Source organism: Burkholderia sp. M6-3 (assembly GCF_050858985.1).
GTDB lineage: Bacteria > Pseudomonadota > Gammaproteobacteria > Burkholderiales > Burkholderiaceae > Paraburkholderia > Paraburkholderia caledonica.
Genome location: NZ_CP110091.1, coordinates 519,045 through 576,275 on the forward strand (window position 1 = coordinate 519,045; position 57,231 = coordinate 576,275).

Here is a 57,231-nt window from a genome sequence, read left to right on the forward strand (position 1 = left end):
GTGGCGCCGGACGTGCCCGACGCCGTTCGCGCGGACGAACGGCGCTTGCGTCAGGTGCTGCTGAACCTGCTCGCAAACGCGTTCAACTTCACGGATCAAGGCAGCGTGAGCTTGCTGGTCGAAATGACTTCGAACAACAGCGTCTGTTTTGAAGTGCGTGATACAGGCATCGGCATGGACGCCGACAAACTTCAGACCATTTTCGAGCCGTTCGAACAGATTGCGCATCTGGAACGCGGCGTGGGTGGGACAGGGCTCGGCCTGACGATCAGTCAGCAGTTTTTGCGCGCAATGGGCAGTGAAATTCACGTGCAGAGCCAGCCTGGCCGCGGCAGTGTATTCTGGTTCGAACTGCCGGCGGCGTCGGGTGCGTTACCCGCCGCGCCGGTTGTTGCCGACGCGCAAATGGCGACGGGTTACAAGGGTGCGCGCCGCAAGGTGCTGGTGATCGACGACGTCGCGATGAACCGTGCGGTGCTGGTGGACTTTCTCGGCCGGCTCGGGTTCGCGATCGTTGAAGCGACCGGCGGCCGCCAGGGACTCGCGAAAACGTTGAGCGAGCGACCGGCGCTGATCGTGACGGACATCTTAATGACCGATATGGATGGACTCGAAGCGACACGCAGGTTGCGGCAGATTCGGGGTTTTTCGGAAGTGCCGGTGATCGCGACATCCGCGAGTCCGTCAGGCGCAGACGAGCAGCGCAGCCTCGAAGCCGGCGCAAATGCGTTCCTTCCAAAGCCGATCGACTTCGGGAAGCTGCTCGCGCATGTCGCGCGCCTGCTCGATCTCGAATGGACCTACGCGCCCGCGGGCGCTACGACCGGCGTGCAGGATGCCCCTGCTGGGCATCCTGTCGCGGTACCCGAAGACGAACTCGAAGAGTTGCATCTGCTCGCGCGCCGCGGCGATATGCAGGAGATAAGGCTGTGGGCCGAACGGGTCGCGACGCATGATCCACATTACCGCGCATTCGCCGCGCGGATTCTGAGCCTCGCGAAAGGCTATCAATCGAAAGCGCTACTCCAACTCGTCGAGGAGCAACTCGAACGCAGGGCGGTCGGATGAACGGCACCGCGCTTCCCGCTGACGACTCGCCCACGGTCCTGATCGCGGACGACAACCCGGCCAATCTGGCGATCGTTGTCGAGAGTCTGGTAGCGCGCGGCTTCAAGGTGCTCGTCGCGCTAGACGGCCCGGAGGCGATCCAACGCGCGCAATTCTCGCAGCCCGACCTGATTCTTCTCGACGTGAGGATGCCAGGCATAAACGGCTTCGAAACCTGCCGGCGTCTCAAGTCGGACGAGCGCACGCGCAATATCGCCGTGATCTTCATGACGTCGCTAACGGGTAGCGAGGACATGGTGGAAGGCTTTTCGGCTGGCGGCGTCGATTACCTGACGAAACCCGTCCACGTCGACGAAATGATGGCGCGCATCAGCACGCATCTTGCGCTCAGAGGCATGCATCAAAAACTCATTGCGCAGAACCGGCAATTGCAGGACGAAGTGCTCGTGCGTCAGCGAGCCGAGGCCGCGTTGTCGCGCGTGCGCGACGGCCTCGAAGCAAGTGTCGCGCAGCGCACGGACGAACTGGGGCGCGCAAATGCGACGCTACAGTCGCAGATCGAGGAACGCAGGCGTGCTGAGGCGCGGCTCGTCGCGAGCGAGTTCCGTTTTCGAACGATCGTCGAAACGAGTCCGGTGCCGCTTTGCATTACGTCGATGCCCGAAGGGCACGTTCTGTACACGAACAAGCCGTTGCGCGAACTCTTCGGCATCGATTATGTGACCACGCATATCGGCAACATCGCCGAGTTGTATGCGGATATCGCAGACCGCGACCGCCTTGTCGAAGACCTGCGTCATGAAGGAAGCTTTCGCAACACCGAAGTTCAGTTAAAGCGTGCGGACGGCTCGACGTTCTGGGCCATCGCGACTGCGCGTGTCGCGACCTACGACGATGCGCCCGCGATTTTCGTCGGCCTCAACGATATTACGGAACGCAAGCGGATCGAGCAGGAACTGGTGGAATCGCGCGAGCAGTTGCGCGAACTGTCCGCGTACATGGAAGCCATTCGCGAAGAGGAAAGAAAGCGTATCGCGATGGAAATTCACGACGAATTGGGCCAGTTGCTAACGGCGCTCAAGATGGACGTGTCGCTGCTTAAAATGCGACTTTCCGGCGATCTGGAAGTGGCGAAAAGAACCGACGACATGCGCGAGCTCGTTGAAAGAACCATCTGGATGGTGCGCAACGTCGCGAGCCATTTGAGGCCTGCAGCACTCAATTACGGAATCGTATCGGCGCTCGAATGGCTCGTCGACGATTTCGGGCGGCGCAGCGGACTTGCCTGCCAGTTTCGTCTGAACGGCGGAGAGCCCGTGCTGTCCGATGCACACGCAACCGCAATGTTTCGAATCGTGCAGGCTTCGCTGACAAACGTCGCGCGGCATGCATGCGCGACGCGAGCGGACGTCACGTTGACGAATACGTCGACGGCACTCGACCTGCATGTCAGCGACGACGGCTGCGGTTTCGATCAGGACGCCGTGCGTCGCGACTATTCATACGGATTGCTCGGCATGAGCGAGCGGGCGCGTCTGATAGGCGGCTCGCTGCTGATCGATAGTGCGCCGGGAACGGGCACCGCGGTCTCGATACATATACCGCTTCAGGACGGGGTTCAGACATGATCAGGCTTCTGATTGCCGACGACCATCCGCTAGTGCGCGGAGGTCTCAAGCAGATAATCGAAACGACGCCCGACATTATGGTGGCGGGCGAAGCGGCGCAAGGTTCTGAAGTAATCGAGAAACTGCGCACCTGTCAGGTGGATTTACTGCTGCTCGACATGACAATGCCGGGGATCAGCGGTGTCGATCTGATCCGGCGCGTGCGCGCGGAACGGCCGTCGCTGCCGGTGCTCGTGCTGAGCATCCATAACGAGGCACAGGTGGTCTCTCGCGCGCTACGTGCGGGCGCAACGGGTTATGTCACGAAAGACAGCAATCCCGACGTGCTGCTCGCCGCAATTCATAAGCTCGCCGAAGGCGGACGCTTCATCGACCCGAAACTGGTGGAGGGAATCGTCTTCGAAACTTACTCGGGCGACGCGCCGCCGCACGAAATTCTTTCCGACCGCGAGTTTCAGGTTCTTCAAATGCTTGCACTCGGCAAGAGCCTGAACGAAATTGCCGATGCTTTCGCGCTCAGCGCGAAAACGATCAGCACGCACAAGATGCGACTCATGCAGAAGCTCGGCCTGGCCAATAACGCTGACCTGATTCGCTATGCGATAAGGCACGGACTGGTCGCCGAATAGATAGTGGACACGCGTCAGGAAAACCTGAGTACTGAAGCAGGCATTCCTGATCTGACATTCCGCCGCCGCCGATGGAGGCGTTGCCACCGTCGTTCTACGATGCACTATGCGAATGAGCGGAGGAGTTATGGCGGCGTCAGAGCGATCGTTGCGCGAACTGGTCGAGAAGTGGCTGGACACGAGCGGCGCAGCATCGGCTCGAATCCAGTTGCAGCCATCCGCGGGCCAAGGAAACAGACGCTGCATATGTGTCGAGGCACAACGTGAGACGGGCACGTTGACGCTCTTTTTCTTCCGTCACGGCAACGGTTTGTGGCACGTATTCCCGCCTGACGAGCGGCCCGCCATGAGGGTAGCCACCAGCGCCGGCCAGGCGGCAATACGCACGAAGAAGGGAGGATCATGACCCACGACGAATGGGGTTGGGGATCGCCGAAAGTATTGGCGCTGCGTATGTGGATGAGCGTGTGGTACGACCATGCGGTCGTGTCCGGCTTCATTCGCACGTCCTTCACGCTGAACGACGCGGACGCCGAGCGGCTCGAAGGCTATTTCAATCTCGGCCTGACACCGGAGGAAGGGGCTCGCGTGTTCTTTTCCAAATCGCATTAAATCCTGCTTTAAACATTTCTCTCCAGAAGCAGTTTCGTTTAGCATCAGTGCCACTTTCATATGAAGAACTTGAGACATGGCACTCATCGCACGCAACGTACTCGGCATTGCCGTACTGCTCTTCATTGCTTTCATCTTTTCGACGAATCGGCGCGCCATTCGCTTACGGACTGTAAGTAGTGCCTTGCTCGCGCAAGTCTGCATCGGCGCATTTATTCTCTTCGTGCCGCTTGGCAAGACGATTCTCGCGGCAGCGGCCGCAGGCGTAAATAACGTGCTTGGTTACGGCAATGCCGGCATCGAGTTCCTGTTCGGCGGACTCGTGCAGTCCAGAATGTTCGAGGTTTTCGGCAACGGTGGCTTCGTCTTTGCCGTGCGGGTGTTGCCGGCCATTATCTTCGTCACCGCGCTTATTTCCGTGCTGTACTACCTGGGCGTGATGCGCTGGATCGTGATCGTGCTGGGCACGGTGTTTCAGAAGTTGCTCGGCGTGTCGAAGCTGGAGTCGTTTTCCGCTGTCACCACGATCTTTCTCGGCCAGAGCGAAATGCCCGCGGTCGTCAAACCGTTCACGCGCGACATGACGGGCGCCGAACTGTTCGCGGTGATGTCGAGCGGCATGGCCGCGGTTGCCGGTTCGGTGCTGGCGGGTTATGCGGGTCTTGGCGTAAGAATCGAATATCTGCTCGCGGCGTCCTTCATGGCTGTGCCAGGCGGGCTGTTGTTCGCGAAGATCATTCATCCGTCAACCGAGCCGAGCCGCGTTCATCTCGACAACCTGAATTTCGACGAAAAGCGTCCCGCGAATGTGATCGAGGCCGCTAGCTCGGGCGCGACCGTGGGCCTCAGGATCGCGGTCATGGTGGGCGCAATGCTGATTGCGTTCGTCGGTCTGATCGCGCTACTCAACGGCCTCGTTGGCGGCATAGGCGCCTGGTTCGGCCACCCGCAACTGTCGATGCAATCGGTCCTCGGTGTGGTGTTCGCGCCGCTCGCATGGCTGATCGGTGTGCCGTGGAACGAGGCGGCGATTGCCGGCAATTTCCTCGGGCAGAAGATCATTCTCAATGAGTTCGTTGCATACGCATCGTTGTCGCCGTACCTGAAAGATGCGGCGAGCGTGACTGCTGCGGGCTTGCATGCGCTCGATCCGCGTACCATTGCTATTCTGTCGTTCGCGTTATGCGGCTTCGCGAACTTTGCGTCGATTGCGGTGCTCACGGGCGGCTTTAGCGCCGTCGCGCCGGAACGTCGCGCCGAAGTCGCGCGATACGGGTTGCGTGTCGTGCTCGCGGCAACGCTCTCCAATCTGATGAGCGCGACCATCGCGGGCATGTTCATTACGCTCAATTGAATCGAGGATGTCTTGCATGAACATGGAACAGCTGTTGGAACGCGCGGGTGTGGCGCGAGAAAAGGCCTATGCGCCCTATTCGAAATTCAAGGTCGGCGCGGCGTTGCTGACAAGGGACGGCCGGGTGTTCGACGGCTGCAACGTCGAGAATGCGTCGTACGGTCTATGCAACTGCGCTGAACGTACCGCGTTTTTCAGCGCGATTGCGGCGGGCTATCAGCGCGACCAGTTTGCCGCGCTCGCCGTGATCGGCGATACGGAGGGGCCGATTGCACCTTGCGGCGCGTGCCGCCAGGTGATCATCGAACTGGGCGGTCCCGAGTTGCCGATTCGGCTCGGCAATCTCCACGGCGCCACGCGCGACACGACCGCGCGCGAACAACTGCCGGACGCGTTCTATCTATGAGCACGCTATGAGCACGCACAAGCTGATCTACGACACGGACCCCGGCGTGGACGATGCCATGGCGCTCGTGTTCCAGGCGCTGCATCCGGATATCGAACTGCTCGGATTAACAAGCGTATTCGGCAACGCAACGATCGAGACCACCACGCACAACGCGCGCTTTCTTGCGGGTAGGTTCGCGCCGGGCGTGCCGGTCGCGCGCGGCGCTGCGGCGCCGCTCAAGCGAGCCGCGCCGCAGCCGCTCGCGTGGATTCACGGTGACAACGGACTCGGGAACATCGCGCTGGGCGCCACCGAACATGCGCCGCTCGATGCACGGCCCGCGCACCGATTCATCGTCGACACGGTGCGTGCGCATCCTGGCGAAGTCACGCTGCTTGCAGTCGGCCCGTTGACCAACCTTGCGCTGGCCCTTGCGGAAGATCCGCAGATCGCGCCGCTCGTCAAGCAGGTCGTGATCATGGGCGGCGCATTCGGCACGGACGGCGTGCTCGGCAACGTCACGCCGGCAGCCGAGGCCAACATTCTCGGCGACCCCGATGCCGCAGACATGGTGTTCGGCGCGGCGTGGCCCGTCGCGATTGTCGGGCTCGACGTCACGCAGCGCACCGTCATGAGCCAGGACTATCTGGCGTCGATCCGCGACCGTGGCGGCGCGGCGGGCCAGTTCGTGTGGGACGTGTCGCGGCATTACGAGGCGTTTCATCGGCAGAGCGCGCAGCTCCAGGGCATCTACGTGCACGATTCGTCGGCCGTCGCTTATGTACTGGCGCCACATCTGTACATCACGCGCAGCGGTCCTGTGCGAGTGCTGACGGACGGCATCGCGGTCGGCCAGACTATTCAGAAGCCGTCCACTATGCCCGTGCCCGCGCCGGACTGGGACGAGCGGCCTGAGTGCCGGGTTTGCGTCGCTGTTGACGCGGCCGGCATGCTCGCGCTGTACGAGAGTACCGTGTGCGCAAAAGGTTGAACGGTCGGTGCCGTTGACCGGACGAAGAACGCAGAGTCACTTCACGCCCGTCACGCCCGGCATGGGCGCTTGTCCGATGCGTTGCGTCGATCTTTGCTACATTGCTTCGAGCGACGACATTCACTCGAGAGGTCAGAGATGCGAATTCTAGTGGTGGGAGCGGGGGCGGTAGGCGGCTATTTCGGCGGACGACTCGCGGCGGCGGGGCAGGACGTCACGTTCCTCGTGCGCGCGGGCCGCGCGGACAAGCTTCAGCGCGACGGACTGGTGATCAGGAGCCCGCGCGGCGATCTCACTCAGCACGACGTCAAAACGATTCTGGCCGGCGTGAACGCCGAGCCGTTCGATCTCGTGCTGCTAAGCTGCAAGGCATACAGTCTCGACGACGCGATCGATTCATTTGCTCCGCTCGTCGGCGAATCAACGCTGATTTTGCCGATGCTCAACGGCATGCGTCATATCGACGTGCTCACGGAGAAATTCGGCGAATCGCGAGTGCTTGGCGGCCAATGCGTGATTGCTGCAACGCTCAACGCGGATCAGCAGATCGTGCACCTGAACGAGATGCATGCGGTTACTTTCGGGGAACTGGCGGGCGGCGTATCCGAACGCGTACAAGCCATTGCCGATGCAATGGCCGGCGCGAACTTCGACGTCACCGTCAGCGAGAACATCCTGTTGCGCATGTGGGAGAAGTGGGTGTTCCTCGCCACGCTGGCGGCGAGCACTTGTCTGATGCGCGGTTCGATCGGCGACATACTGTCCGCGCCCGACGGCAAGCGCGTAATCGAAAGCCTGCTCGGAGAGTGTCGCGCGGTTGCGGAACAGAACAGCTTTGCGATGGCGCCAGACTTCGATGCGCGCGCAACGCAAACGCTCTTTACACCGTCTCCGCTCACTGCGTCCATGTTGCGCGACGTGGAAAATCACTCGCATACTGAGGCAGATCACATCCTCGGCGATCTGATCTCGCGCGGCGGCGAAGCGCAAAACGGCGAACACGCTTTGACGTTGTTGCGCATCGCGTATAGCCATCTGAAGACGTATGAAGCGAGGCAAACGCGCACGTCGTAAGCCTCGGGTAGCAAGTCGCGAGTCGTGTGACTGGAGGTTGCCGTAACCGCTCAATGACCGGAGGTGAACATGCCGGCTCCAATCGGATCAGTGCCCGCGCTCAGCGCGGCGTCGGCCACGATTTTCTCCATCGGTATCGCGTTCCTCGGCTACTGGGGAATGTATGAGCCGACCGGGTGGCGTGTTGCCGACATTATTGTGTTCGTACTCGCGCTGATCGGCTTTGGATGCCTCGGGCTTGTACCGTGGATGGCCACGAGCCCCGTGGAGCCGGAGACAAGCGACGTCAGGATACGCATTGCGCGTCATCTGTTTCTTGCGGGCGTCATGGCAATCTGGCTGGCGGTGGCGATTTCGGTGATCTTCTGAGCTGCCATCAACATGACATAAAAACGCGCGCCTCGTATTAGTATGGCGCGCGTTTCATTCAAGCGAAGCGGGGAAGCCTAGCGTTCGATCTGCCGGTTCCAGCGCGTGTCCCATTGCGCACGGTGCGCGTTGATAGTGTCCCAATCCACCACCGTGACTTTGCGCACGAGGTCTTCCACGTTGCCGAGGCTTTGCTGCATCGGCGGCGTCATTTTCGCGAGACGGTTGGTCGGAATCTGGCGTCCGGCTTCAGCGGCTTTCGTCTGCGCCGGCGCGGACAGCAGGAACTGCGCGAGCTTTTGTGCAAGTTGCGGGTCGGGATTGTTATTGACCACGCACAGATCAACGAGCAGCAGCACGGGACCTTCCTTCGGATTCACATAGCCAACCGGAATTCCCTTATCGGCCAGATCGCCGACGGCGGTCGGCGTCAGCGGAAAGAGGCCGGCCTCGCCGGTTTGCACCATTTCCGAGATCTTCGCCGAGTTCGGCACGTACTCGACGACGTTGGGGCCAACCGTGCTGGCCCATTTCGTGAAGCCCGGTTCGACGTTCTGCTCGGTGCCGCCCATCAAACGGTTGATCGCAAGGAAACCGTGCAGGCCGAACGTGCTGCTCGAGGCGGACTGGAACACCACCTTACCTTTGTATTTCGGATCGGCGAAATCCATCCATGACGTAGGCGGCGCCCAGCCTTTTTCAGCGAACAGCTTCTTGTTGTATGCGATACCGGTCATGCCGAGTTGCACGCCCGCGCCCATGTCGTCCTTCATACGCGCGAACGGATAGAGTTCTTTGAGCACCGGCGAGTCGTCGAGCTTTTTGCATACGCCCATGCTGACCGCGCGCGCCATCACGCCGTCGTCGAGAAACACCACGTGAATCTGCGGACTCGCCTTGTTTGCGAGCAGCTTGGCGAGAATATCCGACGACGTGCCCGGCACCACGACTACTTTCACATTGTTCGCTTTCTCGAAGTCGGGCAGCACCTGGCTCGTGTACGCCTTTTCCATCGGACCGCCATTCATGCCGATGTAGATCGTCTTCGTCTGCGACCATGCGGGTGCTGCCGCGCCGAATGCGCACAATGCGGCCAATGCCGCGATCGTCCTGAACAATTTCATTGAAAGCTCCTGAGTTTCACAAACGTGATCTAAGCGACGGATGAAGTAGCAAGCTGTGCAAAGCGGCCAATCGAAAAAGCGTCGAGAGGCGTGGCCGTGGCGCCGTCGATAACGAGATCGGCGAGCACCTCGCCAACTCCGGGCGCGAGCAGAAAGCCCCCGCCCGAAAAGCCGAATGCATGCAACAGACGCGGCACTGCGCGGCTCGGCCCGATGATCGGATTGCTGTCGGGTGTCTCGCCTTCCACGCCGCTCCATGTGCGAATAAGTAGCGCCTCGCGCAACGCGGGCAGCAGCGCGCACGCGTCGCGCATGACGGCCCGCGTGGTTTCCGTCGACGGCTGTCCGTATTCGCCGTTGCCATGCCCGCGCCCGCCGCCGATCACGCAATTGCCGCGCGCCACTTGTCGCGCGTAGATGCCCCCGCCAAACACGCCCAGGTTGTGCGTGATGAAAAGCGGCAGCGGCTCGGTGACCCACATGTTCGGATAGATCGGCTTCATCGGCGCGCTTTCGCCGAAGTAGCCCGCGACCGTATTCGCCCACGCGCCGGCGGAATTGATGAGCCAGTCCGCGCTGATCTGCGTATCGCCCGCCCGCATGTGGAAGCGCTTGCCGTCGTGATGAATGCCGCTCAATGCGGTTTGCTCGCGCACGTCCGCGCCCGCGGCACGCGCAGCGCGCGCAAATGCGGGCGACACGAGGCGCGGATTCGCGTGTCCGTCGCTCGCGCATAGCGATCCTCCGACCGCCGCCGCGCCGAGCCACGGATAGCGCTCGCGAAACTGCGCGCCGCTCAGCAACTGCGCGTGGAGTCCGTAATCGCGCGCCATGTCCGCCCATTGCTGAAGCGCGGCAAGGTCGTTCTCGCTGCGAGCGAGGCGTAAATGTCCCGACACCGTAAATTCGCCGTCGATGCCGATCAGGTCCGGCAAGCGGTCCCAGATACGACGCGCGCGCATGGCGAGCGGCATCTGCTCGACTGGGCGGCCCTGGCAGCGTACGCCGCCGTAGTTCACACCGCTCGCCTGCGCGCCGCAGAAGCGCCGCTCAAAAAGGCCCACGCGCAAGCCGCGCCTGGCAAGCGCGAGTGCCGCCGACGAACCGACGAGACCGCCGCCCGCGATCGCCACGTCGTAGTGCGGTGCGTCACTCATCGCGGGCCTCCTCGGGAATCGGAGCGACATCGTCGGCATACATCGCGGGCGACAGCGGGATGGGTTTGACCGGCGGCTGGCTGCGCAGGCGGCCAACTGCTTCGAGTGGGCGGCCGGTTTCTTCGGCGAGCAATAGAAGCGCGGCTTCGCCGCACATGCGTCCCTGGCAACGACCCATGCCGACGCGAGTCAGCGCTTTCAGGCGGTTGATCTCGTTCGCTTCGCCACCGCGGATGCAACGCCGTAACGTGCCCGCATCGACTTCCTCGCAACGACAGACGGTCATGTCGTCGGGCCATTGCTCGGCGCATTTCGGGGGCGGTTCGAATGCCGTCTCAATGCCCGCGCGGAAGACGGCGATATGTTGCAGCTTGCGTTCAATCGATGCGGCATCGAGCATGCCGGGTCCGCGTGGATGTTGGATGCCGAGATCGTCGAGCAAGGCCAGCGCGGCGCGGCGTCCCGCGAGTTCGGCAGCGTCGGCGCCCGCAATGCCTGCGCCGTCGCCGGCCAGATAGAGGCCGCGCACGGAGCTGCGCCCGGCATCGTCGAGTTCGGGCAGCCAGCAACGGTTGAGCGCGTCGAACCGGAAATGGCAACCGGCGAGATCCGCAAGCTGCGTTTCGGGCTTCAGCCCGAAGCTGATGCCCACTGCGTCACATGCAATTGATTCGGTAACCGAACTATTTTCGGAGGAGCGCCATTCGATGGCCTCGACATTGCGCGTGCCGCGAATACCAACAAGCTTCACGCCCCGTTCGATACGTATGCGATGCGCGTTGAGCCAGCCGACGTAATACAAACCCTTGGCGAATGTCGCCGGAAGCCGGGCGAGTTTCGAAGCGGCCGAAATCTGTTGGCTGAGCGGGCTCGTATCGAGCACGGCCATGACCTGCGCGCCCGCTTTGACGTACTGATATGCGACGAGATACAGCAATGGTCCTGTGCCCGTGAGCACCACGCGCCGGCCGATTGCGCAACCTTGCGACTTTAGCGCGACCTGTGCCGCGCCGAGTGTATAGACGCCGGGCAAGGTCCAGCCGGGCACTGGCAAGACCCGGTCCGTCGCGCCGCTCGCAATGATCAGATGCGAGAACGGCACGCTGATTTCGCGTCCCGCCTGAAGTGTGTCGAGCCGACCGCTTTCGCAAGCCCACGCGAGAGTGTCGGGCCGATAGTCGATGTAAGGTAGGAGCGCTTGCATTGTCGTATGCAACGCGTCGGCCTTGCGAGCCTCGAAACCGTAGAGCGTTTTCTTCGAGCGCTGGAAGCCGCCGTGTTCCGGTGGCTGCCGGTAGATCTGCCCACCCCAGCGCGCATTTTCGTCCACGACGATGGGGCGCATCCCTGCCGCAACCAGGGTTTCGGCAGCGCGCACGCCTGCCGGTCCGGCGCCGACAATCACTATGCGGCGATCGTCGCTCATCGCGCGTCTCCACTGTGGCTTTTCGCTGCGGCGCTTGCCGGTTCGATACGCGTCAGCACACGCAGTCCCGGGGTGACGAGCGTCGAGCACGCGCGCAGTCGCTTGCCGTCTTCGGTGCGCATCCAGCAGTCCTGGCACGCGCCGATCAGGCAGAAGCCGGCGCGCGGCGCACCGCTGAATTCGCTGTCGCGCACGCGCCGCTGTTGCATCAGCACGGCGGTCAGCAATGTATCGCCCTGCAGAGCGGCCACTTTCCGGCCGTCGAGATAAAAGTGCAGGGGTTCGCGCCGCATTTCGGCGATGCGGACGAACTGCGCTTCACCTGTGGGCACTGCGGCGTCGGACGGCGAAGATTTGGACTGCATGAGGGCGTGAACAGAAGAAGACATCAGTGCTGGCCGATCAAAATGCGGTTGAGTCCATACACGCGATCGAGCAGCAGCATTGCGCCCGCCGTAATGAAGATCACGAGCGCGGAGACGGAGGCCATCATCGGATCGATGGATTCTGTCGCGTACATATACATGCGAACGGGCAGCGTGACGGTTTGCGGCGACGTTACGAAAATCGACATCGTCAGTTCGTCGAAGCTGTTGATAAAAGCCAGCAGCCAGCCACCGGTGATGCCGGGCAGAATCATCGGCAACGTGATGCGGCGAAACGCGGTCCACGGATCGGCTCCGAGCGAATGCGCGGCGTGTTCGACGCTGCGGTCGAGGCCGCTTACCGAGGCCAGCACGAGCCGCATGACGAACGGCGTAATGATGATCATGTGCGCGAGGATCAACCACGCGAACGAGCCAGTCGCGCCGATCAACGCGAAAAACCGCAGCAGTGCGATGCCGAGTACAAGACCGGGAATCACCAGCGGCGAGAGCAGCAAGCCGTTGAGAAAAGCGCGGCCCGGAAAGCGCGCGCGGCCAATGGCGAGCGCGGCAGGCAGCGCGACGATCAGCGAGAGCGTCGCCGATGCAAACGCGAGCTTCAGGCTGTTGAAAAACGCCGAGATGAAGTCGGGGTAGTTGAGAATCGCGCGAAACCAGCGCAGCGAGACACCGTGCGTCGGCAGCGTGAGCGTTTCGTCGGGCGTGAAGGCGACCAGCACGACGATCACAAGCGGCGCGAGCACGAACGCAATGACGAGCGTGTGGAAAATCAACGCAATGGGACCGTTCTTTCTCATGATGTTTCCGCGCGATGAACCGCTGTGTCAGCCCAGGCTTCTGGTGTATCTGCGTTCCAGAACCCGGTAGTAAGTGAGCATCACGATCAGATTCGCGACCAGCAACAGCAGCGCGATGGTGGCGCCGAGCGGCCAGTTCAGCGAGCCGAGGAATTCGTCGTAGACGGCGGTCGCGGCGACCTTCAGCCGGCGTCCGCCGAGCAGTCCGGGAATCGCGAATGCGCTTGCCGACAAACCGAACACCATCAGGCTGCCCGACAGAATGCCAGGCGTGAGTTGTGGCAACACGATGCGGCGCAGAGTTGTTGCGGGCGAAGCCATCAGCGACAGCGCTGCGTTCTCCGTTTGCGGATCGAGTTTCTGCAACGCGGTCCACACGGGAATCACCATGAAGGGCAGCATGACGTGCACCAGTGCAATGACGATCGCGAAGGTGGTGTACTCGAGCTTGTAAGGTCCGAGGCCGAAGAGGCCGAACGCCTGATTCACGAGTCCGTTGCTGTTGAGCAGCATGCTCCAGCCGAACGCACGCACGACGACCGAGACGAGCAGCGGCGCGAGAATCACCAGCAGAAACATCGAACGATACGGATCGCGCATGCGCGACAGCACGTAGGCCTCCGGCGTGCCGATCACGACGCACAGCAGTGTGACGAGAAACGCTATGCCGAACGTGCGCAGAAAGATCGTGTGGAAATACGACGAGCCCAGCACTTCCGCGTAATTGCCGAACTGGAACGCGGCGAGCGGGCCGCTTGCCGGATCGAAACGATAGAAGCTCAACACGAGCGTCATCAGAAGCGGCACGAGCACGAGCGCGACGAACAGCAGGAACGCGGGCAGGCACATGAGCCACAGCGGCAAGAATGCGCGCCATGGCGCGCGCCTTGCGCCTGCGGACGCGGACTTGCCGTTCTCCGTTGCAGGCAGCGTGCTATCCATGATGCGCATCCCGCTGGATAAAGCGGATCGCTTCGCTGTTCCAGTCGACGCCGACTGCCGCGCCTTCAGGCAACGGCTCATTGCCTTCGTTCTGGCAGCACACCAGCACTTCGCCGAGCCGGCTGTCGAGACAATACAGCCACTGACTACCGAGGAAAAAGCGGCTCGTGACCGTGGCCGGCACGCGTCCCGCGTCCGGCGGACACAGCCGGAGTTTTTCCGGGCGAATGCACAGCGTTACCGCGTCGCCTACGCCGATCACGCGCTCGCGCATCGGCAACTGCGCGGTACGGCCGGTCTCGGACAGATCATGTCCGAGGTCGATGCGGATCGCGTCGCCCTCGCGCGCGATCACCGTGCCCGGCAGCATGTTGGCCTTGCCGATGAACTGCGAGACGAAGCGATTCTCCGGGCGCTCGTACGCCTCGTACGGTGTATCGATCTGCGTAATGCGGCCAGCTTCCATCACCACCACGCGGTCGCTGATCGACAGCGCCTCTGACTGGTCGTGTGTAACCATGATTGTCGTCGTGCCGATCTTGCGTTGAATGCCGCGCAGTTCGAACTGCATGTCTTCACGCAGCTTGGCGTCGAGATTCGACATCGGTTCATCGAGCAGCAGCACGGGCGGTGCGATCACGATTGCGCGCGCAATCGCCACGCGCTGCCGCTGCCCGCCCGACAACTCGCGAGGGAAGCGGTGCGCGAGCTGATCGAGCCGCACGAGCGACAACGCTTCGCGCACGCGTTCGTTGCGCTCCGCCTTGTCGACATTGCGCATTTCGAGTCCGAAGCCGACGTTCTCCGCGACGCTCATATGCGGGAACAGCGCGTAGCTCTGGAACACCACGCCGAGGCCGCGTTTGTTCGGCTTCATATGCGTGATGTCGCGACCGTCGAGCGTGATTCGTCCCCGCGTCGTTTCGAGGAAGCCGGCGATCATCTGCAGCGTCGTCGTCTTGCCGCAGCCCGAAGGGCCGAGCAGCGAAACGAACTCGCCTTTTTCCACCGACAGATTGACGTCCGCGACGGCCTGGAGGTCGCCGAACGATTTCGTGACGTCTGTAAGTGTGAGGAACGACATGATGTGGCCTTTAAATGCCTCGATGACGCCGACTCTAGCCAGCCAAATTATGCGGCGTCAATTTGAAATTCCGTTTGACGATATTTAAATCAAAAAGATTCCGTTGAATGGAATGCAGACACAACATACGCTATGAAGTGTTTCACTGCGAGGCAGTGGGGCAAACCCTATAAAAGCGCCGCAGCGTTGTGAGGCTGGGCGACCGGGAGCGATTCCATGAAGGATGCAAACGCTTTATAGTATTCCGGTGATTGAAATACGAACGAGCCAAAAGAGATGAAAGCTGCCACCAAGCGAGATACCGGAAGTGGGACCGCCGAAGCCGCCGAACAGGGCGCGGCGCCCGGTACGGGCATGCTGGAACGCGCTTTCGCCGTGATTCGCGCATTGTCGGAAGCTCAGCCCGACGGCGGCCGCGTCACGCGTCTCGCGAAAGCAGTGGGTCTGACGCAAGCCACCGTGCATCGCATCCTGCATGCGCTGATCGCGGAAGGCATCGTCGAGCAGGACGAAAACTCGAAGCTTTACCGCCTTAGCGTGAATTTTTTCGCGCTCGCGGCGCAAGCAGGAAACCCGAGTGGCATGCGCACGTTATGCCGCCCCGCGCTGTTGAGGCTTTGCGCGAGTCTTGGCGACACGATCTTCCTGCTTGTCAAAAGCAGTTTCGACGCGGTGTGTCTCGACATCTGCGAAGGCCCGTTTCCGATCCGCTCGTTCACGGGCGATATTGGCGGGCGCGTGGCGTTAGGCGTGGGGCAGGGCAGTCTCGCGATTCTCGCGTTCCTGCCCGAGGCGGAGCGCGAGGAAATCATCCGCTTCAATGTGCCGCGAATTCGCGGTTACGGAGTGCTGGACGAAGTGTACTTGCGCACTGAAATCGAACGCGTGCGGCAGTTGGGATACGCGGGCCGCAACAGCGGCGTGCTCGACGGCATGGCAGGCGTGGCTGTGCCGATTCTCGACCGCACCGGCGTGGCGGTCGCGGCATTGAGCGTGGGTACGCTGGCGGCGCGTTTGAGCGACGACCGCTTGCCCATGGTCGTCGAACTGCTGCGCCGTCAGGCGGAAGCGATCGGCCCGCAAACCAATCCGTTCGATGTCGCGCTGCGCCGGCCCATGCATGGCTTGTCGCGCGCCATGACCAGTGTGCGCATCGCGGGTTCGGAGCAGGAATAAGCAGCACAGGCGTCCGATAAAAGGGCGTCGCGTGCGGACCACCCAACGCGACGCCCTTGCATCCGGCACGAACGGTGCGCCTAAAACACCTTCACGGGCACGTTCACGACGAGACGGTATTCCATGTTGTTGCCGTCCGAGTAGTGATAGCTGGCGTTATGCCACATCGCGATGAACGTGACCTTGGTGTCCTTGAAGCGGCCGCTTTGCAGTGTATAGCTCGGAATAAAACCGAACTCGTGATGATGGCCGTGCACCGGCTCTCCGTTCTTCCAGTAGAGATCGTGCAGCGCGGCTGACGGCGACGCGTTTTCCGCAGCGCCCGCCGACCCATCGGCGCCCCAGCCATACGCGCCCCAGAACATCGCCTTCAGCCCCGGCACGCCCGCGTACTTTCCGTCGAACGTATAGCGCAGCTGCAGCGACTGTTCATGCGGCGCGTTGTAGTCGACGTCCATCGAGTTCGTCAGGTAGATGCCGTTGGTTTCGTTCACGTAGTCGAAGAACTGGTCGCCGAGTACCTGCTGATAACCGAGCAGCAGCGCGTGCGGGCCGTGTTGCGCGGACACGGACACGCTGTATGCGTTGCTGTTGATGTGCCCCTGACGCGACGCGCCTGTGTCGTGCGTCGAGTAGATGTTGGCGAGCCCGCTCCATTTGATCGTGGTCGGATCGCCGAACGACTGCGCGACCGAGCCGTAGTACTGGCGCCAGACGTCGTCGGCCTGATCGACGTACAGAGCCATCTCGCCGTTCTTCGCATAGTGCCAGGTGCCGCCGAGATAGGTCACGCGGTCGATTCGCGTGCCGCCATACGATGTGGTCAGATTGCTCAGATTCGTGTGACCGCGTGCATCGACCTTGGTGAAGCTGCCGGCCTCGAGCGTAGTGTGAGCAAGATCGTTGCTGACGAGAGAAACGCCGAGAAAGGTCGGCGGCAGCGCGCGGTTGTCGTGCGGTTCGAGAAACGGGTTCGTCACGTCTTGCAGACCGTATTTCACGACGGTTTCCGAAATGCGTCCTTTGATGTCGTACATGCCCGGGTACGCCCACGCGAGTTGTTGCGACCCGCCGCCGCTTTTCCCAACGTGCACCATGTTGCCTGCGCCGTTGCCGCCGTCGAGTTTCAGCGCCGCGAACAGCGACGCGTCGACGCCAAAGCCGATCAGACCTTGTGTAAAGCCGGATTCATAGTTGACCTGCATGCCTTGCACCCACGCATGACGGTAAGTCGGTGGCGCCTCGAAGTAGTCGGAGTAATTGCGGAATTGCAGGTTCAGGTGGCTATCAGCGATAAAGCCCTGGCTCGCCGCCTGGCTCGATGGCGGCGTGGGCGGCGTGACGATTTGCGAGGCCTCGGCGTTGACGATAGCGTTCGTCGTGTCAGGCTGATCGTTCCGGATCTGACCGCCCTGGTCCGCGCGGCGCTTGTTCGCAGGCTGAGCCTGAGACACCTGCGCGGGCGACGACAACGTTTGCGCAGCAGGAGGAACGATAGCCGGGCTGGTCGAGGGCTGCGCTATGGCGTCGTCGGCATATGCATTCGCGGCAACGGCCATAGCGGGGAGGGTAATTGCACAGCAAAGCGCGGCAGTGAGTCCGGACTTTTTTGACCGGTTTTTTGTTGGGTTATGTTGCATTGGGAATGTCTCGACAGTTGTTATTGAAACTCTGGCTGGCGCTTAGCCAGTCCATGCTGATCGCTCGTCATGCTGATGACATGACGAGCGAATCCCACGGCGTGGCATCAACGCCGCGCCGGTGAATGTGGGGCCGCTGGTTAAAACGTCCGGAACCTAATCGTTGCTAACGCGGATGCACGCCACTCGTGTCGAGTTCGCGCCGTGCGTCACGGGTTGCGGAATCTGGGTCGCACAAGCGTCGATCGCATCCGGACACCGTGTGCGAAATGCGCAGCCCGACGGTGGGCTCAGCGGCGAAGCGATTTCGCCGCGCAACAGCAGATGGCGGCGCGCTCGCTCGATCGCCGGATCGGGCACCGGCACAGCGGACAGCAAAGCGCGCGTGTAAGGATGACGCGGCGTGCCGTAGACATCGCGCTTGTCGCCGAACTCCATCACGCGTCCCAGGTACATCACGAGCACGCGGTGACTGATTGCCTTGACGACCGCGAGATCGTGCGCGACGAACAGTAGCGACAGCGACAACTCCCGTTGCAGATCGCGCAACAGATTGACGATCTGCGCCTGGATCGACACGTCGAGTGCGGACACCGGTTCGTCGCAAATCACCAGTTGCGGCTCGCCAATCAACGCGCGCGCAATGCCCACGCGTTGACATTGGCCACCCGAGAACTCATGCGGATAGCGGCGTAAATGCTGTGCGTTCAGGCCGACCCGCTCCAGCATGGTCAATACTCGGCGCTGCACGTCGGCGCGCGCAATGTCCTTGCCGTGCGTGAGCAACGGTTCGGCGACGATCTGTTCGATCGTCATGCGCGGATCGAGCGATGCAAGTGGGTCCTGGAAAATCATTTGCACGTCGCGGCGCAACAGCGTCGTATCGCGGCGCGCGTTGGGCAATACGGTTTCGTTGCCGAGCCAACGCACACTGCCGCTTGCGACTGGCGCGAGCCCGATGATCGCGCGCGCGAGCGTCGACTTGCCGCAACCGGATTCGCCGACAAGGCCGATCGTCTCACCACGTCGCACGCTGAACGACACGCCGTCCACGGCTCGCAATGTGGTCTTGCCTGACCACGGGTAGCCACCGCGTGGCACACCGAATTGCACCTTGAGTTGTTCGACTGAGAGCAAGGTCGTTGCTTCGCCGCTTGCAATGGAAGTCGCGTTCATACGTGTTGTGCCTCGAGTATTTCTCCGACCGGACGATGGCAGGCGCGCAGTGCTTGCGGATCGCCGTCCGCTGCAACGAGGGCCGGACGCGACTGGCGGCACTGATCGCTGCAGTACGCACAGCGCGGCGCAAACGCGCAACCCGCGCCGACTTCGCCAGGCAGCGGCGGATTACCGGGAATGGTTTGCAACGGACGGTCGTCGTCAGGGCTGTCGGTGAGACGCGGCAATGCGTTGAGCAGCCCGCGCGTGTACGGATGCGTGGGCGCGGCAAAGAGCGATGCGGCACTCGCCTGTTCGACGGTCTGGCCGGCGTACATCACCATCACGTCGTCGCAGAGGCCCGCGACGACGCCCATGTCGTGCGTGATCAGAATGATCGCCGTGCCCCGCTCGCGATTCAGCTCGCGCAACAACTCGATGATCTGCGCCTGCACGGTTACGTCGAGCGCGGTGGTGGGTTCGTCGGCGATCAGGATTTCGGGCTCGGAAAGCAGCGCCATTGCGATCATCACACGTTGCCGCATGCCGCCGGAAAACTCATGCGGATACATGCCGATGCGGCGTGCGGAATCGGGGATGCGCACCGCTTCGAGCGTTTCGATCGCGCGGCGGCGCGCGTCGCGACGCGACATCTTGCGATGCAGTTGCAGCGTTTCGGTCATCTGCCGTTCGATCGTCAGGAACGGATTGAGCGAGGTCATCGGGTCCTGAAAGATCATGCCGATGCGATCGCCGCGGATTCTGTTGAGCGCCGCTTCGTTCATCGCAAGCAGGTTTTCGCCGCGATAGAGCGCTTCGCCCGACACGTTGCCGTTGCCCGCGAGGAGACCCAGCAAGGCCATGACCGTCTGGCTCTTGCCCGATCCGGACTCGCCGACAATGCCGAGGGTGCGGCCCGCTTCGAGCGAAAACGACACGCGTTGCACCGCGTCGACGGGTGCGCCTTCGCGGCGCGTGAAGCGCACGCTCAGGTCTTTGACTTCGAGTAGCGGCATGTCAGCGGTCCTTCGGATCGAAAGCGTCGCGCAAGCCGTCGCCGACAAAATTCACGCAATAGAGCGTGACGCACAGCATCACGGCCGGGCATAGCAGAAGCCAGGGCATGGATTCCAGCTTCTGCGCGCCGTCCTGAATGAGCACGCCCCAGCTTGTCATCGGCTCCTGCACACCGAGGCCGAGGAACGACAGAACCGACTCCGTCAGCACGACGTTGGGCACAGTCACACTGGCGTACACCACGACGACGCCGAACAGGTTCGGCACGATATGACGCACGATGATCGACCGCGAACTCACGCCGATGGCCTTAGCCGCGTCGATGAACTCGCGCGAGCGCAGCGACAGCGTCTGGCCGCGCACCACGCGCGCCATGTCGAGCCACGAAAACGCGCTGATGGTCAGCACGACGAGATAGAACGCGCGGCCGAACATCGTCATCATCAGAATGGCGATCAGCATGTAGGGAATCGCGTACATCATGTCGACGATGCGCATCATCACCGCATCGACGCGGCCGCCGAGATAACCCGCGGTCGCGCCATATGCAACGCCGATCAGTCCGGACACGAGCGTGCCGAGCAAGCCGACTTCGAGCGAAACGCGCCCGCCTTGCAGCGTGCGCGCGAGCAGGTCGCGGCCAAGCTCGTCGGTGCCGAACCAGTGCATGTTTTGCAGTGTGGGCGGCAGGCTGATCGCGGACCAGTCGCTGTCGATAGGGCCGTTGGGCAGCAGCCACGGACCGGCCACGCATGCAATCACGATCAGCAACAGCACGGCAAAACCGGTGAACGCCGCGCGGTTGCGCACGAAGCGCGCGGCGGCGGTAGCGAGCGGCCCGCGCGAACGGGGGGCGCTGGCAATGGCCGCGAGCGGATCGAGCGCCGCGGCAGTCGATTGAATGGAGCGGGCCATGATCAGTACCGGATACGCGGATCGAGCCACGCATACGCGAGGTCGACCAGCAGATTGAAAAGCACCGCAACGGCGGTTGTCAGCACGACGAGGCCGAGCACGAGCGTGTAATCGCGATTGATCGCGCCGTTCACCACCAGTTGGCCGAGCCCCGGCAGTGCGAATACCGACTCGGTCACGACAGCCGCCGTGATCGACGAAATACAGACCGAGCCAAGCAGCGACACGACAGGCATGAGCGCCGGCTTGAGCGCGTGACGCAACACGATCGTGCGGCCCGGCAAGCCTTTCGCGCGCGCTGTCCGAATGAAATTGCCCGACAGCACTTCGATCATGCTGCCGCGCATCACCCGCGCAATTGCAGCCACATTGATGAACGTGAGCAGCACGATCGGCAGCACGCGATAGCGCCATTCGCCTTCGCCCCAGCCGCCCGCAGGCAGCCACCCGTGACCTTCCGAAGTCTTCAGCAGAATCGCGAAGATCCAGACGAGCACAGGCCCCAGCACGAACGGCGGCACGACGTTGCCGATGTTGCCGAGCACCATCACCGCGTGATCGACGAGACGGTCGCGGCGCACCGCGGCCAGCGTGCCTAGCGTGACGCCGATCACGACTGCAATCGGCACCGACACGCCGCCCACGCCGAGGCTCACCGGCAACGCTTTCCACACCAGGTCGTTGACCGACCAGTCGGCGTAGCGGAACGACGGCCCGAGATCGCCGTGCAGCAGCGAACCGAGGTAGTGGAAGTACTGCAGCCACAAGGGTTCGTCGAGGTGATACCTGGCGTTGAGATTCGCGAGCACGGCCGCCGAGAGTTGCTTCTCGGTATCGAACGGCCCCCCCGGCGTGAGATGCAGCAGCAGATAGCACGCGGTGATCACGGCGAGAATCGTCGGGATCGCCCAGAGCGTGCGGCGCAGCGTATAGGCCAGCATGTCGATGCTCCGCGCTTAGTGCTTGATCAGATACATGTCTTGTGTGGCGCGCTGGTCGACGTAGTTGGTCGACGTATAGCCGCCCACATACGGCTTCACGAGCCGCACCGCCGAGTACTGGAAGAGCGGCACCATCGGGTAGTCGTTCATTGCCGTGTCATGCGCCTTCGTGAGAAGCTCGGTGCGCTTCGCGTCGTCGAGTTGCTGGTTGGCTTCGTCGACGATCTTGTCCACTTGCGGATTACAGTAGCGCTGATCGTTCTGCACGCTGTTGCAGCGGATCAGATCGAAGTACGACATCGCGTCGTTGTAATCGACGAACCAGCCGTCGCGCGAGGCCTGCACCTTGCCGTCATGCCGCTGTTTGAGCAGCACCTTGTATTCGACGTTTTCGAGCTTCGTATTCACGCCGAGCTTGGTGCGCCATTCGGACGTCGCGAAGAGCGCGACCTTCTTGTGCAGGTCGTTCGTGTTGTACGTCAGCGTGAAAGTGAGCGGCTTCGCGTCGGAATAGCCGGCGCTCTTCAGCAGATTGCGTGCGTAGTCGACGCGCTTTGCCATCGGCCAGCCGGCCCAGTCCGGCTTGAAGACTGCCGCGCCTTGCGTACCCTTGGAGATGAGGCCGTACATCGGCAGCTCGCCGTCGGCGGTCAGACGCTGCGTCAGCAGGTCGCGGTCGAGCACCATCGAAAGCGCCTGACGCACGCGCTTGTCCTTGAAGATCGGATCTTCGTTGTTCAGGCTGTAGTAGTAGGTGGCGATTTGCAGGCCGGTCTTGAGCTCGGGGCCGAACTGCTTGCTCACTTGTGTATAGATGCCCGACGGAATCGAATACGTGTAATCGAACTGGCCGGCCTGGTACATGCGCATCGCCGTTTCATCGTTCTCGATCGGCAAATAGGTCACTTTCGTGATCACGACTTTGTTCGCGTTCCAGTAGGTCTTGCTCTTCGCACCGACGAGACGGTTGTTGGGTTGCCAGTCGGCGAGCGTATAAGGACCGTTGCCGACGAAGTTGCCCGGCCGCGTCCACTCGTTTCCGAACCTGGCCACGACGTCGCGGTTGACCGGCGCCATGGTCGGCATCGCAGCAAGCTGCGGGAAGAAGGCTGCAGGCACTTCGGTGGTGACTTCGATCGTGTATGGATCGACGGCTCGCGCGCCGAGGCTCGAGAGCGGCGCCTTACCCGCGAGAATTGCCTTCGCGTTCTTCATGAATTCGACCAGAACCGTGTATTTAGAGCCGGTCTTCGGATCGAGCACGCGTTGCCATGCGTAAATGAAGTCTGCCGCCGTGACCGGCTGGCCGTTGCTCCAGCGCGCGTCGTGGCGTAGCTTGAAGACCCACGTGTCGGGCGCGGTGCGCGTCCACGATTGCGCGACGCCCGGGACGACCGCGCCGGCCGCGTCGATGCGCGTGAGGCCTTCGAACACGTCGAGCGCGATGGTGTTGCCTGTCCACGATTCGATATGAGCGGGGTCGAGCGATTCGGTTTCCGCCGGCACCTGGCGGGTGATCTCCTGGCTGGCGGCGAGCGTGACGCCGGGCGGCACCGTGACGGCAAACGCGGACGAGGTAAATGTAAGGACGAGCGCACTCAGCGCCGTCGCATAGGCAAACGGGGTTTTCATCGGTTCAGAATCGCAGGAAAGGTCGAGAGAGAAACGCGCTGACGCGGGAGCGCCCGGCTGTCTTATTCGGGCCTGGGCGGCCCTTGTTGTTTGTCCGACATGCAGGAATCCTTACATTTGGTAATGCAGGCTGTCCCTGCCGGATGAACCGGAAAAGGAGCCCGCTTCTTTAAAACAGTCTCGGTGTGCCGACCCAGACGACCACCGACTCCACGCGAGCGGTGTTCACCCAGCTGTGCGGCACCGTCGATTCGTAATGCGCGCTGTCTCCCGCGCGAAGCACGAACGTCTTGCCTTCCAGCGTCAACGACACTTCGCCGTCGATCACATACATGAACTCTTCACCGGCATGCGTCGTGACTTCCGAGCGCTTTTGCCCCGGCGGCATTCTCACGAGGATCGCCTCGAGCTGACGGCCGCCCGTCACATTGGTCAAGCGGGCGAACAGATTGGCCGAGTCCGCGAAACCGAAAAACTTCAGCTGATCGCCGCGGCTCACCGATCGCTCTTCACTAGGCGTGTCGACGAAATACTGAACCGTCACTCCCAGCGCGTGAGCGATGCCGGCAAGCGACGTGATGGAGGGCGACGCCAAACCTCTCTCCACCTGCGACAAAAACGGCTTGGAAATTCCCGCCGCGGTTGCCGTGTCGTCCAGCGTTCGCTTGAGTCGTTGCCGCAACGCGCGGATCTTGCTGCCTATTTCGAGTGCCGCATTGCTCTTATGAATTGTCGTGACCATAGCAGGAGGAAATTAGCCCGTCAAAATTTGTTTGATATATGCAAATATGATTTGATGACGCTTTGACGGGACTGTGGGCCTGGAGCCCCGACTGGATACGCGCCACATTTTTCGAGACAACACGCTATGTTGCCAGAAGCCACACGACCTCCGGCCAATTTGACCGATGAGGCCAGGAAAACCGGGCGTCTCTTCCGCCAGGATCGCATGGGGCGTCGGCGCTGTGCGGGCTATGCAAACTGAATATCAATCGTTAAAGGCATGACACGAAGGACAGTTTCCGCACACGCAACTGGGCATGTGATCAAAGGTGGCTTCACGCATCCACCATGCACGCACGCGCAACCGCGCAAGCCGGATCGACGCAGCATCCCAATCCCTAAGTATGGGCGAGCGAGATGCAAGCCCGAACACCGGGACCGATAACTCATGAACGTCGGGCCGTTCTCCGCAATTTGATTTTTCGCGGCGGCTAGCAAATTCTTGCCACCGCACATAACCGTTTCAAGCAAGAGGTAGATGATGAAATCATCCAGACGCGCTGGCGCGCATATTTCGCAGACACGTTCTTTTTCGACCGTCTTTCTGATCGAGATGTGGGAACGTTTCGGCTACTACGGCATGGCCGCGCTGCTCGTGCTGTTCATGATCGACAAGCTGCACTTTGCGGACAGCCACGCGACACTCACGTGGGGCGCCTTCACCGCGCTCGTCTATGCGTCGCCGTCTATTGGCGGCTGGATTGGCGACACCATTCTGGGCGCGCGCCGCACGATGATTTTCGGCGCCGTAGTGCTGGCCGCCGGCTATCTGATGCTGGCGCTGCCCAACGACCAGCTTGCGTTCATGTACGCGTCGCTTGGCGTGATCGTCGTGGGTAACGGCCTTTTCAAGGCGAACGCGGCGAATCTCGTGCGGCGCATCTATGAAGGCGACGACGCGCGCATCGACAGCGCGTTCACGATTTACTACATGGCGGTCAATATCGGCTCGACCGTGTCCATGCTCGCCACGCCGTGGATCAAGGACCACTGGGGCTGGCATACGGCCTTCGGCGTCTGCAGCGCGGGCATGCTGTTGTCGGTGGCGAACTACTTCGTGATGTTCCGCACATTGGCGCATATCGGCTCCGCCCCGGACGCCGAACCGGTACGCTGGCGGCGCGTCGGCGCCATCGCAGTTGGCGGCGTCGTGCTGGGCGTAGCGACCATGTTCGTGCTGCAGCACAAGGCGATCGCAGTCGCCTGCGTGTATGCCGCGGGCGCCGCGATTCTGGCTATTTTCGGCTACATGCTGCTCAAGTGCGAACGCGCGGAGCGCGCGGGTCTCGTGGCTGCTCTGATCCTCACCGCTCAGGTGATCCTGTTCTTCGTGTTCTATGTGCAGATGTCCACGTCGCTCACGCTGTTTGCGCTGCGCAACGTCGATCCGCGCTTTACGCTGTTCGGCGCGACGCTCTTTACCTGGAGCGCGGCGCAATTCCAGGCGCTCAATCCCATTTGGATCATGCTGCTGAGCCCGTTGCTTGCGCTGCTTTATACGCGGCTCGCGAAAAGCGGCAACGACGTCCCGGTCGCAGTGAAATACGCGTTCGGCTTCGCGGTGGTGGCGGCCGGCTTCTTCGTCTATGCGGCAAGCGGTCACTCTGCTGTCAACGGACGCGTGTCGTCGTGGTTCATGGTCGGCGGCTATGGGTTGTACTCGCTCGGCGAACTGCTCGTGAGCGGCCTCGGCCTCGCGATGATCGCCCGCTACGTACCGGCGCGTATGGGCGGCTTCATGATGGGCGCGTACTTCGTTGCGACCGGTGTGTCGCAGTATCTGGGCAGCGTGGTCGCGAATTTCGCGCAGATGCCGGCCGGCGACATGGACCCGCTCGTGTCATTGCCGCTTTATACGAAGCTCTTCACCGGTCTCGGCTGGCTTGCCGCCGCCGGTGCGCTCGTCGCGGTACTGCTGTTGCCGCTGATGCGCAAGCTCTCGCGTGAACATCAGCGATCCGGCAACGACGCGCGCCACGGCGCAACGCAGTCTGCTACGCCCGCCAGCGCCGTGACGGAATAAGCGCGGTTCGCCCGAGCGCCGTGGATTCACTCTGCGGCTGCCGTCTTGCTGCCGTTTGGCCTCGCCGAAGTATCATGGCGCGGACATCTCAGGTAGCCAGTCAAATGGAAATCCACATCGCCGTAGAAGGGCATCACGACCTGTCCGGACAGATTTATCGCCAGTTGCGAGCCGGCATACTCGAAGGGCGTCTTGCCGGCGGCACGCGGCTGCCGTCGACGCGCGATCTCGCGACGCAGTTGGGCGTGTCTCGCAAGACAACGCTCGACGTGTTCGAGCGACTTCTCTCGGAAGGCTATCTCACCGCGCGAGCCGGTTCGGGGACGTTCGTCGCCGACGGTCTCGAGCGCTTGCCGGCGGAGCGCTCGTCGCATGCGCGCGTGGCGGATTCGTCTCGCGCGCATGCGAAGGGCAAGCGGGACGCCGCGCGCGCACAACCGCTGTGGGAGCAGATGCCCGACAGCTTGCCGGTGCCTCGGCCATCGGTGGCGTCCCCGTACGACTTCGTCGGCGGCGCCACCGACAAGACGCTGTTTCCATTCGACGTCTGGCGCCGCTGTGTGAATCACGCGTTGCGTACGCAAGCGCGCGGACAGGGAACGTATCGCGACGCAGCCGGCGAACAGGAGTTGCGTCTGGCGATCGCGCGCTATCTCGCGTTCAATCGGGCGGTGTCGAGCAACTGGGAAGAGGTGATCGTCACGCAAGGCGCGCAGCACGCGCTCGACCTGCTCGCGCGCGTGACGCTCGGTCCCGGCGAAGTCGCCGCCATCGAAGATCCCGGTTATCCGCCGGCGCATGCCTGTTTCGAGGCGACCGGTGCGCGCGTGGCGCATGTGCCCGTCGACCGTGAAGGTTTGATCGTCGGCAAGCTGCCTGACAACGCGCGGCTTGTCTACGTGACGCCGTCGCATCAGTTTCCGCTGGGTATGCCGATGAGTCTCGAGCGTCGCGTCGAGCTGCTTGAATGGGCGCAGAAACGCGGCGCGGTAATCATCGAAGACGATTACGACTGCGAGTACCGTTTCGAAGGCCGGCCGATGGAGCCGTTGAAAAGCCTCGACCGCGCCGGCCTGGTTGCATACGTGGGCACGTTTTCGAAAACTATCTTTCCGGAGTTGCGGGTCGGCTACGTGGTGCCGCCCGCTTCGCTTTACGGGCCGCTTTACAAGGCGCGCCAGATTGCGGATTGGCACGGCTGCACGCTGACGCAAACCGCGCTGGCGTCGTTCATGCTCAACGGCGAGTTCGCCAAGCACTTGCGGCGCATGCACAAGACGTACGCGGCGCGGCGCGCGCGACTGCTCGAACATCTGCAAGGCGGGCTTTCACCCTGGTTCGAGCCGATCGTGCCGGCGGCCGGCATTCATATAGCGGCGCGCCTGCGACCACCGCTGACTGAGCAGGCCGTGGTGACGGCGGCGCGGGACGCGTCGATCGGTCTGTATGGACTCGCGCCGTTTTATCAGCGCGCTAAACCGCAGGCCGGGCTGATTTTCGGCTACGGCAACATCGCCGAGCCACATATCGATACGTCGCTTGGGAAACTTGCGGGCATCCTTGCGCGCCTCGCTTCGTCGCAGGGGAACTGAGACGTCCGATGCGACGCGATGGCGTTGCATGGACTCGCGTGGCCCGGCCAATGCGGAGTTACCCGAAGCGCCGGTTGCCAGTCGCTTCGTGAATCGAAGACAAGGCCAATGCCGTCCAGCGAACGTCGACACGCGGTGCCGCAGCGCCGAAAATGACCGGGCGATGGCACATCTCGATCCGTCGTGCCGTGCAGAATGTGCCGCTATACATGCACTGAAACCGCTTGTAACGCACGTTACGTGTCCGTGTTGAAGGAGCTGCCGAAGCAGTTTAGCCCCTGAAACAAGGATCAAAATGTGTTGCGCAGTCTGCGCCGCGCAACAAACCTGCGCTGTTATACATAAAAGAGTCGCGCAAATCGCATCAGCGCTTGTAGAATCCGGCGTTGAAGCGTGCACATACCGTATGCGCTTCGTGCAATTCACTGACCACAACAGGTAGGAGAAACATGCCGACTTCCGCAAAAAAGGTGGCCAAGAAGGCTGCTGCCCCGGTACCGACCAAGAAGGTTGCTGCAAAGAAAGTCCCTGCGAAGAAAGCTCCCGCAGCTAAGAAGGTCGCCGTGAAGGCGTCCAGCGCACCGTCGCCGATCAAGGACACCTTCACGAAGGCCTCGCTGGCTGCACACGTTGCTGAACGCGCCGCTGTGGAACCGAAGGCTGCGAAGGCTGTTCTGGCCGCGCTCGAAGACACGATCCTCGGCGCTGTTCACAAGAAGGGCGCTGGCGAATTCACGCTGTCGGGTCTTCTGAAGATCGTCGTGCAAGCTGTGCCGGCCAAGAAAAAGCGCTTCGGCAAAGACCCGTTCTCGGGCGAAGAGCGCTGGTTCCCGGCCAAGCCGGCTAGCGTGCGCATCAAGGCACGCCCGCTGAAGAAGCTGAAGGACGCTGCAGCAGGCTAATTGCGCATCGCGCGTCGCCCAGGCGGTTGACCACGTTCGCGTTGGTTGACCTCCGCGGCTCACGCGCTGCAATTCCGCACTGCAAGTCGTATGAATCCCCGTGAATGAAAATTCACGGGGATTTTTTTTGCGCCGATGTTTGCGCTCGTTCTTGCGTTCCTGATGCGCGCCGCAGGTCCCAAAAGCGCGATGCGGTGCATCCGCAATGCGTTCGTGCACTGTACTAGCGCATCGTGTGCTGCCGCAGTACGATGAGAGCGAGACCCTTTGCCCCGCTATGCGCTGTTCGTGTGCACGTCTGCGGTTTCATGCGCTAAAAACCGAATGGCATAGCGCTTGCTTGAACGAATATCGAACACCGAATGCGCAGCGCATTCGCCTTCTATCCGACAACAAGAGCGGGGCGTGACATGCGATGCTATGACGAGATGCGTCATCATGACGATGCCGTGCGGCCACATTACGCGCGCTTCGAACGGTGGCTCTCGAAGCAGGGAAACGAAGCGATCGCACGCAAGCGTGCCGAAGCGGACCTGCTGTTTCGCCGGGTCGGTATTACGTTTGCGGTGAACGGCGACCTGTCGGGAACCGAGCGGCTCATTCCCTTCGACCTGATTCCACGCATCATTCCGCGCGACGAATGGAAGACGCTCGAAGCGGGGCTACGTCAGCGGGTGAGGGCGCTCAATCTGTTCATCCATGACGTGTACCACGATCGCAAGATCGTGCGCGCGGGCATCGTGCCGGCAGATCAGGTTTATACCAATGCGCAATATCGGCCGGAAATGCAGGGCGTGAATGTGCCGCTCGGTGTTTACGCGCATATTGCCGGTGTCGACGTGGTGCGCGCTGGCGACGAGGGCGAGTTCTACGTGCTCGAAGATAATCTGCGGGTGCCGTCGGGTGTGTCGTACATGCTCGAGAACCGCAAGATGATGATGCGGCTTTTCCCCGAGCTTTTCGTACAGAACCGCATTGCGCCGGTCGCGCATTATCCCGATCTTCTGCTCGATACGTTGCGCTCGGTAGCGCCCGAAGGCGTCGACGATCCGGTCGTGGTGGTACTCACGCCGGGCATGTACAACTCCGCGTATTTCGAGCACACGTTCCTCGCGCAGCAGATGGGTGTCGAGCTGGTGGAAGGCAAAGATCTTTTCGTCGACGACAACTATGTGTTCATGCGCACGACGCAGGGACCCAAGCGTGTGGACGTGATCTATCGCCGCGTGGACGACGATTTTCTCGACCCGCTCGCGTTCCGTAACGATTCCGCGCTGGGCGTGCCGGGCCTCTTGACTGCGTATCGCGCGGGACGGGTCGCGCTTGCGAACGCGATGGGCACCGGCATCGCCGACGACAAATCGATCTATCCGTACGTGCCGGAAATGATCGAGTTCTATCTGGGCGAGAAGCCGATTCTCAACAACGTCCCCACGTTCCAGTGTCGCAAGCCCGACGATCTGGCTTACACGCTTGCGCATCTGCCGGAACTGGTCGTGAAAGAGGTACATGGCGCGGGCGGCTACGGGATGCTGGTCGGACCCGCTTCCACGAAGGCCGAGATCGAAGCATTCCGCGAGCGTCTGATCGCGCGGCCGGCGGGCTATATCGCTCAGCCCACGCTGGCGCTGTCCGCTTGCCCCACGTTCGTCGAAGCCGGCATCGCGCCGCGCCACATCGATCTGCGTCCGTTCGTGCTGTCAGGCAAGACCGTCACGATGGTCGCGGGCGGACTCACTCGCGTCGCGTTGCAGGAAGGTTCGCTCGTCGTCAATTCGTCGCAGGGAGGCGGGACCAAGGACACGTGGATGGTCGACTGACGCAGTTGCTGCGCGGTTGCAACCACCGCGCCTGCAACCCAGCGCGCCGGGGCATTTATCACGAAGCCGCCGGCGCATACGGATAACCAGCGCGAGCTTTCACTTCATCGAGCTTCGCGTCATCAGATACGGAACGCCGTCATGTTAAGCCGCACCGCCGATCACCTTTTCTGGATGGCCCGCTACATGGAGCGCGCGGAGAACACCGCCCGCATGCTCGATATCAACCTGAAGGCGCTTTTGCTGCCGCAGACGCCCGAGCAGGAGGCGCGCGCACAACGTTCGGTGCTGCGCATTTCCGAACTCGAAACAGCGTTCGCACAACGCTACGACGAGCCGACGCGCGAACACGTGCTCGACTTCATGGTGGCGGACGCGAACAACCCCTCGAGTATTCACTCGTGCCTGCAGGCGGCGCGCGAAAACGCGCGTGCCGTGCGCGGTACGTTGACGACCGAATGGTGGGAGACCATCAACGATACGTGGCTCGAATTCAACGAGCGCATTTCGTCTGGCCAGGCGGCTGCAAATCCGGGCGCGTTGTTCGAATGGGTAAAGTTCCGTTCGCATCTTTCGCGTGGCGTGACGATCGGCACGGCGCTGCAGGACGATGCGTTTTTCTTCACGCAGCTCGGTACTTTCCTCGAGCGCGCCGACAACACCGCGCGGATTCTCGACGTGCGCTTTGCCGACGTCGAACCGAATTCACGCGACGCCGCGCGTCAGCTCGAAGACTTCTATTACTGGACTTCGATCCTCAGTTCTGTGTCCGCGCTGGAAATTTACCGCAAGGTGTATCGCGATGTCGTCACGCCAGCGCGTGTGGTCGAGCTGATGATCCTGAACCAGCAGATGCCGCGTTCGCTGCTGGCATCGCTCGAAGGCGTCTGCGCGAATCTGGCGATGCTGCGAACGTCCGGCTCGAACCAGTGCGAGCGTTTTGCCGGCAAGCTGCGCGCCGAACTGCTGTACTCCGACATCCGGCAGATCTTCGAAGCCGGCCTGCACGCCTACCTGACCCAGTTCCTCGCTCGCGTGTTCGAGCTGGGCAATCTCGTCGCGCGTACTTATCTCATGCTGCCAGTCGCCTGACGGAGTGCTTATGTATCTGACGATCCGCCACGACACGTCCTATCGTTACGAAGCGACTGTCCATTATTCAATCCAGCAATTGCGCCTGACGCCGGCCAACGGCGCTTCCCAGATGGTGCGGCGCTGGAGCATCGACACGCCGGGCAAGCTCGACCCGGCCTTCGACGCCTATGGCAACGTGCTGCATACGCTCGTCATCAACAAGCCGCATAGCGAGATCCGGTTGCAAGTGTCGGGCGAGGTCGAGACGATTGCGCTGATCGACGGCCGGCTTCTCGACGACGTCGGCCCAATTCCGCTCGAGCACTTCACGTGCGCAACGCGTCTGACCGAAGCGGACGCGGCGATCCGCGAACTGGCGGCCTCGGTCCCGAACCTCACCAGTTCAGCGAATCTGATCGCGCTGTCCGAACGGATCGTGGAGCGCGTGAAGTACCACCCCGGCATCACCGAGGTCACCAGCACGGCGGCGCAGGCGCTCGCGCTCGGCAATGGCGTCTGTCAGGACCATGCGCATCTGATGCTCGCTTGTTGCCGCGCGCGTGGAGTTCCGGCGCGCTACGTGAGCGGCTATATCGAACCCGGCGACGTGCCGCATGCGGCGAGCCATGCATGGGTGGACGTGTGGGTAGACGGCACGGGCTGGGTCTCGATCGACGTCACGCATGCGGCCTTTGCCAGCGAAATCTACTGCCGGCTGGCGGTCGCGCGCGACTACGAAGCCGCGGCGCCGGTGCGCGGCCGGCGGATCGGCGGCAGGGAAGAGGAGTTGGAAGTTTCCGTCACGGTCAGCGCGCAGATGTCGCAGTAGTTGCGGCAGCGCCGCAAGCGCACCGAAGGTGGCGGTGTACGCTGCCACCGGCGCGTTCGGTCCGCAATTGCCGCGCACGCGAGTCTGTTTTCTGCGGGCGCCTGTCGAGTGCGCGCGCTTTCCCGCTTGACGTTCCGCGTAGCGTCCGCTGCGGCTGTCCGGACGTGCCGGTGTTCGCCACTATCAAGAACAAACCGGCCGAGGCCGTAATACGGTGAAGAGGCGCATCTGCGCCGCATTACAATAGCGCCGTTCAGTCGTTTTTCGCGGGTATCCTCTCTTATGACTTACTGTGTAGCGATGTCCGTCGACGAGGGCCTCGTGTTCCTTTCGGACACGCGGACCAATGCGGGCGTCGACCACATCAGCACCGCCCGCAAGATGTCCGTGTTCGAGCAGCCGGGCGAACGCATGCTGGTGCTGCTCGGCGCGGGCAATCTGTCGCTGACGCAGGCGGTGTTGCACGAACTGTCGGAGCCGAGCGATCCGTCGCAGCCCACGCTGTGGAGCGCGCCCACCATGGCCGACGCGGCGCGCGTGATCGGCCGCGCGGTGCGTTGCGTGCATCAGCGGGAGGCGGAAGCGCTGCAGGAATTCGGCGTCGACTTCAATTGCAGCTTTATTCTCGGCGGGCAGATTGCCAACAACCGGCCGCGACTGTTCATGATCTATGCGGCGGGCAACTTCATCGAGGCCTCGGCGGTCAACCCGTATTTTCAGATCGGCGAGGCGAAATACGGCAAGCCGATTATCGACCGGGTGCTCACGCCGTCCACGCCGCTCGACGAAGCCGCGAAGTGCGCGCTCATCTCAATGGACTCGACGTTGCGCTCGAACCTGTCGGTCGGGCTGCCGCTCGATCTGCTGGTCTATGAGAAAGACTCGCTGCGGGTCACGCGTTTCGTGTCCATCGATCACGACAACGCCTACTTCGAGATGATTCATCGCACGTGGGGCGAGCGGTTGCGTCAGGTGTTCGGCGAGATCCCCGATCCCGACTGGCACGAATCGCCCAATGTGCCGATGCTGCAGCGCGAGCGCGCGCTTGTGATGCATCGAGCGCCGGTGGGTGCGGACGGCGTGGAACACGATCTCGACGCAAAGCCCGCGCAGACTCTGGCGCAGGCGGAGAAGGGCAAGGCGCAGCGCAGGTAGCCGTTGGGTGGTCTGGTGATGGCTCACGTTTGCGCGCCGCAATCGACGCGCAGCCCTTGGCACAAGCGGATAACCCCTAGACGCGTGCTCTTTCCGTCGCCCCAATGAAGAAAGCCAGCCTTCGGCTTGCGCCTCTGGCTGGCTTCAGGGTGCGGCTCGATGTCTCGAGCCGCGGGTCATGTCGTTCTATTAGAACTTGTGACGGATACCCAGGCTGACGATCGTCTGCGACGACGAGCCCGACTGGTAGCCGTACGAGCCGACGGAAGCGTCCGCTGTGATGGTCGACGTACGGCTTTGACGTTGCGTACCGTTTGCGTGCTGGTATGCGCCGATCAGGTACAGGTCTGTGCGCTTCGACAGGTTGTAGTCGCCGCCCAGCGAAACCTGGTTGTAGCTTGCCGACGTGTCACCCGAGCCGTGCGTGTAGGTGTAACCCAGACCCAGCAACATTGCCGGCGTCAACTGGTAGCCAACATAGCCGCCTGCAACGTTGTACTTTTCTTGCTGCGCGAATGCCGACAGGCCGTCCGGCTTGTACTGTGCGAAGCTGTAGCGGATGTTGAACGTGAACGGACCCGTGACATACTGACCTGCAGCCGAAGCGATGCTGATCGACTTCGCCGACTGGTACGCACCGTTGATCGTCGAGCCGTCGAACGTGCCGTCAGACGTTGCGGTCGCACCCCAGCCCGGCGTCGGGGTTGTTGCGGTCACGCCACGGCCTGCTGCCGTGTTGCCGTTGTCCATGCGGATGTAGCCTGCTGCTACGCTGAACGGACCGCCGCTCCACGTTGCTGCGCCCGACCACGTCTGGCCTGCGCCCGTCGAGCCTGCGACGCCGCCCAGAGCGTACATGCCTTCAACCTGGAAGCCGCCCCACACCGGCGACACGTACTTGATTGCGTTGTTCGTACGCGAGCTGTTGTCGTTGTTGTCAACGTCGCCCGGCGTGGTGAACGTGCTGCCGAAGAAGTTGTCAGCCGTCAGCGGCTGGACCATGTCAACGACCGGGTCGTACTGGCGACCCAACGTCAGCGTACCGTACGCATCTTGCGTCAGACCGACGTATGCCTGACGGCCAAACAGACGGCCACCCTGGTTCGACTTGCCGGTGTTCGGATCAAAACCGCTTTCCAACTGGAAGATCGCCTTCAGGCCGCCGCCCAGGTCTTCCGTGCCCTTCATGCCCCAGCGGCTACCCTGCAGGTTACCCGCGTACATTGCGAACAAGTGGTTGTTGGCCGTGTTCGCATGATTGACATACTGGATCGATTCATCGATCAAGCCATACAGCGTCACGCTGCTCTGGGCATGTGCTGCGCCTGCAGCGCCGAGCAGGGCCAACGAGAGGGTCGACAGTGCGATTCGTTTCATCCAATTTCTCCACGCAGATGATTAGTTTACTTGTTGCGGAAAGGAGAATAGCTCACGGCGTCAATCGGTAAGAACTGGAAAAAAAAGAGTGTCGCCAAAAACCGACAATCGTCGCAAAGCCTTGTATTTAAAGCGGCTTTGGGATTGTTTCTTTTTTCGCAATATTGATTCGTTGTATTCGCATTATTGTTGTTTCGTTGGCCGAGACCGTATCGGAACCGGCCGTTTAGGCAATTATGTGTAAGTAAAATGTAATAAAGTCGTCTAAACAGAGACTACGGGTTTTGGAGCGGGGCACGGCAGGCGCAGCACGACTACGCCGAAGAGCGGACTAGACATGCCGGCTCGATTGTGATTAATGCGCACCATTGCGGGGCAAAACGGTCGCAGCAGCCGTTGCGCTACCTTGGCGCGATGTCGTCGTCTCGGTTGTGACGCGCGATGGTGGCCGCCGCGAGGCCGGCAGCCGCGGCGAGGGCGACCGACTTCCACGGGTGCTTGCGCACGTAGCGATCTGCCTCGACCGCTTTACGGCTCGCCCCGAGCAACGTGACTGCGGCGAGATGGGTCGCTTGAGCTTCCGCCGAGATTACCGAGCGTCCGACGTTCAGCGCCGTCGCGCGCGCGGACGCCTTTTTGCGTAGTTGCAAGCGGCGAGAGTCGTAAGCCGTCTGCGTGGCGGCTTCCGTTTCCGCGTGGGCGCTGCCGAGCGAAGCCGTCGGCGCGTCGCTGGCGGACGCGTCGGCGCCGGCGCGCAAGGTCGCGTTTGCCGGCACCGTCGACGCCGCCAACACCGATGCAAGTTTCGCGCGGCTGCCCGGCGGCGAGTCGGCCTGCATGCCCCAGCCGCCGCGCGGGTCGTTGAGACGGCCCCGCGCGGCCGAAAACTCAGCGCCGAGCAGCAGCACGGCGGCCGAGAAGTACAGCCACATCAGCAGCACGGCGAGCGATCCCGCCGCGCCGAACGAGCTTGCCATGCCGGCGTGCGCGAGATACAGCGCGAACAGCTTCTTGCCGGCCGAAAACAGCACCGCCGCGACGACCCCGCCGACCAGCGCATCGCGCCAACGTACCTTCGCGTCCGGCAGGAATTTGAGCAGGCCGGCGAACGCGAACGCGAGCACCAGCAAACCCACGCCGAGTTGCAGCAGATTGCCTATCACGACATACGGTGAGTCGCCCCACAGCCATTTGCCGATGAACGTGATCACCGTATCGAGCACGAGGGAGACGATCAGCAGAAAGGCGACGCCGAGCACCAGGCCGAACGAGATCAGCCGCACGCGCACCAGCGCGATCACGCTCGATGTGCGTGGACCGGTGTTCGGCCACACGACGTTAAGAGCGCTGTTTAGCGACGAGAAAGTGGCTGACGCGCCGATTGCCAGCATCGAGAACGAGATGATGGCCGCGATGCCGCCCGCGCTGCCGCTGTGGTGCGCGTTCTCGACGATGGTCTGCACGCCCGCCGCGGCCTGGTCGCCGAGCAGTCCGTGAATGTGGTCGAACAGTTCACCGCGCGCGGCCTCGGCGCCGAAGAACCAGCCCGCCACTGCGATCACCATGACGAGGGTCGGCGCGAGAGAAAAGGCGGCGTAGAACGCAATGCTCGCCGCCATCGCCGTGCAGCGGTCTTCGGAGAACTGCTTGAGCGCTCCGATTGCCCAGTTGGCCTGCTGGCGAGCCGCCTGCTGGAGGTTCTCGGCGGAAAGCGTGTCGATGTCCATGGTCGAAGTCTCGATGGGGTACAGGCGCCGGCCGCACGCGCGAACCGCTCGGCCAGCGCGGCGCAGCCTCGTAACGCTGTCTTTCGCAAACCTTGTGCCTGTGACTATAGCAAGCGCGCTAGTCCGCGAGCCGCTCGGCCACGCCGATGCACGTTGCCGCTAGAATGCGATGGCTTCCCTCATCTACTTTTATAGACCGCCATGCATTCGCACGAAGCCTTAACGCAGTTGGACGTGATCCCCGCCGAAGAACTCGCCGCGCGTTTGCCCGCACATGTTCTAGCGCAGTTGCCGCAAGGCGTAACCGTTTTCTCCGTGACCGACGACGCTTCCGACACCGCCGCTTTCAGCGCGCGCTACGGTTTTGGTCTTGAAGACTGCGCGAATACGATCGTGGTGCGTTATAAAAAAGACGGCGGAGAGCATTATGCGGCGCTCGTTTCGCTCGGGTCGTTGCGGCTCGACGTCAACGGCGCGGTGAAGGCGGCGCTCGGCGCGCAGCGGCTGTCGTTCGCCAAGCGCGAGGTGGCGGTCGACTTGAGCGCAATGGAGTTCGGCGGCATTACGACTTTCGGACTGCCTGCGGACTGGCGCATTCTCGTCGATGCCGCCGTGATGGAGCGCGCGCAGATCGTCATGGGCGCGGGCATCCGCGCGGCGAAGCTTCTGCTGGCGCCCGACGTGTTGCGTCAGTGGCCGCGTTGTGAGGTGGCCGACCTGACGTTGCCCGCGGAGTGAATGTCGTCGGCGTGCCCATCCAGGAGCACGTCGCAGGAGCACGCCGCATGAGCGCGAGGCATGAGGACTTGAGGCGAACCCTCAGGCGAACCCGACACCCGCACGGCTCAGCAAGCGCCGGTTATGCTCGGAAAGGTTCTTCACGCGAAGCTGTTTGCCGGCTTTGCGATAACGCTCGTAAAGACCTTGCAGCGCCGCGAGCGCGGAATGATCTGCGAGCAGCAAATGACTGCAGTCGATCGTGACGTCCGCCGGATCTTGCTGCGGATCGAATAACTCGTGAAAACGCGCGGTGGAAGCGAAGAACAGCGTGCCGCGCGGCACATAGGTTCTATTGTCGGCGCGGTCTTCGATATGCGCGTGAATTTCGCGCGCGTGCTGCCACGCAAAGTTCAGCGCTGCGATCACGATGCCGCACAGCACGGCAATCGCAAGATCGGAAAACACGGTGATGAGCGTGACCGCGATGATCACGAGTGCGTCGTTGCGCGGCACTTTGCCGAGCACGCGCAGCGAACCCCATGCGAAAGTCTGCTGCGCGACCACGAACATTACGCCGACGAGCGCCGCAAGAGGAATGCGTTCGATGAGCGGCGACAGAAACAGGATGTACATGAGGATCATCACGCCGCTGACAATGCCCGAAAGGCGTGAGCGTCCCCCCGAATTCAGATTGATCATCGTCTGGCCGATCATCGCGCAACCGCCCATGCCGCCGAACAGACCCGAGGCGATATTCGCCGCGCCCAACGCGAGACATTCGCGGTTCGGCTGACCGCGGGTCTCGGTGATCTCATCGGTCAGATTGAATGTCAGCAGCGTTTCCAGCAGACCGACAATCGCGATCAGCACCGCATATGGCAGCACCACTTGCAGCGTCTCCAGGTTCAGCGGGACGTCGGGCAGATGGAAACCCGGCAGGCCGCCCGCAATGTGCGCCATATCGCCGAGCGTGCGCGTAGGGAGATGCAGCAGTTGCGCAAATACGCCCACGCCTACGATCGCTACGAGCGCGGGCGGCGCTGCCCGCGTGACGCGCGGCAGTACATAAACGATCAGCATGGTGAGCGCGACGAGGCCGCACATCATCGCGAGCGCGTTGCCGTGCAGCCATGCTTCGCCTTGCGGCGTGCTATGCCGGAAATGCGCGAGCTGCGCGGTGGCAATTACGATTGCGAGTCCGTTGACGAAGCCGAGCATGACCGGATGCGGGACCATGCGGATCAGTTTGCCGAGCCGCAATGCGCCGAACAGCACCATCAGAACGCCGCTGAGTATGACGGTAGCGAGCAGATACTGCGCGCCGTGCTGAACGACCAGCGCCACAATAACAACCGCCATCGACCCGGCCGCGCCCGAAATCATTCCCGGGCGACCGCCGAAGACCGCAGTGATCGTGCAGATGAAGAACGCGCCATACAGGCCCATGAGGGGGTTGAGGTGCGCGACGAGCGCGAACGCGATGCATTCGGGAACGAGCGCGAACGACGAGGTCAGACCCGCGAGCACATTCGCGCGGATTCCGGAAAGCCTTGAGGGCCAACCGTGAGTAGGGCTAGCGGTATTCATCTTGAGCGAGGTGGTTTGCCGCGGCGAACGTTGCATTTGCAGATGCGGATGCCGGGCAATATGAGCGTCCTGGCCTGAAGTGTTTCGTGGGCCGGGCGTTTGCGAAAGGGGTGGATTTTACAGCAGGCCAGCGGTTTTGACCGGTGACGCTCTCAGCGTTCGCGGTGGATCGCACTGGCTCGCGCGGAGAAGCGCAAGACCGTCGCCACGCGGTCCGCAATGCGGCCGCGCGGCTTCTCACGTCGATCAGATGATCAGGCGCGAGACCTTCGTGCCTTCGAGCGATACGCCGGCCATCAGGCCGCCGTTCGTCAGAACGAATGCTTCAATCGGGCTCGTCGCGGTCGACGTATCGATCGCTCCATTCGCGCCGACCTTCAGCACGGCAACGGTCGCATCAGCACCGGCTGCCCAGCCCTGGCTGTTGAGGAATTTGTCGAGTGCGTCCTGCGTCATGAACAGGAAGACGAGCGCTTTCGACTGTGCGCCGATCTGCAAGCCGAACGAGCCGGCCACCGTGCTGTAGTAGCCGCTCGTGTGGCCACCGACGCGCAACGCGCCTTCGCCATATTGGCCGCCGACCCAGAAGCCCGCGGAGATCACCGACGGAAACACCAGCACCCCGCGCGCTTTCGCCACGAGTTCACGCGAGCCGCCGACGTTCGCATACAGACGCGACAGCGTCGAGTCGACGCCCGCGTTTATCGTATCGCGCTTGCTGGCGTTGGCGGACGCCGACCCGTTCGAAGACGAGGACGTGGTGGTGCAACCGGCGAGGCCGAGACCCGCGGTAGCGAAAGCCGCGCCGGCCGTCGTAATGAATTGTCGTCTGCGCATGTTATTTGTCCTTTTACGTTATCGAAGTGGTTTTTCTTTGTCGATGAAACGGTAATGCCATGACGCCGGCCGTTAGCCCGGTGTCCACGATGATGCAGCATTTCCCGTGCCTGCGCATGCCGCGCGCGCAAAGGCGGCATGGAGGCCCGCGCGGCGCGGGGTTCGCGCACGCGGGTATGTCGAATCTCGCGTTCCGCTGCTACACGGCCGGGCGAATGTTCTGGTTGTGACTGAATAGATTGTGCGGGTCGTAACGGCTTTTCACGGCGACAAGGCGTTCGTAATTCGGACCGTACGCATCGGCGACGCGGCCCCCTTCTTCTTGCGTCATGAAGTTGACATAGACGCTGCCGAGCGAGAACGGTGCCGACGCGTCGAAAAATGCGCGCGCCCAGGAGATGCAACGATCGTCGTCGGCGGAATCTTCCCAGCGGCCATGCACATTCATCGCGTATTGAGTATCGCGACTCGAATACGCCGTCGCGTTCACCGGTACGCGTTGCGTTTGTGCGCCAATCTGCCCAAAGAAGATCTCACACTGCGGAGACGGCAGATTCTCGATCGACTGGAGCAGTGCTTCGATCAGGCCATCGTCGATGCTGGCTAGGTTGTGGGACTTCCAGTAGTTGCGCGATCCCGGCGCGAGCAACGGGTCGAACGCCTTTTGCCACATCGCGTACGGCATTTCGCCGAGATGTTCGCCGACCGGTGTGCCGAAAGTCTTTACTGGTGCGACGGCCGAAGGACCGTTCGCGGTCGGCCCCGTGTAGCACATCGCGAAGATGATGACAGGCTTGCCGTGCACGTCGGGGGACAAGAACGGCAGCGGCGGGGCTAGGCGCAGAACGGCCCACACACTGAGTTCGTCCGGCATGTCCGGGGTTGCTGCGCGATATTTGACGAGCGCGTCCCGCGCCTGATCGAGCGGTAATACGACGAGTCCGCCGAACACCATCGGTCCTACAGGGTGCAGCTCGAACACAAATGACGTAATCACGCCGAAGTTGCCGCCGCCGCCGCGAATCGCCCAGAACAGGTCTTCGTTCGATTCGGCGCTGGCGCGAAGCAATTCCCCATCGGCGGTGACGACGTCGGCTGAAATCAGGTTGTCCACTGTCATGCCGTATCTGCGGCTAAGCCAGCCGAAACCGCCACCAAGCGTCAAGCCTGCGACGCCCGTAGTTGAGTTGATGCCCAGCGGAGTCGCGAGTCCGAAGGCCTGCGCTTCATGGTCGAAGTCAGCGAGCGTCGCGCCCGGTTCGACGTACGCGCGTTTCGCGAAGGGGTCGATTCGCACGGATTTCATCAGCGAGAAATCCAGCACGAGACCGTCGTCGCACACGGCGCTGCCGGCAATGTTATGACCGCCGCCGCGAATCGCAAGCGGCAGACCGTTGTCGCGCGCGAAGGCTACGCCGCGCCGCACATCGGCGACACCGGCGCAGCGAAGGATCATCGCAGGGCGCCGGTCAATCATTGCATTCCAGATGCTGCGTGCTTCGTCAAAACCGGCATCGTCGGGCAGCATGAGCTGCCCGCGTACAGCGGTTTTCAGTTCCTCGATGGCGCTGTTCGACACATGAGCCATGGTTTGTCTCCAAGGTTTGGTGAGGGCGCTCGTCGAGCACCGTTGACTGACCAGGTAGATCGCAAGAATCTTGACAGCTTGGTTCAGCGTTCAGTAAACGGGGCTGTCTTATATAGTCAAACGCACGTAAACCCGCGTACGGCCCGACGCTCGTGCGGAAGCCCGCAGCGCGGGCGTGCGCAGACGCGAGGCGGCACTACAGCGGCGCTCGTGTGGCCAATGGTGCATGTGCTTGCGGAAAAGGTCGTGTCTGAAAGTGTTGGATCGCCAGTTGTGCGAGCGTTGCGCTACGACACATATGACAAAAAGACCAGCCGTGTGCAGCCCGCACGACTAGCGAGGCACCTCGATTACTTTCTCGTGAACCACGAGAAAAATTCTTTCGCCACTGGCGCGGCCGTCTTCGCGTGCGCCGCCGGTAAAGCTGCCGAACGCGGGCAATACGCCGTGTCGCGGGCCGAAACGAAAGCACGGCACGCGAACCGAGTCGTTGCGTGTTGCAATTCGATAGACAGGATGCAAATGGCCGACGAGCGCATAAGCACCTTCGACGTTTTGTGGGTGATGACACAACGCCCACGGTCCCATGCGCCACGGCTCCTGCACATAGTCGACATTGAGCGTGGCGGGCAAGGCGCCCGCGTGCCGATCGTGATTGCCTTCAACCAGCATGACCCGCAAAGCCGCATGGCGGGCGCGCCAGACGTGCAACGCATTGAGCATTTCGTCGGCGTGTGCCTCGCGCGCATGCAGCAGATCGCCGAGAAATACGAGCGTGGTCGGTTCGAATTCGGCGATCAGAATGTCGAGGCGCATCAGATTGTCGGCAGTCGAGCCGACTGGCACCGGAACGCCGCGCGCGCGGAATACCGCGTCCTTGCCGAAATGCGCGTCCGCAACGAAAAGGCAGCGCAACGCGGGATCGAACGCGGCGCGCAAGCTCGACAGCACGAGCGCGTGTCCGGCGATGTCGACCTGCAACGAAGCAGGCTTCATGCGCGAGCCGCCTTTTCCAGTTCCGCGAGCATTCGCTCGACGCGATCTGCGAGCTTCTCCGTGCTGACTTTTTCGCGCAAGCGTCCGACAATGAGCGGGAACGCGAACGGCGTTGGTTTTTTCGGGCGCGTGAGAACGAGGCGGCTTTCGTTCATCCGTTCGAGCGCGGAGCGAATGCGTTTAGCGTCGAGTTCTTGCAATAGCACTTCGGCGTCTGCCTGATTGAGTAGTAAATTGCCGCTGTCGTGGTTGCGGAAGATATCGTAAAACAGACCGCTGGAAGCCTGCAATTGCCGCGCGCTTTTCTGCTGGCCGGGATGTCCCTGGAATACTAGTCCCGACACCCGCGCAATTTCCCGGAAACGCCGTTTCGAGAGTTCCGACGAATTGAGGCTCGCGAGTATGTCGTGGTCGAGTTCTTCAGGGGACAGCAAACCGCCCTCTAGTTCCGCAGCCCAATCGAATGGTTGCGCGGACAACAGCTCGAAACCGTAGTCGTTCATTGAAATGGAGAACGTGCCCGGTTTCTCTCGCGCCACTCTCCATGCGAGCAATGCGCCGAGACCGATATGCGCCGTGCGCCCCGCAAATGGATAACAGAAAAAATGGTGCCCTTCGCGCGATTTCAGTACTTCTGCGACCAGCACGCCGGGCTCCGGCAACGCCGACCACCTCTTCTGCAATTCGAGCAGCGGTCGAACCGCGCGCATTTCCGGTTCGTCATAGATGCCGTCCGCGGCGCGCGCGAGCATCGTCAATGTCGCCTCGGCGAGTTCAGAGGAAAGCGGCATGCGGCTGCCCGCCCATTGCGGCATTGCACCGCGTCCCGACGCCGCGCGCTTGACCCATGCGGTCATGTCCTGCACCCGGATCAGTTCCAACGCCCGTCCGCCGAAGGTAAAGATGTCGCCCGGCTTAAGTCGCGAAACGAAAGACTCTTCTATTGCGCCGATGCGTCCGCCCGCCAGATAAGCGACATTCAGTGTGCCGTTTGCGACGATAGTGCCGACGTTATTGCGATGCCGCCGCACGAGGTCCTCGCGTGGCACGCGGTAGAAGCCGTCGCTTTCGCGCACCACGCGATGGTAGTCCGGATATGCGCGCAACGCGGTGCCGCCGCCCTCGACGAAGCCTAGTGCCCAATCGAATTCATTTTGCGTGAGATGCCGGTACGCATACGCGGTGCGGATTTCGTCGTAAAGCTCACGCGCGTCGAAACCGCCGCCGATCGCCACGGTCACCAGGTGTTGAACCAGGACGTCGAACGGCTTCTCCGGCGTTTCGCGGCCTTCTATTTGCCGCTTTTCAACCGCTTCCCGCGCGGCAGCGGCTTCGACGAGTTCCAGCGCGTGCGTGGGCACGATCGTCACGCGCGACGGCCGCCCCGGCGCGTGGCCGGAGCGGCCGGCACGCTGCATCAAACGCGCGACGCCTTTTGGCGAGCCGATCTGGAATACACGCTCCACCGGCAGAAAGTCGACGCCCAGATCCAGGCTCGATGTACATACAACTACTTTCAACAAGCCGCTCTTCAAGCCGCGCTCGACCCACTCGCGTACTTCCTGATCGAGCGAGCCGTGATGCAATGCAATTGCACCCGCCCATTCAGGCCGCGCTTCGAGCAGTGCCTGATACCAGACCTCGCATTGCGAGCGGGTGTTCGTAAATACAAGCGACGTATGCGCTTCGCCAATGGCGTCGGCGACCGCCTCGACCTGCCGCATGCCCATATGACCGCCCCACGGAAATCGTTCGATAGTCTCCGGAATAACCGTATCGACGATCAATGCTTTGGGCAGCTTGCCGTGCACGCTCACGCGCGGCGTTCTGACAGGCGCGAGAAGTACTTCGGCTGCGAAAGGAAGATTGCCGAGTGTCGCCGACAAACCCCACACCTGCAGTTCCGGTCTCCAGTGCGCGAGCCGCGCAAGCGCGAGTTGCGTCTGCGTGCCACGCTTGTTGCCGAGCAACTCATGCCATTCGTCGACGATCACGAACTTTAGGTGCGACAGTACTTCGCGTGCGTCGGCTCGCGTGAGAATGAGCGACAGGCTCTCCGGTGTGGTGATCAGCGCGGACGGCATGCGCCGGTTCTGCCGCGCGCGTTCTGCGGACGATGTGTCGCCGGTTCGCAGACCCACTGTCCATGGCACGGCCAGTTCGGTTGCCGAGCTTTGCAGTGCACGCGCGGTGTCGGCCGCGAGTGCGCGCATTGGCGTGATCCAGAGAACCGTGAGTGGCTCGGGCTGAGTAACTGCCGCTCGTTTTCGGGTGACAGTGGGTGCGGACGACGCGCTCGAAGCAAGGGCGGCGAGCGCGCCGAACCATACGGCCCAGGTCTTACCCGCCCCAGTGGTTGCGTGCAGCAACCCACTCGCGCCTCGTTCCATTTCGCGCCAGACATTGCGCTGAAAGTCGAAAGGCTGCCAGCCGCGCGCCTCGAACCAGGCGTGAAGCTTGTCGGCAAAAGGGCGGCGCGCCGCATCTTCGTCGATGGCGAATGGCAGCGGCTCGAATGCCGGCTCACGCGCGTCGAGCCGCGCCTGCTGCTGGCGGCTGCGCGGAATGCGTCGCGGCCGGGGCGCGCGACGCCGCTCCGGCATAGCCGTGGGCGGTGGAACGTCGCGGTTGTCGGGATCGGCCGGTTCACTCATCGAAAGCGCTCATTAGCATCGGGTTCGCATCGCGGCGATTGTTCGCAATGCAGCTTCTGTGTGGACCACGCATGTACCGTGCTGGTTCACCATATCCTCGCACTCCCACTTTGTGACCGTCCGTGATTAAATGCCGTGGCTTCACATGTGCTTTGAAAACGGAGTCTACGGTGAATAACAAGCTCGCGTCGTTGCCTCGAGTGCCATTGCGAATTGCCGCTGCTCAGGCGCAACCGGTTTGCGGGGACGTGACGGCGAACATAGCGAAGACGGTCGAATTGACCGGTCGTGCCGCCGATCGCGGCGCAAGACTGGTGGTTTTTCCCGAGAAATTCCTGAGCGGGTATGAGCCCGGCCTGATTGCGGGCGATCCGTCGGAATACGCGTTCGGTCGATTGGATTCGCGCCTCGACCCGATTCGCGAAGCGTGCCGCCGGCACGCGATTGCGGCGATTGTCGGCGCGGCCACGCGCGACGCCGATGGACTGCACATCTCATCGCTCGTGTTCGATCGTCGCGGCGAAGACGTCGAGCCTTACCACAAGCAGTATCTGTATAAAAGCGAAGCGAAAATCTACCGTGCAGGCACGCAAGGCTGCATGCTGGAACTCGACCGATGGCGGCTCGCGCTCGGCGTGTGCTACGACTCTGGCTTTCCCGAACATGCACGTCATGCGGCTGTGAACGGTGCGCATGCCTATCTGGTCAGTGGACTATTCAGCGTCAAGTCCGGCTATCACCAGTCACGCGTCTGGTTCCCTGCGCGCGCGTTCGACAACACGATGTATGTTCTCTTGTCCAACCATATCGGTACCACCGGCGGTTGGGAGACGTGTGGCGCGAGCGCGATCTGGAGTCCGTATGGCGACGTGATTGCAGAAGCCGGTCGCGAGCGGGAAGAAGTGATTAGTGCTTTGCTCGATCCCGCGGTTCTTGCCGAGGTCCGGGAACGCGAAACGGCACTTGCGGACTTCGTCGCGCATGTCGACGCGCCGGCGCGCGACCATGAAATAAGGCGGATAGACTGACGGCACGCAGCAGTCGTTGCGCTAGAATGATCTGTACTACCCATCTGGAGATTCGTTTTGAAATCTATCGTTGCTCTGCTCGCTGCCACTGTACTTTCGTCCACCGCAATGGCCGCCGCTCCGGCTACGGAAAAGCTGCCTTCAGGCGTAATCGTCGAGCACCTCGTGCAGGGTACCGGCGCGCAGCCCGCGGCCACCGATGTGGTCAAGGTCAATTATCGTGGCACGCTTGCCAACGGCACTGAATTCGATGCTTCCGCGAAGCACGGCGGCGCCGCGACGTTCCCGCTCAACCGTGTGATTCCGTGCTGGACGCAGGGCGTCCAGACCATGAAAGTGGGCGGCAAGGCCAAATTGACGTGCCCAGCCGCTACCGCTTACGGTAGCCGCGGCGTGGGCGTTATTCCGCCGAACAGCGACTTGACGTTCGAAGTCGAGCTGGTCGACATAGTGAAATAAGGCGGCGCACAATGCGCTGAAAAACAGACCCCGCTACGAATACCGCAGCGGGGTTTTTTTATGGGCGTGGCATTGGGACAGTGCAAGTCGGCGCAGGCGGAGAGGAAAACATCATCAAACAATAAGAAAGAACACCGGCAGGCAGCGGCATGCTTTTAAGTCACCGTCCACTCGCTCGTTTACCAATGCTGTTGTTGTCATTCATCGTGCAGTAGGAGCGTATGCCATGAACATCGACTTTCACTACGGCGTGGTCTATATCGTTGCCCGAGTTGGCGGGATGACGCCCAGCGAGGCGTTGACTGTCGCCCATGCCTGCCAGTATGTCGACGACGCGACCACGCCGGGCATCCTCCGTTTTCAGGGCGGAGAAACGTTCGAGCGCTTCGCCACTGCCCATAAGACGTTCGACTACGCCAATACCGAGAACGACCAGAACCGGCTCGTATGGGCGCCGTTCCATTTTCTGCCGGCAGGAGTGGGCGCAACGCTGGAGGAAAAAGCCGTGTGCCGTGCGGACAGCGCAGTCGCGCGCGAGGTCGTGCGTCGAGCGATCCGTCAGCGCGGCGCGGATATGGGCTTGCATCGTCTCGGGGTCACGCTTCATACGTATGTCGATACATGGGCGCATCAGGGATTCGCCGGTATCGAAAGTCCGGGGAACCGGGTTCATTCACTCGTGGCGCAGGATTGCACGCGTCATGGCTGGCTGGCCAACCTCACGCTCGCGATGCAGCACCTGATCCAGCACGTCGAGGAAGATGTCCTTACGCTCGCACTGCCCGTCGGACACGGTGCTGCCTTGCACTATCCGGATCAGCCGTGGGCAAAGTGGCACTACATCGACGGCCGGAACACGCTGATACAGCGACATAACCTGCCCGAATTCGTCGCGGCCGCGGATATGGCGTGCCGCGCGGTGCGCGCGTACGTTGCCGGGCGAGAAGACTTCGAAAACGAAGCGGGGCTGCCGGAAAACGTCAAAGAGGCCGTGACGGAATTGCTCGATACCAACCGGATCATGGACGACAACGAGCGCTTGCGCGCTGTCTGCGAGGTAGTCAGAAGCGGCGGTATTCCCGGCTTGAGAGAGCCCATTCCCGATTACGTCCCCAAGGGCGTCGGCTCATGGAAATTCAAAGCTACCGGTCTTCGTTCTGAAGACGACTCCGGCGACAAACCGGTCTGGACCGAGGCATTCGAAAAGAGCGATTACCGGCTCTTTCACGACGCCGTCAAACAGCACCGTTTCTTGACGACCCAGGAGATTCTGCCCGCCTATGGCCTGCGGATTGCCTGACGCGCATCGCTTTTAAAGCTCACGTTTGCGAGGCTGACCTGCGTGCTGGACACGCGTAAAACGGCACAGCAAGACCAGTAACGCATGGTTACCGGCCAAAGCGGCGTTAAAAAACGAACTGGAAGCCTTTGAATATTCGAATGCTTGCCTATAGTAGAAGCGAGTATTGCCGCGACGCATAGTGGCGGCTCTTTCTTTATATAGGTGACGGGGTACCGACATGACGCCATCGAATGCTGCGATCTATCAGTCGCAGACTTGCACGCCCGAGTCGTTGCGAACACTGGCCGGCTACCTGGAACTCGCGCTCGACGAAGGGGAAAGCGTGGTCCTGATGCGGGTAGGTACGCAGGTACGCAGCGTTTATGTCGGCGATCCGTCCGGCGTTTTCGAAGATCTGCGGGACGAAGGCGTCATACCTGCCCAGCAGGCGGACGAGATCCTGGCATTGACGAGAATCGGCCTCAACCGGATCACCGCCGACGACCAGCAGTACCGCTTCTTGCGCGGCGTCAGATACATTGCCGACCGCCAGGTTGCGGTGTTTACGCCGACCTGATCTGTCTTGCAACAATTGGAAAGATAAAGAGAAGGCGAATAGCAGAAAGAAGTAAGCCGATAGGGAGACCAAAGAACATCGAGGGCAAAGAACGAAGGCTCGAAAAAGGCGTCTATTGAGTGCATCGAAGAAAAGTTTCGTACTCCGGCACGCATAGCGGAAATAAACTCGGGTTTTTACGACCACTCGGCTATGCCTTTCTGACGCTATTCATGGCATAGTTAGAACGATTACCACATAAGGAGCAATTTAATGCCCACGTTAGAGCAGATCCAGGCGAAGCTTAAGAAGCTCCAGGCGCAAGCTGACATCCTGATTGCAAGGAAAGCACAAGTCGCAATCGACCAGATCCGCGACCTGATGCTCAAGCACGGCCTGACCACCGCAGATATCGAAGCCAAAGCAAAAGCGCGCCGCGAAGCCAATCGTCTTAATGGCAATAGTGGAAGCGGCAAGGCAAAGCTTGCAGTTGCCGGCCAGAAAGTACCCAAGTATCGCGATCATAAAACGGGCGCGACCTGGACCGGACACGGTCGCGCGCCGGGTTGGATTGTTAGTGCGAAAGACCGGAGCGTGTTTCTGATCGACGGCGCAAGCGAATCGAACGGATTCACGAAGGTTGTCGCTAGTGGCGCGAAAGGCAAAGGTCAGCCCAAAGGCGCGCAACCGCCCAAGTATCGTCATCCAACCACTGGCGCGACGTGGAGCGGACGCGGCCCTGCGCCCGCATGGCTCGCATCGGTCAAGGATCGCACGAGGTTCCTGATAGATAGCAGTGCAGCACCGGCGTCTGGCACCGCCAGCCAGAAAACGGCAGGCAAGGCGAAGTCGGCAGCCACGAGCGGCGTTGTCAGTAAAAAGGCCGCCGCGAAAAAAGTCGTGGCGAAAAAGGCGAAGGCGGGAGCGCAATCGGTAACGGCCAAAACAGCCGCTGTAAAAAAGTCAGCCGCGAAGAAAGTTACAGCGCGAAAGACAACTGCGAAAAAGGCAGCAACAAAGGCCGCAACGAAAGCTGCAACGAAAGCCGCTAGCAAGGCACCAGGCCGCAAGAGGGCGGCAAAAGCGGAAACGGCAGTAGTAAGCGCGTCCGCACCGGTCGTTTCCACCGTGCAAGCCGGCGCGTAAGCGTACTGGAATAACGAAGTACATGACCAACGCGCTCGAATCATCCCGGCAGGAGGACCAGGTTCTCCTGCTGGACTCAGTTCCTCATCCCGCAGACGACGCTCCCGAACCATTCATTGTCGCGAGCGACCGGCGTGTGATTCTCGCTTATCCCATTGCCGAGTCCGACTTCGAGCGGTTCGGTCCATTCGATCCGGACGACGACCCTTTCTGCACGGTGCTGTTTCCCGACACCACGTTTCATCGACTTGGGCCGCCGGGCGAGCACGATATGCAGATTCACCCGCTTGCTTCGCAAGGCCTTGCTGCTTTCTCGGTCCACGAAGTCATCAATTCGTCTCTTGTCGAAGAGCTTTCCGCAGTTTCGTCACCGGAACTCACGAGGCGCCATTTCGTGATTACGTTTCAGCAATCGACGTTCGAATGTGTGGCGTCTGATTACACCGTGGTCGGCGTGTATGGCGCGGCGGAGATCGCCAGCCGCGAAGCATTTGCGCTGGTGCGGTAGGCAAATCGACCGCAGCGTCCATAAAGCGTGCGGCGCGACTCAGCTTTCTTCGCGCTAGTTGCCCGGATCGACTACAGGCCGGTCCGGGTCCGCAAGCGTTTGATACGGCAGTCTTGCGGCGTGGGGATGAGTGGTCGTGTCGTCGATCACGCGTTCAACGTCCGCGGTTTTCGCAAGTTTGGAGAGGAATGTCTGCTTGTCGAAGCCTGCTGCAACGCAACCCTGCACATAAATAAAACGGCGTTGCAACGTGAGCCACAACGTCGACTGTTCGCGCCAATGCGTGGCGGAATTGATATTGGCCAGACGCCGCTGTACGGCCTCGGCAATTTCAGCATCGTACAAATAGGCGTTCGATAAACGGCAGCGGCCTTCTATCCAGCAGCTGTTGCCGCGTTCAATGCGGTAATGACTGTCGGCCAGCCATTCCTGTTCGGTTTCGAGCGGTCCCAATGGCACTGGGCATCCTTCAATCGCCTTAGATATCTGAAAGAACGGATCGTGTCCGCGATTGATGCGCTCTTCCTGGCCGTGGGCACCGGGAGAAACTGAAACTAACGCTGACGCCAGCATTACCCCCACACATAACGCCGCGCATTGCAATGCACTGGCGGGCGTCCGCATTAATCGTCTCATTGTCTTTGTCTCCACTCGGTGTGCAGCGGGACATCGTTTCGTATTAACGGCTCGCGCGCCGGTTCTCAACCGCGAACTTGATCAGTTCAGCCTGACCTTCGATATCGAGCTTGCGCTTCAAGTTCAGACGATGCGTTTCCACAGTACGCACCGACAGATCATTACGTTGAGCGATCTGCTTGCTCGACAAGCCCTCGGCAAGTGCATCGAGAATATCGCGTTCGCGCGGCGTAAGCCGCTCGACCGGCGATTGCATGGCCGACGCATGAATCAGCCGGGCGCCGAGTCCCGCGCTGAAATACGTCTTGCCATCGAGCACTGCGCCGATGGCCTGAATGATTTCGGTCGCCGGTGAGTCCTTCAGTACATAACCGCTCGCGCCTGCACGCACGGCCTGCGTGACGTATTCGAGGTTGTCGTGCATGGACAGCATCAATACTCGAATTGCCGGAAAGCGCTCATGGAACATGCCGGCGAGTGCAATGCCGTTCATTCCGTTCATGCCGACGTCCATTAACACGAGATGCGGTTCATGACTCTCCGCGAGCGCAAGTGCTTCCTGCGCATTACCCGCTTCGCCGACAACCTCGATGTTGCGCACGGCTTCGAGCCGCGCGCGCAGACCGTCGCGTACGAGTGGGTGATCGTCGACCAGGATAAGGCGGGCCGCTGCGTGCGAGATGTCGTTCATAAAGAGGTCTCCTGCATGCTCTGGGTAGGAAGCTCCGTGGTGCCGATGCCGAGCGGCACGCGCGCCTTGACCAGCGTGTGGCCAGGCTGGGAACTGAGTGCAAGCGTTCCCCCTAGTGCTTCTACGCGCTCGCGCATATTGCGCAGGCCCACGCCTGACCGGCGGCCAACGAAGGCGTGCGTGACGTCGAAACCCGAGCCATTGTCCGCGATTGTCAGTGTGACCGCGTCGTGGGCGATTTCCAATGCGAGCGCCGCGCTCGACGCGTGCGCGTGGCGCACGATGTTGGTCAGCGCTTCCTGTGCGATACGAAACAGCACCGTGTTGACCGCATCGGGCAATGGCGGCGCATAAGTGTGTGCAATTTGCGTGAAGCCGATTTCAATTCCCGATTGTTCGCTCAGTTCGCGGGTAAGTTGTTCAATGGCTGCCGCGACGCCAAGGTCGTCGAGCATCGACGGGCGCAGCGCATGGGAAATGCGGCGCACTTCACGCAAGGTATCGCCGAGACGCGTGAGACTCGTGGAAAGCGCGGCTTCGGCGGCGGGCACGCGTGTTTCGCTGCGTTCGAAGCGAGCAAGCGCGGACTCGAGCAGCAGTTTCACCGACACCATCATCTGGCTAATGCCGTCGTGCAATTCACGCGACAGCCGCGCGCGTTCGTTCTCCTGTGACTCGACAACCTGTTGCGCGAGCCGCTTCAGTTTCGCGTCCGCGCTGCGATATTCGGTGACGTTGAGCACGAGCGCGCACAGTGCAATCGCGGCGAGCCCGGCCAGCGCGATCGCGTCGATCCACATCATCGTGCGGTCGATATTCATCGCCGCCCGTTCGTCGATATGCGCGAGCGTTGTGTCGACGTCGTCGAGATAAATGCCTGTGCCGATCATCCAGCCCCAGCGCTCGAGCGGCACGACATAGCCGAGTTTTGACGCCAGTTTGCCCGTCGACGGACGATGCCACAGATAACGCACATAGCCGCCTCCTTGCGAAGCCGCAGCGAGCAGTTTGCGGATGGTCGGCACGCCTTGCGGATCGCGCAATTCCGATAGATCGCGGCCGACGAGGTCCGGTTCGCGCGGATGCATCAGCGAGCGGCCATGCATGTCGTACACAAAGAAATAACCGTCTTTGCCGAAATCCATCTTTTCAAGGATGTCGAGCGCTCGCGTGCGGCGCAGTGCATCGTCGCGCGCATTGTCCTGGCTTGCTTCATAAAGCGGTGCGATTGCGGAAGTAGCCAGTTCCACGTAATGCTTGAGCTCGATTTCCTTGCTGGTCATGTACGCAGCCTGGGTCGTCGCGTGCTGCGTCTGCGCGAGCGCGGTCGCTTCGCGGCGCACACCGATTTCGATGCTGGCAATAGCCGCGAGAAAAGGCACGATCGCCAGCAGAACAATCTTGGCTTTGAGTTTCATCGTTGAAAAAACGGCCGGTAGGCTACGTAGTAATACGTAGCCGGCTTACGTAGTTGCGCGCTTGTGAGGACGCTTACGAAGGCGAATACTACATCCCCGCGGCGTACTGCGTCTTTCCGGGCCCCTTTCGGCTTCGTGCCGCCGCGCATTTCGTATGAACGTTATGAGCCGGGCCCTGTTAATGCTGCGCCTGACAGGCGTTAGCAGCGCGCAAAGGCAAATTCCGGTTTGGCACCGCGGTATTGCAAGCAGATGCCCGGTGCCGGCTTTCCGCGTGCCGGACCACAAGTCCGGATGCGTGGTGTCAATAATAGATCTAGGAGAAGTACATGGAGACCTCCCCCACCGCCGGCCGGTCATGGCTTTGGCTCATTCTTTTGCTCCCGTACATCGCGTTGCTCTGGTTGCCGTTCTATAACGACACGCGTCCGTCGTTCGCCGGTTTTCCGTTCTTTTACTGGTATCAGTTCTTGTGGGTGCCGTTGACCTCGCTACTGATTTACGTCGTGTATCGAGGTGTCAAATGAGCGATCTGAATCCCGTCAATCCGGTGGCGATGACCGTCTTCATCGCGTTCTTTGTTCTCGTTACGGTGATTGGCTTCTTCGCGGCGCGCTGGAAGCGCGGCGACCTCACGCAACTGCATGAGTGGGGGCTTGGCGGCCGGCAGTTCGGTACGGTGATTTCGTGGTTTCTGGTGGGCGGGGACTTCTACACCGCATACACGGTGATCGCGGTTCCGGCGCTCGTGTACTCCGTCGGTGCTTATGGTTTCTTCGCGCTGCCGTACACGATCATCGTTTACCCGTTCGTGTTCGCTGTCATGCCGAAACTGTGGAAAGTCGCACATGCGAAAAACCACATCACGGCAGCGGATTACGTGCACGGTGAATACGGCGGCAAGTGGTTTCCGGCCGCTGTCGCGCTGACCGGCATTGTCGCGACCATGCCGTATATCGCGCTGCAACTGGTCGGCATGCAAGTAGTGATCAAGGGGCTTGGCGTGACCGGCGAATTGCCGCTGATCGTCGCGTTCGTGATCCTCGCGCTTTATACGTATGCGAGCGGCTTGCGTGCTCCGGCGATGATCGCGTTCGTGAAGGACATCATGATCTATATCGTCGTGATTGCGGCGGTGTGGCTGATTCCCGCGAAGCTCGGCGGCTACGCGCATGTGTTCGACGCAGCCGATACGTACTTCAAGGCAAAGGGCGGCGCGACCGGCATCATCCTCAAGCCGACGCAATTCACTGCTTATGCGTCGCTCGCGCTGGGTTCCGCTCTCGCCGCGTTCATGTATCCGCATACGATGACGGCGGTGCTGTCTTCTTCGTCGGCGACTACGGTTCGCAAGAATGCGATTTTCCTGCCGGCTTATACGTTGTTGCTGGGTCTGATCGCGTTGCTCGGCTACATGGCGATTGCGGCCGGCGTGCATGTGAAGTCCGCGTCGGACATTGTGCCGGCCCTCTTTGGCACCTTGTTCCCGTCGTGGTTCGTCGGTTTCGCCGCGGCGGCGATCGCGATCAGCGCGCTGGTTCCCGCAGCAATCATGTCGATCGGCGCGGCCAACCTGTTCACGCGCAATTTGTGGCGTCCGCTGGTGTCGCCGAACATCACGCCGGAGGCCGAGGCGTCGAACGCCAAGATCGTGTCGTTGGTAGTGAAGTTCGGCGCGCTGCTGTTTATCGTTTTCCTGCCCACGCAATATGCAATCGACCTGCAATTGCTCGGCGGCGTGTGGATCCTGCAGATTTTCCCGGCTATCGTGTTCTCGCTGTACACGCGTCGTCTGAATACGCAGGGCCTGTTCGCCGGCTGGCTCGTGGGTATCGTGCTCGGCACGGCGCTCGCTATTTCACAGGGGCTCAAGCCGGTGTTTGCGCTGCATCTCGGCGATGCTGTGTACCCGATCTATATCGGCCTCATTGCACTGGTGGTGAACATTGTCGTGACGTTTGTCGTCTCTGCCGTGTCGCCGCGCCGGGTGGCAGTTAGCGCCTGATTGTCCAGTTCCTGTTCAGGTTGGCAGACGCCGCGGGCCGTAAGGCCCGCGGCGTTTTTGCTTGATCGAAAGAACGCACCGCAGCCTGCGCAAACGCCCTAGACCAATACTTCGACCGATTGCATTGCCCGGCGAATGTCGCCCGTCCGGGCCCACGATTCGTCGCGAATCGTTTCGATCAGGCAATCGATAAAGCATCGCGAAGCGGCATCGGCCGGCTCGCCAGTACGCACTATGACGCCGACGGTGGACTCATCGAGTTCGTCCCGCAACGGGATCGCACACAGACCGTCACGCGCCGCGCAGAGCTCGACAAGAGGCCAGGGAAAAATGCTGAGCATGTCCGTGCGCTTGAGCAGCGCGACCGCGACAGTGAGCGAGTGCAGATAGTGAATACTGCGTGGCTCGGGAAACGCGCGGCGGCCGAATATCTGATACGGCGCTTGCGCGTCGGTTTCCGGGTCCAGCGCCACGAGCCAGTCAGCGTCGCGCAACTCCGCCAGCGAGCGGCACTCCGCACACGGGTGATCGTGCCGCGCCACGACCGCGCGGCTCGATGCGAATAGCGGTTGATAGGTGAAGTCGCAACTTGTCGCACCCGGTGCCTGACGGCCCACATAGATGTCGAGACTGCCGTCGCGTAAGCGCGGTGTCGCAATCGCCAATAAGCCTTCAAATAGCTCCAACTGAATGGTCGGCATCTTCGCGCGAAACCGGGCCACTGTTTCCGGCAAAAAGGTAAGCGCGACCCATGCAGTCACGGCGATGGACAGACGCCCGCATGGTTCCCCGCGTATTGCGTTCATGGCTTGCTGCGCACGCTTCATTTGTGCGGCCACGAGGCGCGCGTGCAAGAGGAGGGTTTGTCCTGATGCCGTAAGCGTCACACCGGAAGATGTGCGCACAACGAGTTGCATGCGTACCGCTTCTTCCAGTTGTTGAATGCATTGCGTGACGGCAGCCGGCGATGAATCGAGCGCTCGCGCGGCGCCCCTGACACTGCCCGCATCCGCAATGGCGATGAGAGCGCGTAGCTGATGAATTTTCATTATGTTGTCCAGCGGTTTGTGCGGGGCGCGGTGAAGCGTTTGCCGTTGCTTTACGCGTTCACCAACGCGACCCATTCTCAGAAGTGCTATGCCGGAATATCTTGGAGGCACGGATACGGCGTTGCAGTGCCCACCTGTTCTCCCCGCTTTACCAGGATTTGATATATGGAGTCCTTAAGGTAAATGATGATTCGGTAAATGCATAAAACAAGCTGAAATTCGGTTGATGTGTAATGCTTATCATAGGAGCGTAGCGATGACTCAGCAAGTCTCGGTATTGCCGGCGAGCCGTTCGCACGCAAAGTCCCGCTCTGCGTCTCGCAGCGCGCCGTCGCACCATGCGCGCAGTTCGGGGGTGATCGCGCAAAGTCCAGACGATGGAAACGTTGCGCACGCATCGTCTTTCGATCTGCTCACGGGCGTGTACGACCGCGCCTGCGCAACCAGGCGCGCGGGACATTTGCTCGCAGCTGCGAAGGCGGGAGACGTTGCGATGCTGGTCGTCAACCTCGACGGCTTCAGCAGAATCAACGACATTGCTGGCTATGATCTCGGCGACCGGCTCCTGCGCCGTGTTGCGCAGCGGCTTGCAAGCTCCATCTCTGAGGACGAGTTGCTCGCCCGTATCGGCGGCGACGAGTTCGTGATCGTGGCGCAAAGATTCGGCGATGCGTCGAGGCTGACCCGATTCGCGCAACAAGTGCTCGCGTCGTTCGGCAAGCCATTCGTGATCGCCGGGCGCGAGTATCGCGTGAGTGCATCAGTGGGCGTTGCGGTGTCTGACCGCGATGCGTGCAATGCGGCTTCCCTGATGCGCGACGCCGGGGCGGCGATGCGCCACGCGAAGCGATGCGGTCGCGGCACCTTGTGCTTTTTCACGGGCGAGATGCGGGAAGGCGTGCAGCGCCGCTTTGCGATCGAAGGTCTGTTGCACCATGCACTCGCCCGCGGCGAATTCCGACTTGCCTATCAGGCGGTAGTGGATGCGACGTCACGCAAGACGATAGGCGTCGAGGCGTTGGCGCGGTGGACGAGCAACGAACTTGGCGACGTTCCGCCCGCCGAGTTCATTCCGGTTGCGGAACAGGCAGGATTGATGGAAAGCATCGGCGATTGGGTGTTGGAGGTGGCATGCGCGCAGGCTGCAGACTGGCGCTGGAGTATCGCGCCGGACATCGCTGTCTCGGTGAACATTTCGCCGTCGCAATTCAGCGAGCGTCTGGTGCGACATGTCGCTGCGTGTCTCGACAACAGCGGTCTCGAGCCTTCGGCACTGCACCT

At 61.6% G+C, this 57,231-nt stretch carries 52 protein-coding genes (2 of these 52 running past the window's edge); 27 read left to right on the forward strand and 25 right to left on the reverse strand.

The genetic code is table 11. The annotated features are described in order from the left end of the window. From OH764_RS19645 to OH764_RS19685, 9 genes are all read left to right on the forward strand, one after another. Window positions 1–1,068, forward strand: the final stretch of a protein-coding gene (locus tag OH764_RS19645; protein WP_498850420.1) for a hybrid sensor histidine kinase/response regulator. Its footprint begins 1,092 nt before the window's first position; 1,068 of the gene's 2,160 nt are visible here — the last part of the coding sequence; its start codon lies off the left edge, out of view; the stop codon is at window positions 1,066–1,068. Beyond that, the gene (locus tag OH764_RS19650) at window positions 1,065–2,696 is read left to right on the forward strand and encodes a hybrid sensor histidine kinase/response regulator (RefSeq protein WP_498850421.1); all 1,632 of its coding nucleotides are present in this window, start codon (window positions 1,065–1,067) and stop codon (window positions 2,694–2,696) included. The genes OH764_RS19645 and OH764_RS19650 overlap by 4 nt, the downstream gene beginning before the upstream one ends. After that, window positions 2,693–3,325, forward strand: coding sequence for a response regulator (locus tag OH764_RS19655; RefSeq protein ID WP_020068147.1), 633 nt, complete (start codon window positions 2,693–2,695; stop codon window positions 3,323–3,325). Before OH764_RS19650 ends, OH764_RS19655 begins: the two co-directional genes overlap by 4 nt. 402 nt (window positions 3,326–3,727) lie before the next feature. Further along, window positions 3,728–3,937, forward strand: coding sequence for a hypothetical protein (locus OH764_RS19660; protein ID WP_087753931.1), 210 nt, complete (start codon window positions 3,728–3,730; stop codon window positions 3,935–3,937). Between the two features lie 76 nt (window positions 3,938–4,013). After that, window positions 4,014–5,291 carry a NupC/NupG family nucleoside CNT transporter gene (locus OH764_RS19665; protein WP_392394617.1) on the forward strand — a complete coding sequence of 426 codons (1,278 nt, stop codon included), beginning with the start codon at window positions 4,014–4,016 and terminating at the stop codon, window positions 5,289–5,291. 16 nt (window positions 5,292–5,307) lie between these two features. Then, a complete protein-coding gene (locus tag OH764_RS19670; protein WP_110404271.1) occupies window positions 5,308–5,697 on the forward strand; it encodes a cytidine deaminase in 390 nt (129 codons plus the stop codon). A gap of 7 nt (window positions 5,698–5,704) precedes the next feature. Next, window positions 5,705–6,670 (forward strand): nucleoside hydrolase, encoded by a 966-nt coding sequence (locus tag OH764_RS19675; protein WP_498850422.1) that lies wholly within the window; start codon window positions 5,705–5,707, stop codon window positions 6,668–6,670. 138 nt (window positions 6,671–6,808) lie between these two features. Beyond that, complete coding sequence (gene panE, locus OH764_RS19680) at window positions 6,809–7,744, forward strand: ketopantoate reductase family protein (protein WP_498850423.1); 936 nt, start codon at window positions 6,809–6,811, stop codon at window positions 7,742–7,744. 69 nt (window positions 7,745–7,813) lie between these two features. Further along, a complete protein-coding gene (locus OH764_RS19685; RefSeq protein ID WP_088173314.1) occupies window positions 7,814–8,113 on the forward strand; it encodes a hypothetical protein in 300 nt (99 codons plus the stop codon). Window positions 8,114–8,190: 77 nt separating this feature from the next. Here OH764_RS19685 and OH764_RS19690 read toward each other — a convergent pair whose 3' ends face one another. Genes OH764_RS19690 through OH764_RS19720 form a run of 7 tightly spaced genes read right to left on the reverse strand, consistent with a single transcriptional unit; the run spans window position 8,191 to window position 15,029 of the window. Continuing rightward, a complete protein-coding gene (locus OH764_RS19690; protein WP_020068155.1) occupies window positions 8,191–9,237 on the reverse strand; it encodes an ABC transporter substrate-binding protein in 1,047 nt (348 codons plus the stop codon). A 29-nt stretch (window positions 9,238–9,266) separates the two neighbouring features. Then, entirely contained in the window at window positions 9,267–10,394 is a 1,128-nt protein-coding gene (locus OH764_RS19695; protein WP_498850424.1) for an NAD(P)/FAD-dependent oxidoreductase, read from the reverse strand. Then, the gene (locus OH764_RS19700; protein WP_498850425.1) at window positions 10,387–11,820 is read right to left on the reverse strand and encodes an FAD/NAD(P)-dependent oxidoreductase; all 1,434 of its coding nucleotides are present in this window, start codon (window positions 11,818–11,820) and stop codon (window positions 10,387–10,389) included. The genes OH764_RS19695 and OH764_RS19700 overlap by 8 nt, the downstream gene beginning before the upstream one ends. Then, entirely contained in the window at window positions 11,817–12,185 is a 369-nt protein-coding gene (locus tag OH764_RS19705; protein WP_498850426.1) for a (2Fe-2S)-binding protein, read from the reverse strand. The genes OH764_RS19700 and OH764_RS19705 overlap by 4 nt, the downstream gene beginning before the upstream one ends. Before the next feature lie 23 nt (window positions 12,186–12,208). Next, entirely contained in the window at window positions 12,209–13,003 is a 795-nt protein-coding gene (locus tag OH764_RS19710) for an ABC transporter permease (RefSeq protein ID WP_498850427.1), read from the reverse strand. Between the two features lie 27 nt (window positions 13,004–13,030). Beyond that, window positions 13,031–13,945: an ABC transporter permease gene (locus OH764_RS19715; protein ID WP_498850428.1), complete on the reverse strand. Its 915-nt coding sequence runs from the start codon at window positions 13,943–13,945 to the stop codon at window positions 13,031–13,033. After that, on the reverse strand, window positions 13,938–15,029 hold the full coding sequence (locus OH764_RS19720) for an ABC transporter ATP-binding protein (RefSeq protein ID WP_498850429.1): 1,092 nt from the start codon (window positions 15,027–15,029) through the stop codon (window positions 13,938–13,940). Before OH764_RS19720 ends, OH764_RS19715 begins: the two co-directional genes overlap by 8 nt. Window positions 15,030–15,305: 276 nt before the next feature. Between OH764_RS19720 and OH764_RS19725 the strand changes: the two genes are divergently transcribed. Further along, a complete protein-coding gene (locus OH764_RS19725) occupies window positions 15,306–16,205 on the forward strand; it encodes an IclR family transcriptional regulator (protein ID WP_498850430.1) in 900 nt (299 codons plus the stop codon). Between the two features lie 80 nt (window positions 16,206–16,285). On the opposite strand, the gene OH764_RS19730 is transcribed toward OH764_RS19725, so the two are convergent. The 7 genes from OH764_RS19730 to OH764_RS19760 all read right to left on the reverse strand — a co-directional run bounded on the left by OH764_RS19730 (window position 16,286) and on the right by OH764_RS19760 (window position 24,250). Then, window positions 16,286–17,845 (reverse strand): OprD family porin, encoded by a 1,560-nt coding sequence (locus OH764_RS19730; RefSeq protein WP_498850431.1) that lies wholly within the window; start codon window positions 17,843–17,845, stop codon window positions 16,286–16,288. Between the two features lie 156 nt (window positions 17,846–18,001). Further along, a complete protein-coding gene (locus OH764_RS19735) occupies window positions 18,002–19,021 on the reverse strand; it encodes an ABC transporter ATP-binding protein (RefSeq protein WP_498850432.1) in 1,020 nt (339 codons plus the stop codon). Continuing rightward, window positions 19,018–20,019: an ABC transporter ATP-binding protein gene (locus OH764_RS19740; protein ID WP_498850433.1), complete on the reverse strand. Its 1,002-nt coding sequence runs from the start codon at window positions 20,017–20,019 to the stop codon at window positions 19,018–19,020. The genes OH764_RS19735 and OH764_RS19740 overlap by 4 nt, the downstream gene beginning before the upstream one ends. A gap of 1 nt (window position 20,020) precedes the next feature. After that, window positions 20,021–20,935 (reverse strand): ABC transporter permease, encoded by a 915-nt coding sequence (locus tag OH764_RS19745; protein WP_498850434.1) that lies wholly within the window; start codon window positions 20,933–20,935, stop codon window positions 20,021–20,023. Window positions 20,936–20,937: 2 nt separating this feature from the next. Then, window positions 20,938–21,876, reverse strand: coding sequence for an ABC transporter permease family protein (locus OH764_RS19750; protein ID WP_498850435.1), 939 nt, complete (start codon window positions 21,874–21,876; stop codon window positions 20,938–20,940). Window positions 21,877–21,891: 15 nt separating this feature from the next. Beyond that, on the reverse strand, window positions 21,892–23,508 hold the full coding sequence (locus tag OH764_RS19755) for a peptide ABC transporter substrate-binding protein (protein ID WP_498850436.1): 1,617 nt from the start codon (window positions 23,506–23,508) through the stop codon (window positions 21,892–21,894). A 169-nt stretch (window positions 23,509–23,677) separates the two neighbouring features. Continuing rightward, window positions 23,678–24,250, reverse strand: coding sequence for a cupin domain-containing protein (locus OH764_RS19760; RefSeq protein WP_020068169.1), 573 nt, complete (start codon window positions 24,248–24,250; stop codon window positions 23,678–23,680). A 522-nt stretch (window positions 24,251–24,772) separates the two neighbouring features. Here OH764_RS19760 and OH764_RS19765 point away from each other — a divergent pair. The 7 genes from OH764_RS19765 to OH764_RS19795 all read left to right on the forward strand — a co-directional run bounded on the left by OH764_RS19765 (window position 24,773) and on the right by OH764_RS19795 (window position 33,686). Next, the gene (locus OH764_RS19765) at window positions 24,773–26,314 is read left to right on the forward strand and encodes a peptide MFS transporter (protein ID WP_498850437.1); all 1,542 of its coding nucleotides are present in this window, start codon (window positions 24,773–24,775) and stop codon (window positions 26,312–26,314) included. Between the two features lie 104 nt (window positions 26,315–26,418). Continuing rightward, window positions 26,419–27,906 (forward strand): aminotransferase-like domain-containing protein, encoded by a 1,488-nt coding sequence (gene pdxR / locus OH764_RS19770; RefSeq protein ID WP_498850438.1) that lies wholly within the window; start codon window positions 26,419–26,421, stop codon window positions 27,904–27,906. A 449-nt stretch (window positions 27,907–28,355) separates the two neighbouring features. Continuing rightward, window positions 28,356–28,808, forward strand: coding sequence for an HU family DNA-binding protein (locus tag OH764_RS19775; protein ID WP_020068172.1), 453 nt, complete (start codon window positions 28,356–28,358; stop codon window positions 28,806–28,808). A 410-nt stretch (window positions 28,809–29,218) separates the two neighbouring features. After that, entirely contained in the window at window positions 29,219–30,628 is a 1,410-nt protein-coding gene (locus OH764_RS19780; protein ID WP_498850439.1) for a circularly permuted type 2 ATP-grasp protein, read from the forward strand. A gap of 141 nt (window positions 30,629–30,769) precedes the next feature. After that, on the forward strand, window positions 30,770–31,720 hold the full coding sequence (locus OH764_RS19785; RefSeq protein ID WP_027801590.1) for an alpha-E domain-containing protein: 951 nt from the start codon (window positions 30,770–30,772) through the stop codon (window positions 31,718–31,720). Window positions 31,721–31,730: 10 nt separating this feature from the next. Next, window positions 31,731–32,531 (forward strand): transglutaminase family protein, encoded by an 801-nt coding sequence (locus OH764_RS19790; RefSeq protein ID WP_498850440.1) that lies wholly within the window; start codon window positions 31,731–31,733, stop codon window positions 32,529–32,531. 282 nt (window positions 32,532–32,813) lie between these two features. Then, entirely contained in the window at window positions 32,814–33,686 is an 873-nt protein-coding gene (locus OH764_RS19795; protein ID WP_027777542.1) for a proteasome-type protease, read from the forward strand. A gap of 189 nt (window positions 33,687–33,875) precedes the next feature. Here OH764_RS19795 and OH764_RS19800 read toward each other — a convergent pair whose 3' ends face one another. Continuing rightward, entirely contained in the window at window positions 33,876–35,063 is a 1,188-nt protein-coding gene (locus OH764_RS19800) for a porin (RefSeq protein WP_498850441.1), read from the reverse strand. A gap of 401 nt (window positions 35,064–35,464) precedes the next feature. Then, complete coding sequence (locus OH764_RS19805) at window positions 35,465–36,790, reverse strand: YihY/virulence factor BrkB family protein (protein WP_498850442.1); 1,326 nt, start codon at window positions 36,788–36,790, stop codon at window positions 35,465–35,467. Window positions 36,791–36,991: 201 nt separating this feature from the next. Between OH764_RS19805 and OH764_RS19810 the strand changes: the two genes are divergently transcribed. Next, window positions 36,992–37,528 carry a YbaK/EbsC family protein gene (locus OH764_RS19810; protein ID WP_498850443.1) on the forward strand — a complete coding sequence of 179 codons (537 nt, stop codon included), beginning with the start codon at window positions 36,992–36,994 and terminating at the stop codon, window positions 37,526–37,528. Between the two features lie 81 nt (window positions 37,529–37,609). Here the strand turns inward: OH764_RS19810 and OH764_RS19815 are convergent, their stop codons facing one another. From OH764_RS19815 to OH764_RS19835, 5 genes are all read right to left on the reverse strand, one after another. Next, the gene (locus OH764_RS19815) at window positions 37,610–39,097 is read right to left on the reverse strand and encodes a SulP family inorganic anion transporter (RefSeq protein ID WP_498851245.1); all 1,488 of its coding nucleotides are present in this window, start codon (window positions 39,095–39,097) and stop codon (window positions 37,610–37,612) included. 246 nt (window positions 39,098–39,343) lie between these two features. Continuing rightward, a complete protein-coding gene (locus OH764_RS19820) occupies window positions 39,344–39,934 on the reverse strand; it encodes a lipid-binding SYLF domain-containing protein (RefSeq protein ID WP_498850444.1) in 591 nt (196 codons plus the stop codon). Between the two features lie 199 nt (window positions 39,935–40,133). Beyond that, window positions 40,134–41,522, reverse strand: a complete 1,389-nt coding sequence (locus OH764_RS19825; RefSeq protein WP_498850445.1) for an FAD-binding oxidoreductase — start codon at window positions 41,520–41,522, stop codon at window positions 40,134–40,136. Between the two features lie 333 nt (window positions 41,523–41,855). Continuing rightward, the gene (gene pdeM / locus OH764_RS19830; protein ID WP_498850446.1) at window positions 41,856–42,518 is read right to left on the reverse strand and encodes a ligase-associated DNA damage response endonuclease PdeM; all 663 of its coding nucleotides are present in this window, start codon (window positions 42,516–42,518) and stop codon (window positions 41,856–41,858) included. Beyond that, a complete protein-coding gene (locus tag OH764_RS19835; RefSeq protein ID WP_498850447.1) occupies window positions 42,515–45,172 on the reverse strand; it encodes a ligase-associated DNA damage response DEXH box helicase in 2,658 nt (885 codons plus the stop codon). Before OH764_RS19835 ends, pdeM begins: the two co-directional genes overlap by 4 nt. 170 nt (window positions 45,173–45,342) lie before the next feature. Here OH764_RS19835 and OH764_RS19840 point away from each other — a divergent pair, with 170 nt between their 5' ends. The 6 genes from OH764_RS19840 (at window position 45,343) to OH764_RS19865 (ending at window position 50,151) form a co-directional block, all read left to right on the forward strand. Continuing rightward, the gene (locus tag OH764_RS19840) at window positions 45,343–46,200 is read left to right on the forward strand and encodes a carbon-nitrogen hydrolase family protein (RefSeq protein ID WP_498850448.1); all 858 of its coding nucleotides are present in this window, start codon (window positions 45,343–45,345) and stop codon (window positions 46,198–46,200) included. Window positions 46,201–46,257: 57 nt separating this feature from the next. Then, on the forward strand, window positions 46,258–46,659 hold the full coding sequence (locus OH764_RS19845; RefSeq protein WP_020068186.1) for an FKBP-type peptidyl-prolyl cis-trans isomerase: 402 nt from the start codon (window positions 46,258–46,260) through the stop codon (window positions 46,657–46,659). Window positions 46,660–46,885: 226 nt separating this feature from the next. Next, complete coding sequence (locus OH764_RS19850) at window positions 46,886–47,959, forward strand: DUF6765 family protein (RefSeq protein WP_498850449.1); 1,074 nt, start codon at window positions 46,886–46,888, stop codon at window positions 47,957–47,959. A gap of 220 nt (window positions 47,960–48,179) precedes the next feature. Continuing rightward, window positions 48,180–48,518 carry a hypothetical protein gene (locus OH764_RS19855; protein WP_498850450.1) on the forward strand — a complete coding sequence of 113 codons (339 nt, stop codon included), beginning with the start codon at window positions 48,180–48,182 and terminating at the stop codon, window positions 48,516–48,518. Between the two features lie 252 nt (window positions 48,519–48,770). Then, complete coding sequence (locus OH764_RS19860) at window positions 48,771–49,643, forward strand: H-NS family nucleoid-associated regulatory protein (RefSeq protein WP_498850451.1); 873 nt, start codon at window positions 48,771–48,773, stop codon at window positions 49,641–49,643. 22 nt (window positions 49,644–49,665) lie between these two features. Then, window positions 49,666–50,151 (forward strand): hypothetical protein, encoded by a 486-nt coding sequence (locus tag OH764_RS19865; protein WP_498850452.1) that lies wholly within the window; start codon window positions 49,666–49,668, stop codon window positions 50,149–50,151. 54 nt (window positions 50,152–50,205) lie between these two features. Here the strand turns inward: OH764_RS19865 and OH764_RS19870 are convergent, their stop codons facing one another. From OH764_RS19870 to OH764_RS19880, 3 genes are all read right to left on the reverse strand, one after another. Continuing rightward, complete coding sequence (locus OH764_RS19870) at window positions 50,206–50,724, reverse strand: hypothetical protein (protein WP_498851246.1); 519 nt, start codon at window positions 50,722–50,724, stop codon at window positions 50,206–50,208. Window positions 50,725–50,830: 106 nt separating this feature from the next. Beyond that, window positions 50,831–51,478, reverse strand: coding sequence for a response regulator (locus tag OH764_RS19875; protein ID WP_020068192.1), 648 nt, complete (start codon window positions 51,476–51,478; stop codon window positions 50,831–50,833). Continuing rightward, entirely contained in the window at window positions 51,475–52,896 is a 1,422-nt protein-coding gene (locus OH764_RS19880) for a cache domain-containing protein (protein ID WP_498850453.1), read from the reverse strand. Before OH764_RS19880 ends, OH764_RS19875 begins: the two co-directional genes overlap by 4 nt. A 329-nt stretch (window positions 52,897–53,225) precedes the next feature. On the opposite strand from OH764_RS19880, the gene OH764_RS19885 reads away from it, so the two are divergent. After that, on the forward strand, window positions 53,226–53,423 hold the full coding sequence (locus OH764_RS19885) for a DUF3311 domain-containing protein (protein ID WP_020068194.1): 198 nt from the start codon (window positions 53,226–53,228) through the stop codon (window positions 53,421–53,423). Further along, window positions 53,420–54,901, forward strand: coding sequence for a sodium:solute symporter family protein (mctP, locus tag OH764_RS19890; RefSeq protein WP_498850454.1), 1,482 nt, complete (start codon window positions 53,420–53,422; stop codon window positions 54,899–54,901). Before OH764_RS19885 ends, mctP begins: the two co-directional genes overlap by 4 nt. A 98-nt stretch (window positions 54,902–54,999) precedes the next feature. Here mctP and OH764_RS19895 read toward each other — a convergent pair whose 3' ends face one another. Then, on the reverse strand, window positions 55,000–55,950 hold the full coding sequence (locus OH764_RS19895; RefSeq protein WP_498850455.1) for a LysR family transcriptional regulator: 951 nt from the start codon (window positions 55,948–55,950) through the stop codon (window positions 55,000–55,002). Window positions 55,951–56,206: 256 nt separating this feature from the next. Between OH764_RS19895 and OH764_RS19900 the strand changes: the two genes are divergently transcribed. Then, window positions 56,207–57,231, forward strand: the 5' portion of a protein-coding gene (locus OH764_RS19900) for a putative bifunctional diguanylate cyclase/phosphodiesterase (RefSeq protein ID WP_498850456.1). The gene runs 421 nt beyond the window's last position; 1,025 of the gene's 1,446 nt are visible here — the first part of the coding sequence; it begins with the start codon at window positions 56,207–56,209; its stop codon lies beyond the right edge, outside the window.

Bases quoted from the DNA above. Each gene is read 5' to 3' on its own strand.
- OH764_RS19755 (WP_498850436.1), bottom strand. From the start codon at position 23,508: ATGAAAACCCCGTTTGCCTATGCGACGGCGCTGAGTGCGCTCGTCCTT.
- OH764_RS19760 (WP_020068169.1), bottom strand. From the start codon at position 24,250: ATGGTCACGACAATTCATAAGAGCAATGCGGCACTCGAAATAGGCAGC.
- OH764_RS19670 (WP_110404271.1), top strand. From the start codon at position 5,308: ATGAACATGGAACAGCTGTTGGAACGCGCGGGTGTGGCGCGAGAAAAG.
- OH764_RS19775 (WP_020068172.1), top strand. From the start codon at position 28,356: ATGCCGACTTCCGCAAAAAAGGTGGCCAAGAAGGCTGCTGCCCCGGTA.
- OH764_RS19820 (WP_498850444.1), bottom strand. From the start codon at position 39,934: ATGCGCAGACGACAATTCATTACGACGGCCGGCGCGGCTTTCGCTACC.
- OH764_RS19895 (WP_498850455.1), bottom strand. From the start codon at position 55,950: ATGAAAATTCATCAGCTACGCGCTCTCATCGCCATTGCGGATGCGGGC.
- OH764_RS19660 (WP_087753931.1), top strand. From the start codon at position 3,728: ATGACCCACGACGAATGGGGTTGGGGATCGCCGAAAGTATTGGCGCTG.
- OH764_RS19805 (WP_498850442.1), bottom strand. From the start codon at position 36,790: ATGGACATCGACACGCTTTCCGCCGAGAACCTCCAGCAGGCGGCTCGC.
- OH764_RS19785 (WP_027801590.1), top strand. From the start codon at position 30,770: ATGTTAAGCCGCACCGCCGATCACCTTTTCTGGATGGCCCGCTACATG.
- OH764_RS19730 (WP_498850431.1), bottom strand. From the start codon at position 17,845: ATGCAACATAACCCAACAAAAAACCGGTCAAAAAAGTCCGGACTCACT.
- OH764_RS19665 (WP_392394617.1), top strand. From the start codon at position 4,014: ATGGCACTCATCGCACGCAACGTACTCGGCATTGCCGTACTGCTCTTC.
- OH764_RS19695 (WP_498850424.1), bottom strand. From the start codon at position 10,394: ATGAGTGACGCACCGCACTACGACGTGGCGATCGCGGGCGGCGGTCTC.
- OH764_RS19715 (WP_498850428.1), bottom strand. From the start codon at position 13,945: ATGGATAGCACGCTGCCTGCAACGGAGAACGGCAAGTCCGCGTCCGCA.
- OH764_RS19870 (WP_498851246.1), bottom strand. From the start codon at position 50,724: ATGCTGGCGTCAGCGTTAGTTTCAGTTTCTCCCGGTGCCCACGGCCAG.
- OH764_RS19690 (WP_020068155.1), bottom strand. From the start codon at position 9,237: ATGAAATTGTTCAGGACGATCGCGGCATTGGCCGCATTGTGCGCATTC.
- mctP (WP_498850454.1), top strand. From the start codon at position 53,420: ATGAGCGATCTGAATCCCGTCAATCCGGTGGCGATGACCGTCTTCATC.
- OH764_RS19740 (WP_498850433.1), bottom strand. From the start codon at position 20,019: ATGCCGCTACTCGAAGTCAAAGACCTGAGCGTGCGCTTCACGCGCCGC.
- panE (WP_498850423.1), top strand. From the start codon at position 6,809: ATGCGAATTCTAGTGGTGGGAGCGGGGGCGGTAGGCGGCTATTTCGGC.
- OH764_RS19650 (WP_498850421.1), top strand. From the start codon at position 1,065: ATGAACGGCACCGCGCTTCCCGCTGACGACTCGCCCACGGTCCTGATC.
- OH764_RS19810 (WP_498850443.1), top strand. From the start codon at position 36,992: ATGCATTCGCACGAAGCCTTAACGCAGTTGGACGTGATCCCCGCCGAA.
- OH764_RS19700 (WP_498850425.1), bottom strand. From the start codon at position 11,820: ATGAGCGACGATCGCCGCATAGTGATTGTCGGCGCCGGACCGGCAGGC.
- OH764_RS19720 (WP_498850429.1), bottom strand. From the start codon at position 15,029: ATGTCGTTCCTCACACTTACAGACGTCACGAAATCGTTCGGCGACCTC.
- OH764_RS19655 (WP_020068147.1), top strand. From the start codon at position 2,693: ATGATCAGGCTTCTGATTGCCGACGACCATCCGCTAGTGCGCGGAGGT.
- pdxR (WP_498850438.1), top strand. From the start codon at position 26,419: ATGGAAATCCACATCGCCGTAGAAGGGCATCACGACCTGTCCGGACAG.
- OH764_RS19735 (WP_498850432.1), bottom strand. From the start codon at position 19,021: ATGAACGCGACTTCCATTGCAAGCGGCGAAGCAACGACCTTGCTCTCA.
- OH764_RS19885 (WP_020068194.1), top strand. From the start codon at position 53,226: ATGGAGACCTCCCCCACCGCCGGCCGGTCATGGCTTTGGCTCATTCTT.
- pdeM (WP_498850446.1), bottom strand. From the start codon at position 42,518: ATGAAGCCTGCTTCGTTGCAGGTCGACATCGCCGGACACGCGCTCGTG.
- OH764_RS19800 (WP_498850441.1), bottom strand. From the start codon at position 35,063: ATGAAACGAATCGCACTGTCGACCCTCTCGTTGGCCCTGCTCGGCGCT.
- OH764_RS19790 (WP_498850440.1), top strand. From the start codon at position 31,731: ATGTATCTGACGATCCGCCACGACACGTCCTATCGTTACGAAGCGACT.
- OH764_RS19860 (WP_498850451.1), top strand. From the start codon at position 48,771: ATGCCCACGTTAGAGCAGATCCAGGCGAAGCTTAAGAAGCTCCAGGCG.
- OH764_RS19780 (WP_498850439.1), top strand. From the start codon at position 29,219: ATGCGATGCTATGACGAGATGCGTCATCATGACGATGCCGTGCGGCCA.
- OH764_RS19750 (WP_498850435.1), bottom strand. From the start codon at position 21,876: ATGCTGGCCTATACGCTGCGCCGCACGCTCTGGGCGATCCCGACGATT.
- OH764_RS19825 (WP_498850445.1), bottom strand. From the start codon at position 41,522: ATGGCTCATGTGTCGAACAGCGCCATCGAGGAACTGAAAACCGCTGTA.
- OH764_RS19815 (WP_498851245.1), bottom strand. From the start codon at position 39,097: ATGAATACCGCTAGCCCTACTCACGGTTGGCCCTCAAGGCTTTCCGGA.
- OH764_RS19850 (WP_498850449.1), top strand. From the start codon at position 46,886: ATGAACATCGACTTTCACTACGGCGTGGTCTATATCGTTGCCCGAGTT.
- OH764_RS19765 (WP_498850437.1), top strand. From the start codon at position 24,773: ATGAAATCATCCAGACGCGCTGGCGCGCATATTTCGCAGACACGTTCT.
- OH764_RS19865 (WP_498850452.1), top strand. From the start codon at position 49,666: ATGACCAACGCGCTCGAATCATCCCGGCAGGAGGACCAGGTTCTCCTG.
- OH764_RS19835 (WP_498850447.1), bottom strand. From the start codon at position 45,172: ATGAGTGAACCGGCCGATCCCGACAACCGCGACGTTCCACCGCCCACG.
- OH764_RS19855 (WP_498850450.1), top strand. From the start codon at position 48,180: ATGACGCCATCGAATGCTGCGATCTATCAGTCGCAGACTTGCACGCCC.
- OH764_RS19875 (WP_020068192.1), bottom strand. From the start codon at position 51,478: ATGAACGACATCTCGCACGCAGCGGCCCGCCTTATCCTGGTCGACGAT.
- OH764_RS19745 (WP_498850434.1), bottom strand. From the start codon at position 20,935: ATGGCCCGCTCCATTCAATCGACTGCCGCGGCGCTCGATCCGCTCGCG.
- OH764_RS19675 (WP_498850422.1), top strand. From the start codon at position 5,705: ATGAGCACGCACAAGCTGATCTACGACACGGACCCCGGCGTGGACGAT.
- OH764_RS19880 (WP_498850453.1), bottom strand. From the start codon at position 52,896: ATGAAACTCAAAGCCAAGATTGTTCTGCTGGCGATCGTGCCTTTTCTC.
- OH764_RS19795 (WP_027777542.1), top strand. From the start codon at position 32,814: ATGACTTACTGTGTAGCGATGTCCGTCGACGAGGGCCTCGTGTTCCTT.
- OH764_RS19685 (WP_088173314.1), top strand. From the start codon at position 7,814: ATGCCGGCTCCAATCGGATCAGTGCCCGCGCTCAGCGCGGCGTCGGCC.
- OH764_RS19725 (WP_498850430.1), top strand. From the start codon at position 15,306: ATGAAAGCTGCCACCAAGCGAGATACCGGAAGTGGGACCGCCGAAGCC.
- OH764_RS19710 (WP_498850427.1), bottom strand. From the start codon at position 13,003: ATGAGAAAGAACGGTCCCATTGCGTTGATTTTCCACACGCTCGTCATT.
- OH764_RS19705 (WP_498850426.1), bottom strand. From the start codon at position 12,185: ATGCAGTCCAAATCTTCGCCGTCCGACGCCGCAGTGCCCACAGGTGAA.